At 72.5% G+C, this 51968-nt stretch carries 53 protein-coding genes and 2 pseudogenes; 35 read left to right on the forward strand and 20 right to left on the reverse strand.

The annotated features are described in order from the left end of the window. The 10 genes from DN069_RS23700 to DN069_RS23745 form a co-directional block, all read left to right on the forward strand. Nucleotides 1-431: ROK family protein (locus tag DN069_RS23700; protein ID WP_133260029.1), on the forward strand; the 431-nt coding region annotated here is incomplete at its 5' end. Further along, the gene (locus DN069_RS23705; RefSeq protein ID WP_207892242.1) at nucleotides 428-1474 is read left to right on the forward strand and encodes an SIS domain-containing protein; all 1047 of its coding nucleotides are present in this window, start codon (nucleotides 428-430) and stop codon (nucleotides 1472-1474) included. The genes DN069_RS23700 and DN069_RS23705, both read left to right, overlap by 4 nt. Before the next feature lie 115 nt (nucleotides 1475-1589). After that, the gene (locus DN069_RS23710; protein ID WP_111504038.1) at nucleotides 1590-2036 is read left to right on the forward strand and encodes a hypothetical protein; all 447 of its coding nucleotides are present in this window, start codon (nucleotides 1590-1592) and stop codon (nucleotides 2034-2036) included. Nucleotides 2037-2068: 32 nt separating this feature from the next. Next, entirely contained in the window at nucleotides 2069-2386 is a 318-nt protein-coding gene (locus tag DN069_RS23715; protein WP_111504040.1) for a hypothetical protein, read from the forward strand. Next, a complete protein-coding gene (locus DN069_RS23720) occupies nucleotides 2383-3201 on the forward strand; it encodes a hypothetical protein (RefSeq protein WP_111504042.1) in 819 nt (272 codons plus the stop codon). Before DN069_RS23715 ends, DN069_RS23720 begins: the two co-directional genes overlap by 4 nt. Nucleotides 3202-3243: 42 nt before the next feature. Next, nucleotides 3244-3699, forward strand: a complete 456-nt coding sequence (locus DN069_RS23725; RefSeq protein WP_165845614.1) for a luciferase domain-containing protein — start codon at nucleotides 3244-3246, stop codon at nucleotides 3697-3699. Between the two features lie 82 nt (nucleotides 3700-3781). After that, nucleotides 3782-4399 (forward strand): hypothetical protein, encoded by a 618-nt coding sequence (locus tag DN069_RS23730; RefSeq protein WP_111504044.1) that lies wholly within the window; start codon nucleotides 3782-3784, stop codon nucleotides 4397-4399. 137 nt (nucleotides 4400-4536) lie between these two features. Continuing rightward, complete coding sequence (locus DN069_RS23735) at nucleotides 4537-5442, forward strand: alkaline phosphatase family protein (protein WP_111504046.1); 906 nt, start codon at nucleotides 4537-4539, stop codon at nucleotides 5440-5442. Between the two features lie 4 nt (nucleotides 5443-5446). After that, entirely contained in the window at nucleotides 5447-6637 is a 1191-nt protein-coding gene (locus tag DN069_RS23740; protein ID WP_111504048.1) for an EfeM/EfeO family lipoprotein, read from the forward strand. After that, a complete protein-coding gene (locus DN069_RS23745) occupies nucleotides 6634-7911 on the forward strand; it encodes a Dyp-type peroxidase (protein ID WP_243639652.1) in 1278 nt (425 codons plus the stop codon). The genes DN069_RS23740 and DN069_RS23745 overlap by 4 nt, the downstream gene beginning before the upstream one ends. Before the next feature lie 57 nt (nucleotides 7912-7968). On the opposite strand, the gene DN069_RS23750 is transcribed toward DN069_RS23745, so the two are convergent. From DN069_RS23750 to DN069_RS23770, 5 genes are all read right to left on the reverse strand, one after another. Further along, the gene (locus DN069_RS23750) at nucleotides 7969-8172 is read right to left on the reverse strand and encodes a cold-shock protein (protein ID WP_042378964.1); all 204 of its coding nucleotides are present in this window, start codon (nucleotides 8170-8172) and stop codon (nucleotides 7969-7971) included. A gap of 939 nt (nucleotides 8173-9111) precedes the next feature. Continuing rightward, complete coding sequence (locus DN069_RS23755) at nucleotides 9112-9660, reverse strand: DinB family protein (RefSeq protein ID WP_111504050.1); 549 nt, start codon at nucleotides 9658-9660, stop codon at nucleotides 9112-9114. 12 nt (nucleotides 9661-9672) lie between these two features. Then, a complete protein-coding gene (locus DN069_RS23760) occupies nucleotides 9673-10005 on the reverse strand; it encodes an antibiotic biosynthesis monooxygenase family protein (protein WP_111504052.1) in 333 nt (110 codons plus the stop codon). Between the two features lie 185 nt (nucleotides 10006-10190). Continuing rightward, nucleotides 10191-10862 (reverse strand): thiaminase II/PqqC family protein, encoded by a 672-nt coding sequence (locus tag DN069_RS23765; RefSeq protein ID WP_207892243.1) that lies wholly within the window; start codon nucleotides 10860-10862, stop codon nucleotides 10191-10193. A 107-nt stretch (nucleotides 10863-10969) separates the two neighbouring features. Next, on the reverse strand, nucleotides 10970-11383 hold the full coding sequence (locus tag DN069_RS23770; protein WP_165845613.1) for a methyltransferase domain-containing protein: 414 nt from the start codon (nucleotides 11381-11383) through the stop codon (nucleotides 10970-10972). Between DN069_RS23770 and DN069_RS23775 the strand changes: the two are divergent. The 7 genes and pseudogenes from DN069_RS23775 to DN069_RS23805 form a co-directional block, all read left to right on the forward strand. Further along, nucleotides 11375-11581, forward strand: a pseudogene (locus DN069_RS23775) (undecaprenyl diphosphate synthase family protein); the annotation flags it as partial. The gene DN069_RS23770 and the pseudogene DN069_RS23775 overlap by 9 nt on opposite strands. Nucleotides 11582-11642: 61 nt before the next feature. Beyond that, nucleotides 11643-12200, forward strand: a complete 558-nt coding sequence (locus tag DN069_RS23780; protein WP_165845615.1) for an NUDIX domain-containing protein — start codon at nucleotides 11643-11645, stop codon at nucleotides 12198-12200. Nucleotides 12201-12308: 108 nt separating this feature from the next. Beyond that, nucleotides 12309-13307, forward strand: a complete 999-nt coding sequence (locus DN069_RS23785) for an ABC transporter permease (protein ID WP_111504121.1) — start codon at nucleotides 12309-12311, stop codon at nucleotides 13305-13307. Nucleotides 13308-13337: 30 nt separating this feature from the next. Next, a complete protein-coding gene (locus DN069_RS23790; protein WP_207892244.1) occupies nucleotides 13338-15113 on the forward strand; it encodes an ABC transporter substrate-binding protein in 1776 nt (591 codons plus the stop codon). An 18-nt stretch (nucleotides 15114-15131) separates the two neighbouring features. Further along, a complete protein-coding gene (locus DN069_RS23795; RefSeq protein WP_111504058.1) occupies nucleotides 15132-16142 on the forward strand; it encodes an ABC transporter permease in 1011 nt (336 codons plus the stop codon). Beyond that, a complete protein-coding gene (locus DN069_RS23800) occupies nucleotides 16139-17239 on the forward strand; it encodes an ABC transporter ATP-binding protein (RefSeq protein ID WP_111504060.1) in 1101 nt (366 codons plus the stop codon). Before DN069_RS23795 ends, DN069_RS23800 begins: the two co-directional genes overlap by 4 nt. A 32-nt stretch (nucleotides 17240-17271) precedes the next feature. Next, nucleotides 17272-18291: an ABC transporter ATP-binding protein gene (locus DN069_RS23805; RefSeq protein WP_111504062.1), complete on the forward strand. Its 1020-nt coding sequence runs from the start codon at nucleotides 17272-17274 to the stop codon at nucleotides 18289-18291. A gap of 60 nt (nucleotides 18292-18351) precedes the next feature. On the opposite strand, the gene DN069_RS23810 is transcribed toward DN069_RS23805, so the two are convergent. Next, a complete protein-coding gene (locus DN069_RS23810; RefSeq protein WP_111504064.1) occupies nucleotides 18352-20019 on the reverse strand; it encodes an MFS transporter in 1668 nt (555 codons plus the stop codon). A 193-nt stretch (nucleotides 20020-20212) separates the two neighbouring features. Between DN069_RS23810 and DN069_RS23815 the strand changes: the two genes are divergently transcribed. Further along, nucleotides 20213-20611, forward strand: coding sequence for a nuclear transport factor 2 family protein (locus DN069_RS23815; protein WP_111504066.1), 399 nt, complete (start codon nucleotides 20213-20215; stop codon nucleotides 20609-20611). A 3-nt stretch (nucleotides 20612-20614) separates the two neighbouring features. Here DN069_RS23815 and DN069_RS23820 read toward each other — a convergent pair whose 3' ends face one another. Continuing rightward, the gene (locus DN069_RS23820; protein WP_165845616.1) at nucleotides 20615-21163 is read right to left on the reverse strand and encodes a PadR family transcriptional regulator; all 549 of its coding nucleotides are present in this window, start codon (nucleotides 21161-21163) and stop codon (nucleotides 20615-20617) included. A 65-nt stretch (nucleotides 21164-21228) separates the two neighbouring features. On the opposite strand from DN069_RS23820, the gene DN069_RS23825 reads away from it, so the two are divergent. Beyond that, a complete protein-coding gene (locus DN069_RS23825; protein WP_243639653.1) occupies nucleotides 21229-21852 on the forward strand; it encodes a C39 family peptidase in 624 nt (207 codons plus the stop codon). Nucleotides 21853-21894: 42 nt separating this feature from the next. Here the strand turns inward: DN069_RS23825 and DN069_RS23830 are convergent. Together DN069_RS23830 and DN069_RS23835 are read right to left on the reverse strand one after the other, a co-directional pair. Then, nucleotides 21895-22238: pseudogene (locus DN069_RS23830) on the reverse strand (PTS fructose transporter subunit IIB); the annotation flags it as partial. Between the two features lie 218 nt (nucleotides 22239-22456). Continuing rightward, a complete protein-coding gene (locus DN069_RS23835) occupies nucleotides 22457-23050 on the reverse strand; it encodes a CGNR zinc finger domain-containing protein (RefSeq protein ID WP_111504068.1) in 594 nt (197 codons plus the stop codon). A 91-nt stretch (nucleotides 23051-23141) separates the two neighbouring features. On the opposite strand from DN069_RS23835, the gene DN069_RS23840 reads away from it, so the two are divergent. Then, a complete protein-coding gene (locus DN069_RS23840; RefSeq protein ID WP_111504070.1) occupies nucleotides 23142-23918 on the forward strand; it encodes an MBL fold metallo-hydrolase in 777 nt (258 codons plus the stop codon). 208 nt (nucleotides 23919-24126) lie between these two features. Here DN069_RS23840 and DN069_RS23845 read toward each other — a convergent pair whose 3' ends face one another. Continuing rightward, complete coding sequence (locus DN069_RS23845) at nucleotides 24127-25191, reverse strand: LacI family DNA-binding transcriptional regulator (protein ID WP_111504072.1); 1065 nt, start codon at nucleotides 25189-25191, stop codon at nucleotides 24127-24129. A 65-nt stretch (nucleotides 25192-25256) separates the two neighbouring features. On the opposite strand from DN069_RS23845, the gene DN069_RS23850 reads away from it, so the two are divergent. From DN069_RS23850 to DN069_RS23870, 5 genes are all read left to right on the forward strand, one after another. Continuing rightward, complete coding sequence (locus DN069_RS23850; RefSeq protein ID WP_111504074.1) at nucleotides 25257-26408, forward strand: Gfo/Idh/MocA family protein; 1152 nt, start codon at nucleotides 25257-25259, stop codon at nucleotides 26406-26408. Between the two features lie 18 nt (nucleotides 26409-26426). Beyond that, entirely contained in the window at nucleotides 26427-27587 is a 1161-nt protein-coding gene (locus DN069_RS23855; RefSeq protein ID WP_111504129.1) for a dihydrodipicolinate synthase family protein, read from the forward strand. Then, nucleotides 27584-28402 (forward strand): sugar phosphate isomerase/epimerase family protein, encoded by an 819-nt coding sequence (locus DN069_RS23860; RefSeq protein ID WP_111504076.1) that lies wholly within the window; start codon nucleotides 27584-27586, stop codon nucleotides 28400-28402. Before DN069_RS23855 ends, DN069_RS23860 begins: the two co-directional genes overlap by 4 nt. A gap of 2 nt (nucleotides 28403-28404) precedes the next feature. Continuing rightward, nucleotides 28405-30177 (forward strand): glycoside hydrolase family 35 protein, encoded by a 1773-nt coding sequence (locus tag DN069_RS23865; RefSeq protein ID WP_111504078.1) that lies wholly within the window; start codon nucleotides 28405-28407, stop codon nucleotides 30175-30177. A 128-nt stretch (nucleotides 30178-30305) separates the two neighbouring features. After that, on the forward strand, nucleotides 30306-31373 hold the full coding sequence (locus DN069_RS23870) for a LacI family DNA-binding transcriptional regulator (protein ID WP_111504080.1): 1068 nt from the start codon (nucleotides 30306-30308) through the stop codon (nucleotides 31371-31373). A gap of 125 nt (nucleotides 31374-31498) precedes the next feature. Here the strand turns inward: DN069_RS23870 and DN069_RS23875 are convergent, their stop codons facing one another. Together DN069_RS23875 and DN069_RS23880 are read right to left on the reverse strand one after the other, a co-directional pair. Further along, a complete protein-coding gene (locus tag DN069_RS23875) occupies nucleotides 31499-32275 on the reverse strand; it encodes a sugar phosphate isomerase/epimerase family protein (RefSeq protein ID WP_111504082.1) in 777 nt (258 codons plus the stop codon). After that, nucleotides 32272-32511: a hypothetical protein gene (locus DN069_RS23880; RefSeq protein ID WP_111504084.1), complete on the reverse strand. Its 240-nt coding sequence runs from the start codon at nucleotides 32509-32511 to the stop codon at nucleotides 32272-32274. Before DN069_RS23880 ends, DN069_RS23875 begins: the two co-directional genes overlap by 4 nt. Before the next feature lie 242 nt (nucleotides 32512-32753). Between DN069_RS23880 and DN069_RS23885 the strand changes: the two genes are divergently transcribed. Continuing rightward, a complete protein-coding gene (locus tag DN069_RS23885; protein ID WP_111504086.1) occupies nucleotides 32754-33227 on the forward strand; it encodes a hypothetical protein in 474 nt (157 codons plus the stop codon). 38 nt (nucleotides 33228-33265) lie between these two features. On the opposite strand, the gene DN069_RS23890 is transcribed toward DN069_RS23885, so the two are convergent. From DN069_RS23890 to DN069_RS23905, 4 genes are read right to left on the reverse strand one after another with little or no spacing between them, the layout of a single operon-like run. After that, nucleotides 33266-33676, reverse strand: coding sequence for a hypothetical protein (locus tag DN069_RS23890; RefSeq protein WP_243639655.1), 411 nt, complete (start codon nucleotides 33674-33676; stop codon nucleotides 33266-33268). Then, nucleotides 33673-33936, reverse strand: a complete 264-nt coding sequence (locus DN069_RS23895; protein ID WP_111504090.1) for a nucleotidyltransferase domain-containing protein — start codon at nucleotides 33934-33936, stop codon at nucleotides 33673-33675. Before DN069_RS23895 ends, DN069_RS23890 begins: the two co-directional genes overlap by 4 nt. Nucleotides 33937-33940: 4 nt before the next feature. Then, nucleotides 33941-34465, reverse strand: a complete 525-nt coding sequence (locus tag DN069_RS23900) for a GNAT family N-acetyltransferase (RefSeq protein ID WP_111504092.1) — start codon at nucleotides 34463-34465, stop codon at nucleotides 33941-33943. Nucleotides 34466-34482: 17 nt separating this feature from the next. Continuing rightward, a complete protein-coding gene (locus DN069_RS23905; protein ID WP_111504094.1) occupies nucleotides 34483-36306 on the reverse strand; it encodes a carbohydrate-binding module family 20 domain-containing protein in 1824 nt (607 codons plus the stop codon). 281 nt (nucleotides 36307-36587) lie between these two features. On the opposite strand from DN069_RS23905, the gene DN069_RS23910 reads away from it, so the two are divergent. The 4 genes from DN069_RS23910 (at nucleotide 36588) to DN069_RS42910 (ending at nucleotide 39995) form a co-directional block, all read left to right on the forward strand. Further along, entirely contained in the window at nucleotides 36588-37874 is a 1287-nt protein-coding gene (locus DN069_RS23910; protein WP_111504131.1) for a YhgE/Pip domain-containing protein, read from the forward strand. A 205-nt stretch (nucleotides 37875-38079) separates the two neighbouring features. Next, complete coding sequence (locus DN069_RS23915; protein WP_111504096.1) at nucleotides 38080-38730, forward strand: DsbA family oxidoreductase; 651 nt, start codon at nucleotides 38080-38082, stop codon at nucleotides 38728-38730. A gap of 104 nt (nucleotides 38731-38834) precedes the next feature. After that, entirely contained in the window at nucleotides 38835-39629 is a 795-nt protein-coding gene (locus DN069_RS23920; protein ID WP_111504098.1) for a ferritin-like domain-containing protein, read from the forward strand. Nucleotides 39630-39806: 177 nt separating this feature from the next. Continuing rightward, the gene (locus DN069_RS42910; protein WP_165845617.1) at nucleotides 39807-39995 is read left to right on the forward strand and encodes a hypothetical protein; all 189 of its coding nucleotides are present in this window, start codon (nucleotides 39807-39809) and stop codon (nucleotides 39993-39995) included. Between the two features lie 91 nt (nucleotides 39996-40086). Here the strand turns inward: DN069_RS42910 and DN069_RS23930 are convergent, their stop codons facing one another. After that, complete coding sequence (locus DN069_RS23930) at nucleotides 40087-41307, reverse strand: LLM class flavin-dependent oxidoreductase (RefSeq protein WP_111504100.1); 1221 nt, start codon at nucleotides 41305-41307, stop codon at nucleotides 40087-40089. A gap of 210 nt (nucleotides 41308-41517) precedes the next feature. On the opposite strand from DN069_RS23930, the gene DN069_RS23935 reads away from it, so the two are divergent. After that, complete coding sequence (locus DN069_RS23935; RefSeq protein ID WP_111504102.1) at nucleotides 41518-41937, forward strand: YciI family protein; 420 nt, start codon at nucleotides 41518-41520, stop codon at nucleotides 41935-41937. Further along, the gene (locus DN069_RS23940) at nucleotides 41937-43274 is read left to right on the forward strand and encodes an RNA polymerase sigma factor (protein ID WP_111504104.1); all 1338 of its coding nucleotides are present in this window, start codon (nucleotides 41937-41939) and stop codon (nucleotides 43272-43274) included. The genes DN069_RS23935 and DN069_RS23940 overlap by 1 nt, the downstream gene beginning before the upstream one ends. 201 nt (nucleotides 43275-43475) lie before the next feature. Here the strand turns inward: DN069_RS23940 and DN069_RS23945 are convergent, their stop codons facing one another. Next, the gene (locus DN069_RS23945) at nucleotides 43476-44867 is read right to left on the reverse strand and encodes an MFS transporter (protein ID WP_111504106.1); all 1392 of its coding nucleotides are present in this window, start codon (nucleotides 44865-44867) and stop codon (nucleotides 43476-43478) included. A 239-nt stretch (nucleotides 44868-45106) separates the two neighbouring features. Then, on the reverse strand, nucleotides 45107-46462 hold the full coding sequence (locus DN069_RS23950; protein ID WP_111504109.1) for an MFS transporter: 1356 nt from the start codon (nucleotides 46460-46462) through the stop codon (nucleotides 45107-45109). Nucleotides 46463-46570: 108 nt separating this feature from the next. On the opposite strand from DN069_RS23950, the gene DN069_RS23955 reads away from it, so the two are divergent. Both DN069_RS23955 and DN069_RS23960 read left to right on the forward strand, forming a co-directional pair. After that, on the forward strand, nucleotides 46571-47476 hold the full coding sequence (locus DN069_RS23955; protein ID WP_111504111.1) for a LysR family transcriptional regulator: 906 nt from the start codon (nucleotides 46571-46573) through the stop codon (nucleotides 47474-47476). After that, entirely contained in the window at nucleotides 47473-48207 is a 735-nt protein-coding gene (locus DN069_RS23960) for a GNAT family N-acetyltransferase (protein ID WP_111504113.1), read from the forward strand. The genes DN069_RS23955 and DN069_RS23960 overlap by 4 nt, the downstream gene beginning before the upstream one ends. A 44-nt stretch (nucleotides 48208-48251) precedes the next feature. Here DN069_RS23960 and hrpB read toward each other — a convergent pair whose 3' ends face one another. Next, nucleotides 48252-50843, reverse strand: a complete 2592-nt coding sequence (gene hrpB, locus DN069_RS23965; RefSeq protein WP_111504133.1) for an ATP-dependent helicase HrpB — start codon at nucleotides 50841-50843, stop codon at nucleotides 48252-48254. Between the two features lie 212 nt (nucleotides 50844-51055). Here hrpB and DN069_RS23970 point away from each other — a divergent pair. Continuing rightward, nucleotides 51056-51968: 3D domain-containing protein (locus DN069_RS23970; protein WP_207892246.1), on the forward strand; the 913-nt coding region annotated here is incomplete at its 3' end.

The raw sequence follows: 51968 nt of genomic DNA on the forward strand, positions 1-51968 counted from the left end.
ACGCCGACGGCGGGGAGGCGGTGGAGGAGATCGTCGGCGGCAAAGGCCTCGGCGAGCGGACGGCCGAGCTGCTGGGCCGGGAGCTCAGCGCGGACGAGCTGTTCCGCAGCGCCGACCCCGCCGCGCGTGACCTCGCCGAGCACACGCTCACCGTGCTCGCGATGACGCTCGCCAACCTCTCCGCGTTCGCCGACCCGGCCCGGATCGTGCTGGGCGGCGGCATGATGGCCGCCGCGGACGTGATCCTGCCGACCCTGGAGCGCCTGCTCGCGGGCGCCACGCCCTTCCCGCCCGAGCTGCGATCCGCCCGCTTCCGGCGCGACGCCTCACTGCACGGCGCGGTCACCCTCGCCCTCGACAGCCTCCACCCGCGCGGCGACCGCGACAGCTGCCGCCCGCGCCCCACCGCACCGCTGGGAGCCTTGCGATGACGCCCACCCAACTCTCCGAGCCGGGCGCCCGGATGAAGGCCGAGATGCGCCAGCAGCCGGAGGTGCTGGCCGCCCTGGCCGACCGCTGGCCCACACTGACCGCGCAGGTCGCCGCGTTGCTGGACAGCGCTCCCCCGCTCGGCGTCGCCTTTCTGGCCCGCGGCTCCTCCGACCACGCGGCCCTGCTGGGCCGCTACGCCGTCGAGGTGCAGACGGGTCTGCCGACCTGCCTGGTCGCACCGAGCGTGGCCACCGCCTACGGCAGGCCGCCGGAGGGCTTCCGGGGCTGGCTGCTGGTCGCCCTCTCGCAGTCCGGCCGCACCCCGGAGATCGTCGACCTCGCGCACCGCTACGCCGACGCGGGCGCGCGGGTGATCGGGGTGACCAACGACGGCGGCTCCGCGCTGGCGAGCGCGGCGCACCTGTCCATCGCCCTGGAGGCGGGCCCGGAGACGGCTGTCCCCGCGACGAAGACCGTCACCGGTCAGCTGCTTGCCGTGCTCGCGGTCGCCGCCGGGCTGGCCCCGGGCGGCCTCACCCAGGCCCAGGCGGCCGCGCTGCCCGAGGCGGTGGCACGGGTGCTGGCCGACGGCGAGAGCGCGGACCGGGCGGCGAGGCGGCTGGCCGACCACGACCGCCTCGCGGTCGTCGGCCGCGGCGCCTGCTACCCGGCGGCGCTGGAGAGCGCGCTGAAGCTGCAGGAGACCACCGGGCTGATGGCGCACGGCTTCTCCACCGCGGACTTCCGGCACGGCCCGATCGCCGTCTGCGGCCCGGACGCCCCCGCCCTGCTGCTCGCCGGCTCCGGCCCGGCCGACGCCGACACGCTCGACGTCCGCGCCGCGCTCGCCGCCCGCCGCGCACCCGTCCTGCTGGCCGGAACCGCCCCGGACGCCGACCTGCCGTGGCCGGCTCTGGGCCACCTCGGCGAGTGCCTCCCGGCCACCGTCCGCGGCCAGCAGTTGGCCTTGGCCACCGCCCGCCACCTGGGCATCGACCCTGACCAGCCGGCCGGGCTCAACAAAGTGACCCTGACGAACTGAGCCACCTTTGCCCGGAGTCCCCGGCGATCCGGAGCCGTCACATCCATGACGCACCGTCATATCGTTGCGGACACATGTGCCATGGATGTGCGGCCGGACGGGGATCGTGAGCCGCATGAGAGTCTCCGCGCGCACCGTCCGGAACGTCCTCGTGATCGCCGTGCTGTGCGCGGTGGTCGGCCTGACGGCCTACGCCTGCGCGGTGCGCGAGCTCGGCAGGGACTGGACCGAGGATCCGCGCGGACCGGTCTTCGTCTCCGCGGACGGCCGCACCCTGCTCTTCGCGCACGGCCCCGCCGAGTTGGGCGACGGCGGGGACTCGTGCTTCTCCACGATCAGCTTCCAGTTGTCCGTCCAGCAGACCGCCACCACCATCGCAGTGCAGTTCCACGTCCACCAGGCCGCCGATGCTCCCCGGGCCGTCGGCTCCTGCGCCCAGCCGATCGGGTTCCCGAGAACGCTCGACCGGCCGCTGGGCTCTCGCAAGGTGACAGACGGACATGGACACCTGCTCGCCGAGCTCGACGGCCAGAGGTGCCGCAACTGCACGATCCGTGGCTGACGGAGGAGCGTGGTCCCACACCCTGCGTCCTCATGCCGCCGTCGTCGCCGCCCGTTCCCTGCGCCGGCACCCTCACCCTGCTGCACCAGTACACCGGTCTCAGCCGGCAGTGGTCCTTCTACCAGAGCCCGGCCTCGGGCCCCGGCGCGGCGCCCACTCCGGCCGACACCCCGACCTCAGCCGCGCACCTCACGGTGAACGGGTCCTCGGCCGTCTGCGAGGAGACCGGGGCAGGCCGCGCGAGCCTGCGGTGGCAGCAGCACGGGTACGAGCTGACGTTGGCCGTCTGGCCGGACGGGCCCTCCGCGGCCTGCGACCTCCTGGCCCGAGAGGCGGGATCCGTCCGATGAGCCGCCGTCTCGTCGCTGGTGCGCTGCTCGCCCTGACCCTCAGCGCTGTCGGCGGCCTCCTGGCCGCCCGCGCCGCTTCGGCCGACGGGACGGTCGCCACGCCCGTCGGCCCGGTGCTGGTCTCCGCGGACGGCCGCCGGGTCAGCATCACCGAGACCGGCCAGTGCCTGGGCTCCGGCGTGCTGCGCGCCCGCGAGGACGACTCGGTGGTGGCCCTGGACTTCCGTATGGTCCCGCACAGCGGACGCTGCGTCGGCGGTCCGCAGCTGCTGGTCTGGTCGGTGGGACTCGCCGCCCCGCTCGCCGCCCGCAGGCTCGTCGACGCGGACGGCGGCGCGCCGGTGACCGTCTTCCGCGGCGCGGACCTGCTGCGGCCGTCCGCGCTCCCGCCCGGCTACCGCCTCGCCTACGACGCGCCAGGCTATGCGCCGGGTGACGAGGCGAGCGGCGCCGTGGGTGGCGCGTCCACGCAGTGGGATCCGGCGGTGTCCACGCTCTTCGTCCACGACGGGCCGGGCGGACCCGGCTCGCTGTGGCTCGTGGAGGAGTACGGGCGGCACTGGCCCGACGGCTGGCCCGCGGATCCGCCGCTGGTCACCGCCCAAGGCCGGCTCGCCCGCGTCGGCCCGAACGGCCTCGCCTGGCAGGAGCGGACCGGGGACGGCACTCCGCTCAGCCTCGCACTGCTGTCGGACGCGGGCCTGCCCACAACATCCCTGCTCAGGGTGGCCGACAGCCTCGCGCCCGTCCCGTGCCGGACACCGGCGGGAAACCGTCCGCTCACAAGGCCTCCATGCGCGCGCCTTGTGCAGTAGGCTCAAACCAATACTGCTCACAGCGGGCGCAAGGATGTTCATATGTCGGCTGCGGAACGCGCCAGGGAACAACTCGTCGGCTGGGCCGATCTGACGATCGGTCAATCCTCTTGTGGGGCTGGCTCTTCGCTGTCGTCGAACGGTCATGAGATCGTCCACTTCCACCCCGGGGCACAGACCGACGTCCAGCTCACGGCCCCCGCGATCGCCCGCCTCGACGAGCGTCTGCGCGAGTCCACGGCGGTCCGGCTCCACCCCGACTCGGGCTGGGTGACGGTGCTGGTCGAGTGCGACACCGACATCGACCTGCTGCTGACGCTGGTCAGCGTCGCGCTCCAGGCCCACGGCGCGCAGCGACCGGCGCCGGTCGCGACGCCCTGCAACGTCGCCCGGACGACGATCCTGCGCCCCGAGGCCCCCCAGCAGGCGACCGAACCCCGCCGCTCACTCCGGGGCCTCCGCCGCCGCGGCCTCGCCCGCCCCCACCACGCGGCGTAGCACCGGCGCGATACTCGCTGGCGCTGCGGTCCGGCCTCGCCTAGGGTCACGACACTCCGACGACCCTGAGAGGTGAGGCCGTTTGTCCACCTACGGCACCATGCTGATCCCCCTTCCGCTCCACCGGGCGGTCCCCGCCCTGCGCGAGATCTGCGCGGCGGGCTACGCGCTCCCGGCCGGGCCGGGGTTCTGTCTGCTCCATCCGGACCGCTTCGTCGCCGACAACGGCGTCCTCTCCCTTGCCGGTCCGCTGAGCGCACGCCTCGACGTGCCGGTACTGGCGGCGTTCCAGTACGACGGCGACCGGCTGGAGTTGGAGGTCTGGCGAGCCGGCGCCCGGTCCCACCGCTACGACTCCTGGCCCGGACGCGACGACGATGACGCCCCGGACGCGCCCGTCGGCGCCGACCCCTCGGCTTTCCTGGACTTCACCGCCGGGCCGGTCGACCACCACCGCCTCGCCTCCGCCCTCGCGGACACCCCCGTCGAAGAGATCGACAAGGACGTGGACGGCGAACCCGGCTACGTCTGGGCCCAGGCACTGCACTGGGACGTCCTGCAGGCGCTCGGCCACCCCGAGGAGTTCATCCGCCGCGCCCAGTGGGACCACTGCCACATGCACGGCGCCCCGCGCGCTCTCTCCGAGGCCCTGAACGGCAGCGGCCTTGTCACCCTGGGGGCCGCCGAGCCCCCGTTCTGACAGCGGGGCGGCGGTAGCAGGCAACAGTTCACCTGCCTGACGCGCACGCGTCAGGCAGGTGGCATCTGGTGTGACGAGCATGCCGGGTGACAGGTCATCAGCCCACGCACGATCACCTCGACACCCGGAGTGAACCCATGCGTCCGAAGTCCCGCCTCGCCCTCGCCGCCGCTGTCACCGCGGCGACGGCCGGAGTCGCCGCGCTCGCGCTCGCGCCGGAGGCCGGCGCGCAGGTCTCCGCACCCAAGGCCGGCACCGTGCACGCCCAGTCCGCGACCGCGACCCTGCCGAGCTACTCGCACATCGTGGTCGTCATGGAGGAGAACCACTCCTACTCGGAGATCATCGGCAGCAGCTCCGCCCCCTACATCAACTCCCTCGCCGCCGGCGGCGCGTCCATGACGCAGTCGTTCGCGGTCACGCACCCGAGCGAGCCCAACTACATGGCGCTCTTCGCGGGCAGCACCTTCAAGCTCACCTCCGACAAGTGCCCGGTCAGCGAGGGCACCACGGCCAACCTCGGCTCGGAGCTGCTCGCCGCGGGCGACACGTTCACGGGCTACTCCGAGGGCCTGCCCAGCGTCGGCTCGACGGTCTGCACCTCCGGCGCGTACGCGCGCAAGCACGCCCCGTGGGTCAACTTCAGCAACGTGCCCGGCTCCGACTCGGTGCCGTTCAGCTCCTTCCCGTCCAGCTCGAACTACGCGAGCCTGCCGAAGCTGTCGTTCGTCATCCCGAACCTCAACGACGACATGCACGACGGCACCGTCGCCCAGGGCGACACCTGGCTGAAGAACAACCTGTCCGCCTACGCGACCTGGGCCAAGGCCAACAACAGCCTGCTGGTGGTCACCTGGGACGAGGACGACTCCACCGAGAGCAACCAGATCGCCACCGTCTTCTCCGGCGCGAACGTCGTCACCGGCCAGTACAGCGAGAAGATCAACCACTACAACGTGCTGTCCACGCTGGAGCAGCTCAACGGTCTGGCCAAGACCGGCAACGCCGCCACCGCCGCGCCGATCACCGACATCTGGGGCTGAGTCCTTGTCCGCTCGCCCCCGGTTCCGCCGTCCGCTGCTCGCCGGGGCGCTCGCCCTGGCGGTGGCGGGCGGCGCCCTCGGCTTCGCGTTCGCGTCGGGCGGCTCCCCGGCCGCGGCCGGAGCCGCGCTCGCCGTATCGGTCGACAAGCACGCCTGCGGCGCGCCGCCGGCCCGGCTGCCCGCCGGGCCGGTCGCCTTCGAGGTGACCGACGCCGCACCGACCTTCGTGACGGTCTATCTGACCGACCCCACCGGCGCCCGCGCCTACGCGGAGATCCGCTGGCTGGGCCCGCGGCACTCGCTGCCGCTGACCGGCTCGCTGGCCGCCGGCCGATACGCCCTGCGCTGCGTCTTCTCCGACGGGCCCGTCGTCGTCTCGCCCGGCCTCGTCGTCACCGGGACCGCGCCCGACACCGAGCCCGGCTACCGGCCCATGACGAGCACGGACCTGGAGCAGCCCGTACTCGCCTACCGGGCCTGGGTCCAGGCCGCGCTGCCGGGGCTGCAGAGCGCGGTGCGGACCCTCGACGGCGACGTCGCCCGCGGCGACCTGAGCGCCGCGCGGAACGACTGGCTGCCCGCGCACCTCGCCTACGAGCGGCTCGGCGCGGCGTACAACTCCTTCGGCGACTTCGACGACGCGATCGACGGCCGCCCCGACGGTCTGCAGGGAGGCGTCGACGATCCCGGCTGGACCGGCTTCCTCGCCGTCGAACACGGCCTGTGGCACGGCGCTCCCGCCGCACGGCTGCGCTCGCTGACGCAGAAGCTCGTCGCCGACGTGACCGGGCTGATCGCCGACTTCCCGAGCGAGGACACCGACTCCGAGGACCTGCCGCTGCGCGCGCACGAGATCCTGGAGAACGGGCTGCAGTTCCAGCTGACCGGCCAGGAGGACCAGGGCTCGGGCACCACGCTCGCCACGCTGGACGCCAACGTCCAGGGCACCCAGGAGGTGCTCTCGCTGCTGGCGCCGCTGCTGCGGGAGCGCGACCCCGGGCTGGTGGCCGGCGTGGACGCGGGCCTCACCGCGCTGCGCGGCCAACTTGCCGCGACGCACCCCGCCGCCGGCCCCTGGCCGGCCGCCGCCTCGCTCGACCGGGCCACGCGCGAGCGCCTCGACGGCACGCTCGGCGGGCTGCTGGAACAGCTGGCCCGGATCCCGAACCTGCTCGCCGCGAGGAACGCCGCATGACCATGAGCGATCGTCAGCCCGTGCTCGGCCGCCGGGGCTTCCTGCAGGGCGCGACGGCAGGCGTGGTCGGCGCGGCGGCCCTGGGTGCCACCGCCGCGGATGCCGCCCGGGCAGACGCGCCCGACGCCCCACCCGCCTCCGGCTCGGGCCGGGTGATCCCGTTCGAGGGTCCGCACCAGGCCGGCATCCTGACCCCGCCGCAGGCGGCCGCGAGCTTCGTCTCCTTCGACGTCGTCGCCCCCGACCGCGCCGCCTTGCGGGAGCTGTTCGCCGTGCTGACCGACCGGGTCCGCCGGCTCACCGCCGGCGGCGCCGTCCCGGCCACCGATCTGGCCTCCGCGCCCACCGACAGCGGCACGCTCGGCCCGGTCCTGCCGGCCGACGGGCTCACCGTCACCGTCGGCGTCGGCGCGTCGCTCTTCGACGACCAGCGCTTCGGCCTCGGCGCGCGCCGCCCGGCCCGGCTGACCGCCATGCCGGTCTTCCCCGACGACGACATGGCCCACTCGGCGGAGCTGCACGGCGATATCTCGCTCCAGCTGTGCGCGGACTCGCGCGACACCGTCACCCACGCGCTGCGCGACATCACCAGGCACACCCGGGGCGCGATCCAGGCTCGCTGGAAGATCGACGGCACCCACGCGGCGCCGCGCCCGAGCGGCGCCCCGCGCAACCACCTCGGCTTCAAGGACGGCATCGCCAACCCCGACACCACCGACCCGGCCGTCACAGACGCGCTGGTGTGGACCCACGCGGGCCACGGCGGCTCCGGCGCCGAGCCGGCCTGGACGGAGGGCGGCTCCTACCAGGTGATCCGCATCATCCGGATGCTGGTGGAGTTCTGGGACCGGGTCTCGCTCGACGAACAGGAACGCATGATCGGCCGCCGCCGCGACTCCGGCGCGCCCCTGGACCGCTCCGCCGAGACGGACACCCCCGCGTACGCGGCGGACCCGCAGGGCCTGTATGTCCCGATGAACGCCCACATCCGACTGGCCAACCCCCGCACCGGCGCGACCGCCGCCCAGCAGATCCTGCGCCGCGGCTACAACTACGAGCGCGGGCTGGACACCGACGGCAACCTCGACCTCGGCCTGATCTTCTGCTGCTACCAGCAGGACGTCTCCCGCCAGTTCGCCACCGTCCAGTCCCGCCTCGCGGGCGAGCCCCTCGTCGACTACATCTCCCCCACGGGCGGCGGCTACTTCTTCGCCCTCCCGGGCGTCACCGGCCCCCACGACACCCTGGCCTCCGGCCTGCTGGCGGACTTCTGAACACAGCGAAGGCCCCGGCGCCCGTGGCGGGCGGCCGGGGCCTTGCGTGTGCTGTGGTCAGCCGCGGACGATGTTCGCGGCCTGGGGGCCCTTGGGGCCCTGCTCGACGTCGAAGGAGACGGTCTCACCCTCGACGAGCTCGCGGTAGCCGTTGCCGGTGATCGCGGAGTAGTGCGCGAAGACGTCCGGGCCGCCGCCGGCCTGCTCGATGAAGCCGAAGCCCTTCTCCGAGTTGAACCACTTCACAGTGCCCTGAGCCATGACGTTCTCCCGTTCGGGACGAGGGCCGGCACCATCTGCCGACCCGTGGATGGGTCGCGTCCTCGAACAGCAGCAACAGGTGAAGCGGTACGGCGGACAGCGAAGTACAGCGATCACGCTACAGGTCGACTGCGGTCCGTGACCGACTACCCCTCGAATCCGTCCTGCTCCGCCCATTCCCGCGGTGCCGGGCCGGCTCGCCGCCCCGCCGCCCTCAGTAGTAGGCCAACGGCTCCCGGGCCCGGGCCTCGCACGTGGGACAGAGGCTGTCGTTTTTCCGGAGCGTCGGAGGCCATGCCGCAACGGCAGAGGGGACCGCCCGCAGCCCACTGGTGGTCTTCTCGCAGAGCGTCCACTGAGGACCGTCGGCCGCGTGGAGGACTCGCCAACGAACAGGGCCGCCCGCGGCTGGGACCAGACCCTGTTCAATCCACGTGAGGATCTGCATGGATCAACACTGCGTGGGGTGACGCCAGAACGCATCCTGAGCCGGGAGGCCGATCCGGTGCGCGACACGAATGGCCGCCGTCACGTGGTCGGAACCAGGAGCGTTTCCTGCGTGACCGGGGGTGAGGTAGCGGCACAGGGGGGCGGCAGCGGCTGTCCGCTGCCAGGGGGATCCTGGCGATCAGTCCACCGCGGGCGCGTCCGATTGCGTGGTCGGTGGATTCGCTGCCCTGGAGGCATGCCCCGACGATTCAGCGGTCGACGGCCGGCGACGTGCTCCGGGAAGGTAGTCCCGGCAGCGCAGGCGCCTGGACGAGTCGATCGCGGGGCTCGAGCACTCACGTCGCCTGGTCGACGCGCTCCTCGCAGAAGCAGGGCGATGACGCGGAGCGCCCGGCCTGTGGCCGGGAGGCTCCCCCGCGTGCGCCCGAGGCGCCCGAGCGCTGGGACCTGAACCGCAGGCGGGGGAAGCCACGGGACGGGCCGAAGGCCCTAGCTGCCGCCGAGGCCGTGGGCGTGGAGGTCGCGGAGAAGGGCGATTTCCGCGCCGTGGTGGGCGGTCTCGTCGATGGCGTGGGTGGCGAGAGCCAGGAACGAGTCGGCGTCGTAGGGGGCGGCCGGCGGGCCCATCGGGGCGAGGAGGCGGGTGTCGCCGAGGGCGGCCACGCGGGCGCGGAAAGCGGCGATGTCCTCGGCCAGGGCGGCGACGCCGGCCTTCGCCGTGGCGGGCCACAGCTGGCGGGCGGCGGGCGGAATCGGCGGCTCGCCGAAGAGGCGGGCGTAGCCGCGCAGGCAGTCGGAGCCGATGTGCCAGGCGCGCCAGGCGATCGTGGCGAACGGCGCCTGCCCGGACGTCCCGTGCGGGCGCTCGTCGGCGTGGGCCGCACCGTCCGGGCCGACCCGGACGGTGAGGCAGTCCGCGACAGGCTCCCAGAGGTACTCGGCGTCGGACATGCCCTCCAGCCGGGCGAGCAGCCGGTCCCGCACCTCGTCGAACGTCATCAGGACATCGCTGGTGACGGGATTCTGTCGCGCGCTCATATCGTGTGTCCCTCAGTCGCGTCGGAAGGAGTAGCCGCGCTCCACCCGGGCCACCTCGACGGTGTAGGCGTCGTACCACCGCTCCCGGCCCAGGCGCTGGGCCTCCAGGTGCTCGGGGTGGGCCTTCCAGGCCGCGACCGACTCGGCGTCGCTGTAGTACAGCACGACCAGGTCCTCGCCCTTGTCGTTGGTCATCGACTCGCGGCCGAGGTAACCCGGCTGGGCGCGGCCGAGTTCGCCCATGCGGCGGTCCATCTCTGCGTAGCCGTCGGTGTCGTCGCTGAGGCGGGTGGTGATGATGACGGCGTAGTACGGCGGTTCGGGACGGACGAAAGTGTCGGCCATGGCAGGCGCAGCTCCGATCGGTCAGGCACGAGACGCGCTCATGCTACTGACGCGATCACCCCACCGCGCCCTGTTTTCGGGAGAGTTCGGGCAGCACCGGCGCCGTCCAGGCTGCGTGGCGGACTGGTCGCGGCGGCGCTGCGCGAGGCCGACCGCAACTGAGCACCAGCGGGCCGAGCCAGAGCTCACTCCACCAGGTCGGCCAGGGTGTTCCAGAACATCAGCTCGTAGCCCTGCAGCATCCGCCCGTACTCGAGGACGTCCATCGCGCCCGCCGCGCCGCCACCGGCGTGCGCCTGCCACTGCTCCACGACCGCCACCGCGCGGGCGTCGGCGTCCGGATCGGGGGTGGCGAAGAAGTCGAAGAAGGCACAGGCTTCGGCAGCGAATCCGTAGTGGTCGCGCAGGGCCTGCGCGGTGGCGCCGCAGTAGGCGCCCCAGGCGGCGAAGTTGGCGGTGAGGGCGAGCACGACGCCGACCGGGTCGCCGTTGAGGGCGAGCCAGGCGAGGTACGCGGGGTAGGCCTGGCAGCCGGGGAGCGGCGGGCGGGCGCGCAGCGCCGCGTCGCTCAGCCCGCAGGCGGCGGCGAAGGGGGTGAGCAGGCCGAGCGCCTCGCTCTCCCCCGCGGCCAGCTCGGCGAAGTACCCGCCGCCGGGCGCGTCCGCGCAGCGGGTGGCGAGGGCGAGGAAGCTGCGGCGGTCGCTCGTGATGATGCGCCGCTGCTGCGCGGCGAGTTCGCCGAGGACGCGCAGCGGCGCACTGCCGTCGGCGATCCGTCCGATCAGCCGGTTGTCGTGGGCACCCGGCGTCAGTTCCTCCCGCACCCGTGCCAGCAGTCCCGCCGCGTCCTGCGTCATGGTGATGACGACCCCTTCGCCTCGGTGATGCACCCGTTCAGCCCTCGTGGTCTACGTATCACACCGGAGCGCGCCCACCGCTGAGGCTGGCCGGACGGCGGCGCGGCTCAGCCTCGCGTGGCGGCGACGACGTACACCGTGACGGAGGCCAGGAACGGCCCCTCGGCCAGGCCGTCCAGCCACGCCTGAGCGGCTGCGGCAGTCAAGTAGCCTGCCTCCACCGCGCGTTCGGCGTTGCGCTGGAAGCCGAGGATCCGGTCGGCCTCGGCCGCGTCGCGCAGCACGGCCGTGACGGGCACGACGGCCCGCACCGTGAGCCCCGCCTCACCGGCGCGCCGGGCGAGCCGACGGCCGATCACGCCGTTGCGGATGATCCGCTCCACGACGTGCCGGGTGTAGGCGCGCGAGCTCTCCGCCGCCGGGTCGACGCGATGCGGGAGCTGCTGCACGAACAGGACGCCGCGGGCCGCTCCCTGGCCGAGGTCGCCGACGCGCTCACCCCGTAGGCGCTGTCCCGCCACCTCTACACCGCCGACCAACCCGACCCGGACCTGGTCATCCGCACCAACGGCGAGCAGCGGCTGTCCAACTTCCTGCTCTGGCAGAGCGCGTACTCGGAGCTCTACTTCTGCGACGCCTACTGGCCGGCCTTCCGTCAGGTCGACTTCCTGCGGGCGGTCCGCAGTTTCGCCGCCCGCGAGCGCCGCTACGGCGGATAGGTTCCAGGGGCAGCCGGGTTTCCGAGCCAGGCGATCACCGAACCACGCAAGGAGCCTGACGGTGTCACAGCCCGGATCGTCACACCCCGGATCCGCCGAGGTCCCCGCCTACCTGACCCGCGTCGCCCGCGCCTTCCCCGCGGTGTCCGCGCTCGTGACCGACCCGGAGGGCCGGGTCCTGCTGGTGCACAGCTACAACCGGGAGCCCTGGGGCTGTCCGGGCGGGGTGATCGACCCGGACGAGACGCCGGAGCGGGCCGCGGAGCGCGAGCTCGCGGAGGAGACGGGGGTGCGGCTGACGGCAGGGCGGCTGCTCCAGGTCGCCTGGGCCACGGGCGACGGCAGCGACCTGCCGAACATGCCGGGCGTCCAGTTCTACTTCGACCTCGGCACCGTCCCGCTGCCGCACCCGGCGCTGCGCCTGCAGCCGGAGGAGATCCGCGACGCGGCCTGGGTCGCCCCGGACGAGCTGCGCGGCTACATGGGTGACCTCCGCGTCTCCCGCATCCTGGGCGCCCTGGCCGCCCGGGCCGGCGCCGAGGTCCGCGTGCTGTCGGCCACCCGGGCCGAGCTGCAGGCCGACCAGGACGCCTACACGGCGGAGGTCCGTGCCCGCTAGCCGCTCCGGCTGATATGCCTCCGGTACATACCATATGCATATGCCATAAATCGCCCTATAATCGCCTCGGACCGCCGAGTATGTCCCCGTCGGCCCGGGGTGCAGCAGATGACCTCCCCGCTCGACGTGACCGGCTCCGCCGCCGAGGCGCAGCCGGAATCCGTGCTGGCCGGCGTGGGCGAGAAGACGATCGAGGGCCGCTCACTCGGGCAGATCGCCTGGATGCGGTTCAAGCGCGACCGGGTCGCGATGGCGGGCGGCGTGGTGGTCGTCGGCCTGGTCCTGCTGGCGGTGCTGGCCAAACCGGTGGAGGCGGTCTTCGGGCTCGACCCGAACGCCTTCCACCAGGAGTTGATCGACCCGGTGCTGCTCAAGCCCAAGGGCTCGTTCGGCGGGGTCAGCTGGGCGCACCCGCTCGGGGTCGAGCCGCAGTACGGGCGTGACCTGCTGGCCCGGATCATCGAGGGGTCGTGGGTCTCGCTCGCCGTCGCCTTCGGAGCGACCCTGCTGGCCGTCACCATCGGCACCGTGCTCGGCGTCATGGCCGGGTACTACGGCGGCTGGGTGGACACCGTGATCAGCAGGCTGATGGACATCTTCCTGGCCTTCCCGCTGCTGCTGTTCGCCATCGCGCTCTCCGCCTCACTCCAGGGCGGCGCCTTCGGACTGCACGGGCTGACGCTCCACATCAGTGTGCTGATCTTCGTCATCGGGTTCTTCGCCTGGCCCTACATGGGCCGCATCATCCGCGGTCAGACGCTCTCGCTGCGCGAGCGCGAGTTCGTCGACGCCGCCCGGTCGATGGGCGCGCGGGGGCCGTACGTCCTGTTCAAGGAGCTGCTGCCGAACCTCGTCGCGCCGATCATCGTCTACTCGACGCTGCTGATCCCCACCAACATCCTCTTCGAGGCGGGGCTCAGCTTCCTCGGCGTCGGCATCCAGCCGCCGCAGGCCTCCTGGGGCGGCATGCTCAACCAGTCGATCAGTCTCTACCAGGCCGACCCGTGGTTCATGGTCGTCCCGGGCCTGGCCATCTTCATCACCGTCCTTGCCTTCAACCTCCTCGGCGACGGTCTGCGCGACGCGCTGGACCCGAGGAGCAACTGAGAGGGAGAGGGAGAAGAAGGAGTCATCACCATGAGGACCATCCGAAGCTCCAGGACAGCCGTCCTGGCGGCGGCAGCAGCCGCGGTCGTGCTCGCCGTGACCTCCTGCAGCTCCAGCGGCAAGGGCGGGACGGCCGGCACTTCGTCGGCGGCGTACAACGCGGGCATCGCCGGCGTGGTCAACCCCTCGACGCACACCGGCGGAACCGTCGCCTACCAGTTGTCCAGCACCCCCGACTCGATGGACCCCGGCAACACCTACTACGCGTTCATGTGGGACTTCTCCCGCCTGTACGCGCGGGCGCTGACCACCTTCAGCACCGCCCCCGGCACGGCCGGGCTCAAGCTGGTGCCGGACCTGGCCACCGGCCTCGGCACGTCGAGCGACGGCGGCAGGACCTGGACGTACCACATCCGTCCGGGCCTGAAGTTCTCCGACGGCACGCCGATCACCACCGCCGACATCAAGTACGCGATCGAGCGCAGCAACTACGCGCCGGACGTGCTGTCCAACGGGCCGACCTACTTCCACCAGTACCTGGTCGACAACTCCACGCCGTACCAGGGCCCGTACAAGGACAAGACCGGCGGGCTGAACTCGATCCAGACCCCTGACGCGACCACCATCGTGTTCCACCTCAAGCAGCCGTTCGCGGACTTCGACTACCTGGTCAGCAACCCGCAGACGGCTCCCGTTCCGGCCGCCAAGGACACCGGCGCCTCGTACGTGAACAACATCGTCTCGTCGGGCTCCTACATGTTCAGCAGCTACACCGACGGCAAGGGCGCCTCGCTGGTGAAGAACCCCAACTGGAGCGCCGCCAGCGACCCGCTGCGCAAGCAGTACCCCGACAAGATCACGATCGACTTCAACGTCGCGCAGACCACCGTCGACCAGAACCTGATCGCGGGCAACACCACGCTCGACATGGCCGGCGCCGGCATCGCCGCCTCCACCCAGGCCACGGCGCTGTCCAACGCGAGCCAGAAGGGCCACATCGACGACGCCCAGTCCGGCGCGCTCGCCTACGTGGCGATGTCGACGAACGTCGCGCCGTTGAACAACCTCCACTGCCGCATGGCGGTCGAGTACGCGATCGACAAGACCTCGGTGCAGACCGCGACCGGCGGCGACGTCCACGGCGACATCGCCTCCACCGTGCTGCCGCCGACGGTGAGCGGCTACACGCCGTACAACCTCTACGCGACGCCGGGCGACGCGGGCGCCGACAGCCCGCAGGGCCTCGCGGCGGCCAAGCAGCAGCTGTCCATGTGCGGGATGCCGAACGGCTTCACCACCAACCTGTCGGCCCGTGCCGACCGGCCGAACGAGATCGCCATGGCGCAGGCCGTCCAGGCCTCGCTGAAGAAGGTCGGCATCAACGTCTCCATCCAGCAGTACCCGTCGGGCAAGTACTTCACCGACAACGCCGGCGCCCCCGCCTTCGTCCACGCGCACGACCTGGGCCTGATGATGATGGCCTGGGCCGCCGACTGGCCGACCGGCTACGGCTTCCTGGAGCAGATCCTGGACGGCGCCACCATCAAGGCCTCCGGCAACTCCAACCTCTCGGAGCTGAACGACCCGAACATCAACTCGATGCTCTCCTCCGCCATCCAGAACACCAACGACGCGGCCCGGACCGCGGCCTGGGGCAGCATCGACAAGGCCGCCATGCAGCAGGCGGCGATCGTGCCGCTGCTGTACCGCAAGGACCTGCTGTACCGGCCGGCCGCCGCCACCAACGTGTACGTCACCGAGGCCTACGGCATGTACGACTACCTCAACGTCGGCTCCACCAAGTAGCTCTGACGGGGCTGTGCGGTGACCGCGTACATCGTCCGACGCGTGATCGCGGCGATCATCCTGCTGATCGTCGTGACCATGATCACCTTTGCCATCTTCTTCCTGGTGCCCCGACTGGCCGGCGAGACCAGCACGCAGCTCGCCGCCCAGTACGTGGGCCGTGACCCCAGCCCGGACGCGCTCGCCGCCGTGCAGAAGAACCTCGGCTTCGACCAGCCGCTCTACCAACAGTGGTGGGAGTTCGCGCACGGCATCGTGGCCGGACGCACCTTCCGCTACGGTCCGGACGCCTCGGTCTGCCATGTGCCGTGCTTCGGCTACTCGTTCAAGAGCCACCTCCCGGTCTGGCCGGAGATCACCTCCCGGCTGCCGGTGACCATCTCGCTGGCGGCGGGCGCGGCGGTGATCTGGGTGATCACCGGCGTGGCCATCGGCGTGCTGTCGGCGCTCAAGCGCGGCTCGGTCTTCGACCGGTTCTCCATGGGCCTGGCGCTGGCCGGGGTCTCGCTGCCGATCTTCTTCACCGCGCTGCTGTCGCTGGCGCTGTTCAGCTACAAGTGGCCGGTCTTCCCCAACCTGCAGTACGTGCCGATCACGCAGAACCCGGTGCTGTGGGCGAAGAACCTGGTGCTGCCGTGGATCACCCTGGCCTTCCTCTACTCGGCGCTGTACGCGCGGCTGACCCGCGCCGGGATGCTGGAGACGATGAGTGAGGACTACATCCGCACCGCCCGCGCCAAGGGCCTGCCGGAGCGTCAGGTGGTGATCCGTCACGGGCTGCGGTCGGCGCTCACCCCGATCATCACCATCTTCGGCCTGGACCTCGGCCTGCTGCTCGGCGGCGCGGTGCTCACCGAGACCGCCTTCTCGCTGCCCGGGGTCGGCCAGTACGCAGTGGAGGCGATCACCGACAACGACCTGCCGAAGATCATGGCGGTGACGACGCTGGCCGCGTTCTTCATCGTCGTCGCCAACCTCGTCGTGGACGTCCTCTACGTCGCGGTCGACCCGAGGGTCAGGTACCGATGAAGCATCTCCCCTTGGGCCCGAACCACCTGCACGGGCGTTCCGGAACAACGGTGACCGCCGAGGGACCGCCCGACTCCGCGTTCCTCAGCGTGCGGGACCTGCGGATCCACTTCGCCACCGACGACGGGCTGGTGCGCGCGGTGGACGGGCTGAGCTTCCGGCTGGACCGGGGGCGCACGCTCGGGATCGTGGGCGAGTCCGGCTCCGGCAAGTCGGTCACCTCGCTCGGCATCATGGGCCTGCACCGCTCCGCGCGGGCGCGGGTGTCGGGCGAGGTGTGGCTGGACGGCGAGGAGTTGGTCGCCGCCGACCCGGAGCGGGTGCGGCAGCTGCGCGGCCGCAAGATGGCGATGATCTTCCAGGACCCGCTCACCGCCATGCACCCGTTCTACTCCGTCGGGCAGCAGATCATGGAGGCCTACCGGGTCCACCACCCCGACGCGCACCGCAAGGAGGCACGGGCGCGCGCGGTCGAGATGCTCACCCGCGTCGGCATCCCGCAGCCGGACCGGCGCGTGGACGACTACCCGCACCAGTTCTCCGGCGGCATGCGCCAGCGCGCGATGATCGCCATGGCACTGGTCAACGACCCGGACCTGCTGATCGCGGACGAGCCGACGACCGCCCTGGACGTCACCGTGCAGGCGCAGATCCTCGACCTGATCCGGGACCTGCAGCGCGAGACCGGCTCGGCGGTCGTCATCATCACCCACGACCTGGGCGTGGTCGCCGAGATCGCCGACGACATCCTGGTGATGTACGCGGGCCGCTGCATGGAGAACGGCCCGGCCGAGGACGTCTTCACCCACCCGCAGCACCCCTATACCTGGGGCCTGCTCGCCTCGATGCCGCGCATCAACCGCGAGCGCAAGGAGCGGCTGCTGCCCATCGAGGGCAATCCGCCGAGCCTGATCCGGGTCCCGCCCGGCTGCCCGTTCCACCCGCGCTGCCGTTACGCCCAGCTGACCGACGGGCGCTCGGAGACCGAGGTCCCCTCGCTCGTCCCGACCGACTCCCCCGGTCACTCCGTCGCCTGCCACCTCACCCCCGAGGAGCGGCGGCGCATCTTCACCGAGGAGATCGCACCCGGGCTCTGATCCCACGTCAGGATCCCACAGGAGGTGACCCGATGGCGACCACCGACGGCGAGGCGCTGCTTCAGGTCGACGCCCTGGTCAAGCACTTCCCGATCCGCAAGGGCCTGCTGCAACGCCAGGTCGGCGCGGTGCGCGCGGTCGACGGCGTGGACTTCTCCGTCCGCGCGGGCGAGACGCTGGGCGTGGTCGGCGAGTCCGGCTGCGGCAAGACCACGACGGGCCGGCTGCTGGTCCGGTTGCTGGAGCCGACCGACGGCCGGATCCGCTTCGAGGGCCGCGACATCACCCATCTGGGCACCGGCGCGATGCGTCCGCTGCGGCGCGACATCCAGATGATCTTCCAGGACCCGTACTCCTCGCTGAACCCCCGGCACACCGTCGGCACGATCGTCGGCGCGCCGCTGAAACTGCAGGGGGTCAAGACCGATCAGGGCGTCAAGAAGTCCGTCCAGGAGCTGCTGGAGCTGTGCGGGCTCAGCCCGGAGCACTACAACCGCTACCCGCACGAGTTCTCCGGCGGCCAGCGCCAGCGGATCGGCATCGCCCGCGCGCTCGCACTTCGGCCCAAGCTGATCGTCGCCGACGAACCGGTCTCGGCGCTGGACGTGTCGATCCAGGCCCAGGTGGTCAACCTGCTCGACGACCTCCAGGACGAACTGGGGCTGACCTACGTGATCATCGCCCACGACCTCTCCGTGGTCCGGCACGTCTCCGACCGCGTGGCGGTGATGTACCTCGGCAAGATCGTGGAGCTCGGCGACCGCGACTCCCTCTACCGGGCACCGCTGCACCCCTACACCGTGGCGCTGATGTCCGCCGTCCCCGTGCCCGACCCCACGCGCAAGGAGCAGCGCGAACGCATCCTGCTCACCGGCGACGTCCCCTCCCCGGTCAAGCCGCCGCCCGCCTGCCGGTTCCACACCCGCTGCTGGAAGGCGCAGGACATCTGCCGCGAGGTGGAGCCGCCGATCCGCGAGCTGCGCACCGGCCACGCGGTCGCCTGCCACTTCCCGGAGAACTTCGACGCGGCCGAACCCCCGGCCGCCGCGTGAGCGTCCCGCCCGCCGAGGTTCGGCGGGCGGGACGGCGGGCGGGGACGACGTGTGGTGCGGCTACTCGCTCAGCGCGGCCAACTCCCGTTCCACGGCCGCCTGGTGCGTCTCGGCGTCCTCACGGGCACGGCGCGGGCTCCAGCGGCCGGTCATGGCGAAGACGAAGGGGATGAAGAGCGCCTGGCCGGCGAAGCAGATCCACCACCAGGTCTGCCACTGCCCCGGCCCGTCCTTGGCGGCCTGCTGCACCTGGGTGCCGTAGGTCTGCAGGACCGTCAGCTGCGGCTGAGCCTTCGCCACCGCCTGCAGACCGGCCGGACCGACCTCCTGGGAGGCCTCGGCCAGCAGCGTGGGCGGGATGGCGTTCGGCGGGTACTTGGCGAGCTCGGCGAAGAGCTTCGGGTGGGCCTGGACGATGGCGAGCGCCGGACCCGCCTCGGCCTGGGCGGTCGCCACCTGGGTGCCGTGCTCCACCAGCGGCGTCACCGCGGTGACCACGACCGGCACGAAGGCCGCGGAGACCGCGACCACGATCCGGATGATCCAGCCCCACACCGCCAGGCCCGTCGCCGTCGCGGCGGGGTTGCGCTTCTCCACCGTCTCGGTGAAGCTCGCCATCCACGGCGCGTAGGCGACGCCGCTGAGCACGCCGACGGCGGCGCACAGCGCGGCGAAGGTGTAGTAGCCGGTGGTGGGTTGGGTCGCGCGGGTGGCGAAGACGGCGGTCGCGGCCATGGTGCCGAGCGCGCCCACGATCATGAACGGCTTGCGCACCCGCAGCCGGTCCGAGAGAAGCCCGACGACGACCAGGGCGACGGCGTTCGGCGCCCAGTACCAGTTGGCCAGCGCGTTGGCGCGTTGCTCGGTGTAGCCGAAGGTGGTCGCGAAGTAGACGACGAAGTTGCCGACCGCGGCGAAGTAGAAGAGCAGGAAAACGCTGATCGCGAAGGCCGAGCCGACCACGTCCAGCCGCATCATCTGCCGCCAGTGGCCCTTCAGTTGGCTCTCCGGGTCGATGCCCGCCGCGCGCGCCTCGACCAGTGCGCGGTCGCGCAGGCTCACCATGATCTGGTCCCGCAGCCGCGGCGACAGCTCGCGCAGCCCGAACAGCGCCAGGACGAAGACGAGCAGGCCCGCGTAGCCGGCGTAGCGCAGTTCGTCCTGCCAGCTCGCGGAGTTGAGCGTGGCGCTGGTGACGCTGGTGACCACGAGGCTGCCGATGACCGGGCCCATGGTCCAGTACCCCATGGCCGTCGCCCGGCCCAACTGCGGGGAGAAGTCCCGGATCAGCGCGGGCGTGGCCACCAGCACGATGCCCTCGACGAAGCTGACGGCGGCGAAGAGGATCAGGTACGCGGTCTGGTTCGGCGCCGCCGGCAGCCCTGCGACCAGCAGCAGCGCGGCCACCAGCAGCCCGTAGACCACCAGGTTGGCCCGCCCCCACCGGTCCGCCAGCCCGGCCACCAGCGAGGCGAAGGCGCCCACGGCGTTGCCGATGACGCTGATCCAGACGAAGTCGCGGAAGGTCATCCGGTAGTGCTGGATGATCGAGGTCGCCACCGCGTACTGCACGTAGAGCTCGTAGTAGAGCACCACGGTGGTGACGACCACGATGCCCAGATAGAGATAACGGCGCGCCGTGTCGGGGTAGTGCGGGAGTTCTCTTCGCCAGAGCCTGGCGAGGGGATTCGGTGCGGTCTCGGGCTGCGCGGACACGGACACGCTCATGCAGGGCCCTCCTCGATTCTGAATTTCGAGTCGCCATGAATGGAAATAGGACACACCTACCGGTCGGTATGGAGGAATGTAGGAGTCCACCCCCGACCGGTCAATGCCTCGTGCAGATTCCACCCTCGACAGGCCGCAGCCCAGCTGGCTAGGCTCAGTGGAACTATTCAATTTGTTGACCAGGGAGCCGACCATGCACCCCTTCCGCGCTGCCGTCGAGGCACGGGACACCGCCGCCCTGGAGGCCCTGCTGGCCGAGGACGTGGTCTTCACCAGCCCCGTCGCGTTCAAGCCCTACCCGGGCAAGGCCATCACGGCCGCGATCCTGCGCGGCGTCATGCGGGTCTTCGAGGACTTCCGCTACGTCCGCGAGATCGGCGCGCCGGACGCACGGGACCACGCGTTCGTCTTCAAGGCCACCGTGGACGGACGCGAGGTGCACGGCTGCGACTTCCTGCACTTCGACGAGGACGGCCTGATCGACGAGTTCACCGTGATGGTCCGACCGCTGTCGGGCGCACAGGCGCTGGCGGCGGCGATGGGCGCGCAGTTCCCGCAGATCGAGGCCGAGGCGCTGAAGGCGCTGGGCTGACCGTCAGCGCCGGGCGAGGACGGCCAGGGTCTGCTCGCACCAGCGCAGGTTCTCGCGCTCGAAGGAGAGGCCGCGCATCAGGGTGAGATAGGGGCCGACCCGCTCGGCGGCGGCGAGGTACTCCTCCTCGAAGCGCCCGTCCAGCAGGCGAGCTCGCAACCGCTCGTAGCGGGCGACCTTGGCCTGCGCCACCGCCCGGCGCTCCTCCAGCGCGGCGCACACCGCGGCGGCGTCGCCGGCGTCCACCGCCTGCACCTGGACCAGCAGTTCGTCGCGGATCGCGCCGGGCCGCGGCAACCGCGCGGTGAAGGCGCGCAGCTCGGCCCGGCCGGTCTCGGTCAGCGAGAAGAGGCGCTTGTTGGGGCGCCGCTCCTGCTCGACGACGCGGGCCCGGACCAGGCCGTCGGCCTCCATCCGGTCGAGCTCGCGGTAGAGCTGCTGCGGGGTGGCCGCCCAGAAGTTCGCGACCGAGGCGTCGAAGCCCTTGGCGAGGTCGTACCCGGACGCCTCGCCCTCGAGCAGGGTCGCCATGATCGCGTTGCGCAGTGCCATGCCGGGAGGATAGTCAACTTCGCGACCATCCGCGTCCCGCGGCGGCCGTACGGCAGACTCGACCCGTGACGATCACTCCCGCGCGCACCGTGCCCTACGTCTCCCAGTTCGGCTCCCCCGGCCTCGTCCCGCAGCTGATCGCGCGCACGCTCGCCCCCGAGGACGATCCGGCCTGGGCGGAGTCCGGGGCGGCCTCGCCCGAGGAGTACGCCTGGTGGTGCCGGCGCGTGTGCGGCATGGCCTGCCTGCGGATGGCGCTGGTCCACTGGCGCGGCGAGGCGCCCGGAACGGTCGCGCTCGCCCACGAGTGCGTCGCGGCCGGGGCGTACGTGGTCGACGGGGAACAGGTCCAGGGCCTCATCTACGCGCCCTTCGCCGCCTACGTGCGCGAGCGCTGGGGCCTGGCGGCCACCGTCGAGAGGGCACTGGAGCCGGCGCGGGTGCGCGAGCACCTCGACGCCGGACGGCTGCCGATGCTGTCGGTGCACCCGTCCGTCCGCACCCTCGACCCGGCACCGGCCGCGCGGGGTGGGCATCTGGTGCTGGCCGTCGACCACGACGACGAGGCCCTGTACGTCAACAATCCCTCCGGCTTCCCCGGCACCCAGCACTACGCCCGGGTGCCGTGGCCGGACCTGTACCGCTTCTTCGCCCGCCGTGGCGTGGTGCTGGACGACCCCTCGGTCTGAGGGGTCGTCCGGCTCGCCGGTGAGAGTCCGTCAGCCGACGGACAGCAGCCCACCGACGACCACGAACGGGATCATGTACGAGACGCCGTTCATCAGCGCCTTGTAGACCACGCTGCGCTCCCGCCACCCGCCTGCGGCACCGCCGTACGTGCCAGCTCGAAGAGCTCCACCGGGCGCCGGATCGCGTCACCGACGCCGACCGAGACGATCGGCTTTCCGGCGAACCGGCTGCGGTCGACCTCCTTGTCGGCCGCGATGATCACCGCGTCCGCGGCGGCGATGTCGGCGTCGGTCAGCACGTTCTCCGCGCCGATCGATCCCTGGGTCTCCACCTTGACGGTGTGGCCCTGCGCCTCGGCTTCCTGCTGGAGCTTCTCCGCGGCCATGTAGGTATGCGCGATACCCGCAGGGCACGCGGTGACGGCCACCAGCCGCAGTGGGCCGGCCTCTCTGGTCGGTGACACGGCACTCTCCTCGCACGAAGCCCGTGGGCACTTATGGGACTTTCACAGTCCCTCGGCGAGGGGGTGTGCCAGCAGAGTCCGCCGCCCTGACCCGCTCGGGCCGAACGTCCCGGCGGCGGCGCCGAAAGGCGGTCGGGCGGTCAGGCCTGCTGCGTGCGGCGGGCGTAGGCGCGGGCCGCACGGGCGCGGTCGCCGCAGCGGGTGGAGCACCACTGGCGGCGGCCGTGGCGCAGCAGGAAGCGCGTGCAGGGCGGGGAGCCGCAGGCGGTGAGCCGCTCGGCATCCGGGCCGGTCAGGAGCTCGGCGGCGTTGTCGGCGAGGGCCGCGAGGGCGTGCTCCAGGATCTGCGTGGTCGGATGGGGGGCGGCCCGGTACGGCCCGGAGCTCCGGTCCCAGTGCAGCAGCGCGACGGCGGGGGTGCGCAGCAGCGCGTCGTTAATGGCCGCCAGAGCCGTGGGCAGGGCCGGCACGTCGTCCACGCGGGCGGCGAGCAGCGTCCTGATCTGCTCGCGCAGCGACCGCAGTTGGGCGGCGCACAGCTCCCTGATGCCGGCGTCGGCGGGTGCGAGCCCGTGCGCGGTGAGCCACTCGTTCGCGCTCTCGGGCGTGCCGAGGAGGTCGATGACGTGGCCGCCGGGCAGGTCGACGGCGCTGTTGGCGAAGTCGAGCGCCGGGTAGGCGTCGGCGCCCGGCGCGGGCTCGGGCGCGGCGTCCGCAGTGACGATCTCCAGCATGCTTCTCATGGTACCGCTTGCGCCATCCGTGAGAACCTGCCTACGATCCATCTCACGGATACATCGCAACCATCCATGAGAGTGGTGTCCCATGGCTTCTTCCCACAACGCCGACCAGCAGCTCCCCGTGCGCGTCCTCGGCGGCCCGACGGCGGCCTTCGAGTACGGCGGCCTGCGCTTCCTGACCGACCCGACCTTCGACGGGCCCGGCGACTACCAGAACCCCGGCCGGCCGCTGCTGACCAAGACCGCGCCCGCCGCGGCCCAACCGGCCGAGCTCGGGCGGATCGACGTGGTCCTGCTCTCCCACGACGAGCACGCCGACAACCTCGATCGCAGCGGCCGCGACCTGCTTGCCGACGTCGCGCTGACCCTCACCACCACCGGCGGCGCCCGGCGTCTCGGCGGGACGGCGAAGGGCCTGGGCGACTGGGAGCAGGTCACCGTCGACCGCCCCGACGGCGGCACCGTCACCGTGACCGGCGTGCCGGCGATCCACGGCCCCGGCAAGCGTGAGGAGGTCGAGCCGTTCACCGGGCAGGTCACTGGCTTCGTGCTGACCGGCGAGGGGCTGCCGACCGTCTACGTCAGCGGCGACAACGCCTCGCTGGAGGCGGTCGGCGAGATCGCCGCCCGGTTCGCACCGGTGGACACGGCGGTGCTGTTCGCGGGCGCGCCGCGGATCCCGGTCCTCTTCGACGGCGCTCCGCTGGTGCTCGACAGCGCGCAGGCGGCGGAGGCCGCACGACTTCTCGACGCGCGCCGGGTCGTCACCGTCCACCACGACAGCTGGGCGCACTTCACCGAGGGCCGGGACGAGATCGTGGCCGCGTTCGACGCCGCCGGGCTGGCGGACCGTCTGGTCTGACCTCCGCTCAGGCGGCCGGCCCAGGCGGGCGAACGGTTCGCCGGAGCAGGAGCCGCGGCCGCACCTCCGTCCTCGCGGCGGAGCGGGGGCGTCGCCGTCACCTCCCCCCGTGTCGGCCAGGAGTTCCCGCGGGTCACCACTGGCGGCATCCACGGGCCCCCGCAGCATCACCCTCGGGCGCGCGGCGGGGCCGCGGGGGCGGAAAGCGTTATCCGGCAGCGGGTGCCGTGCTGCCGCGCAGCACCAGTTCGGCCGGGAGGTCGACGCGGCGGGGCTCGTCGCCGGAAGGGTCGAGGAGGAGGCGGACCGCCTCCTCGCCCGCCGCTTCCAGCGGGAGGCGGACGGTGGTGAGCGCCGGGCGGAGATCCGCCGCGAAGGGGACGTCGTCGAAGCCGACGACGGAGACGCGGTCCGGGACCGCGAGGCCGAGGTCGTCGCGGAGACCCGCCAGGGCGCCCGCGGCCATCACGTCGTTGAGGACCAGCACCGCCGTCAGGTCCGGTCGGGCGCGCAGCAGGCGGACCGCCGCGGCGCGGCCGCCCTCGCGGGTGAAGTCGCCGGTCTCCACCGCGTCGGGCGCGGCCGGCGCGCCGAGGCCGCGCAGCGCGCGGCGCGCGCCGTCGAGGCGGTGGCGCACGGTCAGCAGCTCGGACGGTCCGGCGACCACCCCGATGCGCCGGTGCCCGAGCTCCCACAGGCCGCGTACGGCCTGCCCACCGCCGCTGCGGTTGGCCATCGCGACCGTGTCCAGGTCGGGGCCGCGGTCGCCGATGCAGACGACGCGGCCGCCGTCCGCCTCGAAGCCCGCGATCTCCTCGGCCAATCGCTCCGTCGCCTCCGTGTCGGTGGTGCCGCTGCCCGCGAGGATCACCGCGCGGGCGCGCTGCGCGCGCAGGCTGCGCAGGTACTCCAGCTCCAGGCCGGGCTCGCGGAAGGTCGCCGCGATCATCACCATCAGCCGCTGCTCCCGCGCGGCCCGCATCGCACCCGCGGCGATCGCGCCGAAGTACGGGTCGGCGACGTCGTGGACGATCAGGCCGACGACGTTGCTGGTGGCGCGGGCCAGCGCCTGCGCGGGCGCGTTGGATACGTAGCGCAGCTCCTCGGCCGCTGCCTCGACCCGGCGGCGCAGCTCCTCCCCGACCGTGCGCGCGCCGCTGCCGTGCAGCACCCGCGAGGCCGTGGCCAGCGAGACGCCCGCCTGCCGGGCCACCTGCTGGAGGGTCACCCCGGCGGTGTGCGCGGGCCGGGTCCTTGACCGTGGATTCGCCATGCCCGTACGGTACCGGGAAACGCCTGGAAAGCGCTTTCCATCGCCTCCCGTGAAGGACTCCCCGCATGAACCGCAGGTCCATCGGCATCGTCATGAACGGTGTCACCGGCCGCATGGGCTACCGCCAGCACCTGGTCCGCTCGATCCTCGCGCTGCGCGAGCAGGGCGGCCTCCCGTTGCCGGACGGCACCGTCGTCTGGCCCGAGCCCGTGCTGGTCGGCCGCAACGAGGACAAGCTGCGCGCCATCGCCGAGCGCCACGGCCTCACCGCCTGGACGACCGACCTGGACGCCGCGCTCGCCGACCCGGCCAACGAGATCTACTTCGACGCCCAGCTCACCCAGGTCCGTGGCAAGGCGCTGCGCGCCGCCATCGCGGCCGGCAAGCACGTCTACAGCGAGAAGCCGATCGCCGAGTCCGTGCCCGAGTCCCTGGAGCTGGCGCGGCTCGCCCGCGAGGCCGGGGTCAAGAACGGCGTGGTGCAGGACAAGCTCTTCCTGCCGGGTCTGCTCAAGCTGAAGCGCCTGATCGACGGCGGCTTCTTCGGCCGGATCCTCTCCGTGCGCGGCGAGTTCGGCTACTGGGTCTTCGAGGGCGACTGGCAGTCCGCGCAGCGCCCCTCATGGAACTACCGCGCCCAGGACGGCGGCGGCATCGTGCTGGACATGTTCCCGCACTGGCACTACGTGCTGGAGCGGCTCTTCGCGCCGGTCCGCTCCGTCTACGCGCAGGCCGTCACGCACATCCCGGAGCGCTGGGACGAGCAGGGCCGCGCCTACCCCGCCACCGCGGACGACGCCGCCTACGGCGTCTTCGAGCTGGACGGCGGCGTGATCGCGCAGATCAACTCCTCCTGGGCGGTCCGCGTCGACCGCGACGAGCTGGTCGAGTTCCAGGTGGACGGCACCGAGGGCAGCGCCGTCGCCGGGCTGCGCAACTGCCGTGTCCAGCACCGGGCCGGGACCCCCAAGCCCGTGTGGAACCCGGACCTGCCCGCGACGGAGCCGTTCCGAGCGCAGTGGCAGCAGGTGCCGGACAACGGCGCGTTCGACAACGGCTTCAAGGTGCAGTGGGAGCAGTTCCTCGCCCACGTCGTCGCCGACGAGCCGTTCCCGTACGACCTGCTCTCCGGCGCGCGCGGCGTGCAACTGGCCGAACTGGCGCTGCAGTCCGCCGCCGAGGGCCGCCGCGTCTCCGTGCCCGAGCTGACCCTGTAGGAGCCCGCCGTGTCCTCGATCCTCCTGCCCCTGCCCGACGGCGCGGCCGCCTACCGGCTGCCGGACGCCGCCTCCCTCCCCGCCCTGCCTGACACGGCCTCACCCGCGCGCTCCCGCACGGTCTTCGCGGCGGCCCACGTCGTCGCCGACCCGACCCGCCCGAACGGGCCCGGTCTGCCCGCCGCCGTCGACTGGGACGCCACGCTGGCGTTCCGTCACCACCTGTGGTCCCTCGGTCTCGGCGTCGCCGACGCGATGGACACCGCCCAGCGCGGCATGGGTCTGGACTGGCCCGCCACCCGTGAGCTGATCGCCCGCAGCGGCGGTGCGGCCCACGCCGTCGGGGGGCGGCTGGCCTGCGGCGCGGGTACCGACCAGCTCGACCCGGGCGCGACGCACACCCTCAAGGCCATCCTCGCCGCCTACGAGGAGCAGTTGGAGGTCGTGGAGAACGCCGGGGCGCAGGTGATCCTGATGGCGAGCCGGGCGCTGGCCGCGACCGCCTCCGGCCCGGAGGACTACGCCGAGGTCTACGGGCGCCTGCTGGCGCAGGCCGCGCAGCCCGTCATCCTGCACTGGCTCGGCGACATGTTCGACCCGGCGCTGGCCGGCTACTGGGGTGCGGACGACCTCGACGCCGCCGCGGACGCCGTGCTGGCGATCATCCGCGACCACGCGGACAAGGTCGACGGCATCAAGGTCTCGCTGCTGGACGCGGGCCGCGAGATCGCCCTGCGCCGCGCGCTGCCGGACGGCGTCCGCCTCTACACCGGGGACGACTTCCACTACCCCGAGTTGATCCTCGGCGACGAGCGCGGCTTCAGCCACGCCCTGCTCGGGGTGTTCGACCCGCTCGCCCGCCACGCGGCGGCGGCGCTGGCCGCGCTGGACCGGGGCGACGCGGACGGCTACCGCGCCGTCCTGGAGCCGACTCTGCCGCTGGCCCGGCACCTCTTCTCGGCGCCGACGCGGCACTACAAGACGGGTGTGGTGCTGCTCGCCCATCTGGCCGGGAACCAGGACCACTTCACCATGGTCGGTGGAGCCCAGGACCACCGCGAACTGCCACACCTGGGCCGCCTCTTCGTGCTCGCCGCGGAGGCCGGCGCGCTGCCGGACCTGGACCTGGCCACCGCCCGGATGCGCGCGGTCCTCGCGGAGCGGGGGTTCCGTCAGTGAGCGACCTCAAGGGGCTCTCCCTCAACACCGCGACCACCAAGCGGTGGACGCTCGCCGAGACCGTCGCGGGCTGCGTGGACGCCGGCATCGGCGGCATCGGTCTCTGGCGCGACCGCGTCGCCGAGGCCGGGCTCGCCAACGCGGCACGGTTGGTCCGCGAGGCCGGACTGACCGTCACCAGCCTGTGCCGGGGCGGGTTCTTCGCCGAGCCGGGCGCCGCCGAGGACAACCGTCGCGCCGTCGACGAGGCCGCGGCGCTCGGCACGGACACCCTGGTGCTGGTCTGCGGCGGGCTCCCGGCGGGCAGTCGTGACCTTCCGGCCGCGCGCCGGACCGTCGCGGACGGCATCGCCGCGCTCGCCCCGTACGCGGAGGCGCACGGCGTCCGGCTCGCCATCGAGCCGCTGCACCCGATGTTCTGCGCCGACCGCGCCGTCGTCTCCACGCTCGGCCAGGCGCTGGACCTCGCCGAGGCCGCCGGGCACGGCACGGGCGTCTGCGTCGACACCTACCACGTGTGGTGGGACCCGGAGTTGGAGCGCCAGATCGCCCGCGCCGGGGCGGCGGGGATGCTCCACGCCTTCCAGGTCTGCGACTGGCTGCTGCCGCTGCCCGCCGACGCGCTGCTCGGGCGCGGACACATCGGCGACGGGCACATCGACATCCCGCGCCTCGCCCGCCTGGTGGCCGAGGCGGGTCATCGGGGCTGGACCGAGGTGGAGATCTTCAACCAGCGGATCTGGGACGCCCCGGGCGAGGAGACGGTCCGCACCGTCGTCGAACGTCACCGCACCCACCTGGCCGGGATCGGATAACCATGTTCCTCACCACCACCGACGACGGCTTCCTGCGCGACGGGCGTCCGCACCGGATCGTCTCCGCCGCCGTCCACTACTTCCGCATCCTCCCGGAGCTCTGGCGCGACCGGCTGGAACGGTTGCGCGCGATGGGCGTCAACACGGTGGAGACGTACGTCGCGTGGAACGTCCACGAGCGTGAGCGCGGCCGACACGACTTCTCCGGACGGCAGGACATCGCCGGTTTCGTACGGCTGGCGGGCGAGTTGGGGCTCGACGTGATCGTGCGACCGGGCCCGTACATCTGCGCCGAGTGGGAGGCGGGCGGCCTGCCCGCCTGGCTGCTCGCCGACCCGGCCGTGCGGCTGCGCCGCTCCGACGCGGCCTACCTGACCGCCGCCGACGCCTGGTTCGACGCGCTGCTGCCGCAGCTGACGCCGCTTCAGGCCGAGGCAGGCGGCCCGATCGTGGCGATGGCGGTGGAGAACGAGTACGGCAGCTACGGCAACGACACCGCGTACCTGGAGCACCTGCGCGCCGGGATGCTCCGGCGCGGCGTCACCTGCCTGCTCTGCACGGCCGACGGTGCCGAGGACTGGTTCCAACTCGGCGGCCGGGTACCGGGCGTGCTGACCACCGGCACCTTCGGCTCGCGTCCGGAGGAGGCGCTGGCCTGCCTGCGCCGGCACCAGCCGACCGGTCCGCTGGTCTGCATGGAGTACTGGCACGCCTGGTTCGACAGCTGGGGTGAGCCGCACCGGGTACGGGACGCGGCGGAGGCCGCACAGGTGCTGGACACGCTGCTGGCCGCCGGAGCCTCGGTGAACCTCTACATGGGCCACGGCGGCACCAACTTCGGCTGGTGGAACGGCGCCAACTGCTACGACGGCCGCTACCTGCCGATCACGACGAGCTACGACTACGACGCACCGGTCGGCGAGGCGGGCGAGCTGAGCGAGAAGTTCCACGCCTTCCGCGAGGTGATCGAGCGTCACACCGGGCCTGTCCCGTATCCGCTGCCGCCCGAGCCCGCCCGACTCGCGCCGCGCCGGATCGAGGAGCTGACGGGCCGCGTCGCGCTCTTCGACTGCCTCGACCTGCTCGGCACGGGCACGGAGCGGCTCGAACCCGAGCCGATGGAGGCGCTGGGCCAGTCCACCGGGCTGATCCTCTACCGCACGCGCCTGCGCGGCCCGTTGGCCAAGGCGGAGCTGCGGGTCGACGGGCTGGCCGACCGTGCCCAGGTCTTCCTCGACGGCCGGGAGCTCGGCACGCTGCACCGCAACGAGCCGCTCGGCGCGGTCACGCTGGCCGTGCCGGCGGCCGGGGCGCGGCTGGACCTGCTGGTGGAGAACCAGGGCCGGGTCAACTACGGCCCGCAGCTGGCCGATCGCAAGGGCATCACCGGCGGGGTGCGGCTGGAGCGGCAGTACCAGTTCGGCTGGGAGATCCGGCCGCTGCCGTTGGATCCGCTGCCCGAGCTGCCGTTCGGGGAGGGTTGCGGGGCCGGACCGTCCTTCCACCGCTTCGAGCTCGATCTGGGCGGGGAACCGCCCGCCGACGGCTTCCTGGCGCTGCCGGGCTGGACCAAGGGCATGGTCTGGCTCAACGGCTTCGCGCTCGGCCGCTACTGGGAGGCGGGCCCGCAGGTCACCCTCTACGCCCCCGCGCCGCTGTGGCGGGCCGGACGCAACGAGATCACCGTCCTGGAGCTGCACAGCCCCGGCCGCCGGCTGGAGCTGCGCGAGGCGGCCGATCTCGGCCCGACCGATCCGGCACCGGAGGGCTTCTGAGCCCGTCCCGAGCGGGTCCGTCGAGGCCCTCGATCGGATGCCGATCGAATGATACACATTGATCCGAGCAGTGGACGGGCCTCCAGCAGCCTCTCAGCCGCGCCCCGGCCCTGCCTCTGGAGGCAACCATGACCCTGACGGCCGACCAGCGCCGCGCCCGCATCCTGGAGGTCGTGCGGGCCCAGGGCACCGTGCGGGTCGTGGACCTCGCCGCCGAGATCGGCCTGGCCCCCGTCACCGTCCGCCGTGACGTCGCCGCGCTGGCGGAGGAGGGCGCGCTGCGGCGCTCGCACGGCGCCGTCTCGCTGCCCGACACCGCGCCGGCCGTCGGCCCCGACGGGCGCAGCATCGTCGTCGGGATGCTCGTCCCCGCGGTGGGCCTGTACTTCGACGAGGTGATCGCGGGCGCGCGAGCCGCGGCGGACGAGGTGGGCGCGCGACTGGTCCTCGGTGTCTCCGGCTACCGGCCCGACAACGACCGCGCCCAGGTCGAGCAGCTGATCCGCTCCGGCGCGGACGGCCTGCTGCTCACCCCCACCTGGACGCCGGAGACCGGCGCGGCGGACCCGGGCGGCACGGACTGGATCAGCGAGCTCCCGCTGCCGACCGTCCTGGTGGAACGCCGGGCGCCGATCTCCAGCCCGCTCTCCCGCCTCGACGCCGTCGGCTCCGACCACCGCCAGGGCGTCCTGACCACGCTCCGGCATCTCGCTGCGCTCGGCCACGAGTCCGTCCTGCTGGCCGCCCGCGCGGACAGCTGGACCGCGCACGAGGTCCGCGCCGCGTACGCGGAGGCCGCACCGCTGTTGGGGTTCACCCCACACCCCGTACTCGGCCTCGACCCGGTCACCCGCGACCTCGACGCCGTCGCGACCCGCCTCACCGAGGCCGTCGCCACGGGCGTCCACGCGGTGCTGGTCCACAACGACCAGGACGCCCTCCAGTTGGCCCCGCTGCTGCGCTCACGCGGCCTGCGCATCCCCGAGGACCTGGCAGTGATCTCCTACGACGACGTGGTCGCCGCCCTCGCCGACCCCCCGCTCACGGCTGTCGCCCCACCGAAGCAGGCCGTCGGCCGCGCGGCGATGGAGCTGTTGTTGCGCCGGAGCGCGCCGCCCGGCAAGTCCCTTCCGGTGCACCACATCGAGCTCCTCCCGGACCTCATGATCCGTACCTCCTGCGGAGGGCAGCGCTAGGCACCCGGGAGGTTGCAGCACGCCAGGGGTGCGGGGCTGTGCCGATATGCGGCTCCGCCGGGTAGGCGCGAGAACGGCTCCAGGGGGCACCCCCGGCACAGCCCGCGCCCCTGGGCGGAGTGCAGCTACCTCAGCGGCCGCAGGTACTCAGAGCCCGGCCCCAACAGCCCCGGCAGGGGGGCCGCCTGGGGGTACCACGGGGCTTCGTACTCCCACGACACCCAGGCGTCCGTGTCCAACTCCCCCACGCAGTCGGCGATCGGGAGGACGCCCGTCCCGAGGGGCAACGGGGTGAGGTCGTGGTGGGAGGCGACGTCCTTGACCTGGGTGTAAGCGAGGCGGGAGCCGAGCGCCGTGCGGGTCTGGTGGGGGGTCTCGCCGGCAAGGCACGTGTGGAGGAGGTCCCAGATAGCGCCGACCGCGGGGTGGTCGACGAGGGCGAGCAGGCGTGCCACCTCCGCGCCGCCGCGGTGGGAGTCGTGGGTCTCCACGACGAGGCGCACGCCGACGCGCTCCGCGGTCTCGGCGGCAGCCGTGAGGCGGCGCGCGGCGCGGGCGTCGACCTCGGGGGCCGGGGTGTCGCCGCCGCGTGGGAAGACGCGCAGGTGAGCGGCGCCGAGGTCCGCGGCCAGTTGGAGTTCCTCGCGCAGGCGGCCCACCACCGCCGCGTCGTCACCGGGCTCGGCCACGCCGACGTAGCCCGCGAGACAGAGCGGGACGATCCCGGCGTGCTCCAGGTCCCGGGCGAACGAGCGGCGTTGGTCCGGGTCCAGGGTGGGGTGGATCGACTCGCCGGGGGCGCAGCGCAGTTCCAGACCCTCCCAGCCGTGCCGGTCGGCGAGGCGCAACGCCTCGGAGAGCGGGTAGCCGGGCAGGCCCAGGGTGGAGAAGGCGAGTCTCACCGGCGCCCCTCCCCCTCGGTGACGCAGCCGTCGGCCCGCAGCACGGCCCGCTGTGACGTACCGTCGGGCCAGCGCACCAGCACCACGAAGTCGGCCCCGGACCGCGACGTCTCGTGGCACAGCGCAGCGAGCAGCAAGCCGTCGGCGACCGCCTCCCAGTGCGCGCGGGTCCAGCCGGTGTGCGGGCTGAGCGTCCGGTCCTCGTCGGGCAGGGGGAACGGTGGTGTCGCGGGCATGGCGGGCGGCTCCTCGCAGGCGGGCGGCCCAGCGAATCTATGGACGCGAACGATCAGGTGTCAATGGCCCGATCACTTCAGAACATTTGATCCCACACTCTTGACTTCGATCCGAGGCGCTCTGAGGATGACCAGATCCCGCTCTGCCTCCTGGTCGAGCCCGAGGAGACCGCCGCGGCCTGATAATGCACCGAGGTCCCATCGCGAGGGGCCGCCAATCGAGTTGATCACTGGGGGCAGTCATGCTCGCGACCATCATCGCGGTTCTCGGAACCCTGTCGGGGTCGATCGTGACCGGTGTGTTCCAGCACATGGCCTCCGGCCGCGCCGAGCGGGTGGCGGCGGCAGCGCAGTTACGTCGCGACCGGCTGGAGGCGATCGCTCAACTCGCGGCTGTGGGAGCCGATTACCGCCGCATCATGCGCAGGCGTGGGCAAGCTCGCCTCAGCCAGGCCAGTCGTGCCCGGCAGGAGGACTTGCGGCAGGAGTCCCATGTCATCCGCTCCGCCCTCACCCAACCCATGACCGTGCTGCAGGCTCTCATCCCCGACTCCCAGGTCCACGCCGCCGCGAAAGCGATGGTGCAGGCGGCCTACGACATCCGGGACACCAGCGACTTCGACGCTCTCAACACGGCGCAGGAGGCGGCACGGGCCGCCCACAACGACTTCGTGGACGCGGCCACCCGGTACGTCGCAGAGCGAGCCGAGCCGTGAGATCCTGCGCCGTCTCGCCGAGCATGCGAGACGAGCCACTAGTCGGTGGACACGACGACCCCGGCCCGGCTCAGGTGCCTGGCCAACTCGCCCACGAGGTGCTTGGGGTGGCGGCGCCACCACCACAGCTCCGGGGACGGGATGCGGTGGTACCAGCCGAGAGCGAGGCCGTCGTCCTCGAGGGTGGCGGCTCGGAAGCGGGTGTCGAGGGCTTTGACGGTCTCGGTCCAGCGCAGGACGGTGACGTCGTCGAGCAGCAGCCAGGCCTCGTGCAGCCAGTTCCGGCAGGAGAGGTCGTTGGTGTACTCGTTGACGTCGTCCTCGTATCCGAGTTCCACCTGCGCGACGAGCCAGGCCCAGTTGTCCACCATCTGCCCGACCGTGAACGCCTCCCGCCACCCCCGCCGGTGCAGCAATTCCCCCACCTCGGCCTCGTTCCGCACCCTCACGGCTCTGCTCCCCGGTGAGTCGCCGGGATCTCGGATCCGTACTGCTCGGCGAGTGCGCGTACGTCCCACAAGTCCTTCTCGGCGGGCGGGTAGGCGGTCTTGAACCGGAACATCCACTCCGGCGCGACGCACCGCACCGTCCGTTCCACGAGGACGCCCGTGCCGGTGAGCGCGTCGACGCACCAGCCGCCGTCCACCCAGACCACCACGCCCGCCTCCGCGAGACCGGCGTAGACGCCCAGAACCTCCGCCACCTCCATCGCGCTAGCTCAGCTCCTCCGCCAGCAGGTCCATGAGCAGGCAGTCGTGCCAGGTCCCGTCAGCGCCGCGTTCGTAGCGGCGGAGGATGCCGACGCGGCGGAAGCCGACCTTCTCGTAGCAGCGGATGGCGGCGGCGTTGTCGGCGGCCGGGTCGATGGTGAGGCGGTGGTGGCCGAGGTCGGTGACGAGGTGGCGGGCGAGGGTGCGGACCGCGTCGGTGCCGAGGCCGTGGCCGTGGGCGGAGGGGTCGAGGTAGACGTCGATGCCGGCGTGCCGGTAGTCGGGTTCCTCCTCGGCGTGCCACTGGATCGCACCCACCACGCGGCCTTCGTGCTCGATGACGAGGGTGGGGGTCGACTCGTCGGCCAGATCCGCCGTGATCTCGGCGGCGAGGTCCGCGAGGGCCTCGCCGCCGCGCCACCAGAGGCGGACCTCCGGGGTCGCCCGGATCGCCGTGAGCGCGGGAACGTCCGCCACCCCGGCGGGACGCAGGGTGACGGACGTTCCGTGCAGGGTGGGTCGCTCCATACCCCGCAGGCTAGCTGCTACCAGGTGTCGTTGAGCGAACCGTTGCCGGATCCGCCGGTGGTGACGGAGTGGTTGTTGCCCGGCTCCCAGGTGATCGAGCCGTCCGAGTTCTTGATGATGTACTTGTACTCGACATAGGTGTTCGCCGGGAGAGTGACCGTGCCGCTCCAGACCGGGTAGCCGGAGGAGGAGAGCGGGATGGCCTGGGCGGTGTTCCAGCTGCCCAGCGCCGGGATCGAGCCGACCAGGTAGACGTTCTGGCCCCAGCTCGTGGTCTCGCTGACGCCGAAGCTCTCCCCGACCGTTCCCGAGGCCGCCGAGGGCAGGTAGAGCGCCACGGCGTCCATCGCCGGGACGGTGACGGTCGCGGTCCCGTTCGTGGCCACCGAGACGGTCGAGCCCGTGCACGCGCCCGTCGACGGGGTCAGGTTGCCGTGGATCACGTCGCAGTAGTTACCGGCCGGCAGGCCCGTCTCGACCGTCACGGTCTTGGCACTGCTCTCGTTGTTGATCCCGATCCAGCCCCGGTTGCCGCGGCTGAACGAGATGAAGTTGGTGCCGTCGTCGTACCAGTTGGCGACCGACTGCCCGGCGACGGCGTTGTGCCAGCCGACCATGTTGCCCACGCCCTGGTTACGGTCGGTGCAGAACCAGCCGTTGGAGCAGTCGGTGTTGCTGACGAACCCGTTGGCGTCGGCCGGCGGCGAGTCGTCGCTGTTGGTCCAGTCGAAGCTGGCGTAGACCTGCGGCACGTCGTAACCCCAGGCCAGCTCGAAGAGGTTGGCCAGGATGTAGTTCGCGCCGGACTTGTAGTTGAGCGTGCTGCCGTTGCGCTCGGTGTCGTGGTTGGTGACCATGGACGTCGACGCGGACGGCGGCTCCAGGCCCCAGCTCTGGCCGAAGGTCTTGAGGTTGGCGATGTTCCCGGTGAACTGCGTCTTCAGGTCCTGCGCGTAGGTGAACTCGATGACGCTGCCGTTGGACTCGAAGGCGGCCGGCTGCAGCGCGCTGTTGGTGCTGCCCGGGATCACCTCCTGGTAGACGTAGGGGCGTGAGCCGGTCCAGGTGGTGTTGTTGACCTGGGAGAGGATCGCGGCCATGTCGCTCGCGTTGATGTGCTTGGCCGCGTCCATCCGGAAGCCGTCCACGCCGTCGGCGACGAGGCTGTTGAGGTAGCCCGCCTCCGTCTGCCGGACGTGGGAGGTCTCGGTGTAGAGGTCCTCCAGGCTGGACAGGTCGCACTCCTGCACCTGCGCCTGGTTGTTCCAGTCCGTGATCGACAGGTCGGAGTTGGGACAGTTCGCGGGCGAGGTGTGGAAGTCCGCGCTGGTGTAGCCGGGCTGGGAGTAGGTCTCCGTCGAGGAGTTGAAGCTGTCGCCGCCGTAGGAGTCGGTGCTGGTGTTGTTGTTGCCCGCCATGTGGTTGAGCACGGCGTCGGCATAGACCTTGACGCCCGCGTTGTGACAGGTCGTCACCATGGCGGCGAACTGTGCGGCGTTGCCCATGCGGCTGTTGAGGTCGTAGCCGATCGGCTGGTAGACCTCCCACCACGGGTGGGAGCCGGAGAGCCGGATGGAGTCCTCGGGCGGGGCGACCTCGACCGCGCCGTAACCCTTGGGGCCGAGCACGTTGGTGCACTCGCTGCCGACGGAGGACCAGTTCCACTCGAAGAGGTTGGCGATGACGTCGCCGCCGTCGGGTCCGGCGGCGGCCCGCGCCGGCGCGGCCTGCAGCGTCAGCGGCAGCACCGCGCCGGCGAGCAGCGCGCCGACGCCGACCCAGCGGGCCTGCCGCCTCGACGGACGTCTCGATGTGATGCGCTGCGTGGGGATGCGCTTCATGGGGAGCTCTCCTTGCGCACGGCCCGTGGGGGAGCCAGGGGGTGGGGGTTGCGACGGCCGGCCACGACCTGTCCCCAGCTGTGACCGCCCGTCGCGTACGAGACCATCTCGCGGCGTTGATGACGGCGTCAATAAGCGCGTGGAAATTCTTACTGCAATTTTCGGCAACATATTTCGACGATGAGTCCATCTGGGTCCGCCCTGGTCCATCCGCGTCCATCCGGGTGCTCCCGGCGGTGCGGTACCGCCGCAAGCTGCGGCGCGCGGAGATCATGGGCGCCATGGCCACCGCTAGCTCCCCCAGGCCGCCCGCGCGCGGTGCCCGTGCGACCACGCTGGTACGGCGCGCCAAGCTGTGGCTGATCCCGACGATCCTGTGCGCGCTGGTCGCGCTCGTCCTCTCGCTGCTCTACATGGGCGGCATCATCAACCCCAACGGCAACCTGCACCGACTGCCGATCGGCCTGGTCAACGAGGACCAGGGAGCGCCCCCGCCCGGGCAACCGCAGAACCTGGGCACGCAGATCACCGCAGCCATCCCGGCGCAGACCCCGGGCACGACCGTCCAGTGGCGCCCGCTGACCGCCGCGCAGGCACAGGACCAGCTCGCCACCGGCAAGATCTACGGCGCGCTGGTCGTGCCCAAGGACTTCACCGCCTCCATCGAGGCGCTCGCCTCGTCGCGGGCGACCACCCGCCCGACCCTGACGGTCCTGACCAACCCCGGGATGGGCAGCCTCGGCTCGTCGCTGGCCTCACAGATCTCCCAGGGCGCCGCCCATCAGGCCTCGCTCACCATCGGCAAGGGCCTCGCCCAGGCGGCGGCCGGTCAGGGCGCGAACGCGACCACGCAGACCCTGCTGAGCGACCCCGTCACGGTGACCACCCAGCAGGGCCACCCCATCGGCGCGCACAGCGGCCTGGGGCTCAGCGCCTTCTACTACACCCTGCTGCTGGTCCTCACCGGCTTCATCGGCGCCAACATCATCCACAACGGCGTCGACACCGCGCTCGGCTACGCCGACTCCGAGCTCGGCCCCTGGCACACCCGCCGCCCGACCGTCCCTATCAACCGGACCCAGACGCTGCTGCTGAAGATGACGATGACCTCGTTCATCGTCATCCTCACCACGACACTGGTCATGGTCGCCACCATCGCCATCCTCGGCATGGACGCCTCGCACCTGCCCCTGCTCTGGATCTTCTCCTACTGCGCGAGCCTGGCGGTGGGCCTGGGCGTCCAGGCGATCAACGCGGCCTTCGGCGGCTTCGGACAACTGGTCGCGATGTTCGTCTTCATCGCCCTCGCCCTGCCCTCCTCCGGCGCCACCGTCCCCCTGCAGGCCCTCCCGGGCTTCTACCGCTTCCTCTCCGTCTTCGAACCGATGCGCCAGCTCAGCGACGGCGTCCGCGCCATCCTCTACTTCGACGCCCGCGCCGACGCCGGCCTCACCCGCGCCTGGATCATGATCGCCATCGCCTGGGCCGCCGCCCTCCTCTTCGGCTTCGGCATGACCTTCTACTACGACCGCAAGGGCCTCCACCGCCTCACGCCCCAGCCGGAGTGATGGCAACGCCGAGCTGGTGCGGAGGTCAGGCTCACAACGGGTCGTCGACCTGCTTGTGGCCTCCTCGTTTCGGCGGCGAGGTGGACGCTACGACGCCCACCAGTTCGGTGATCCTTGGGACGCGCAATAAGTTCACTTCAAGAACTGTTGAGTACTTCATGTAATCTGGGGAGTGAGCACAGCACGAAGAAGAAGGAGCAAGACCGTGCGCGTCGAGATCTGGGGCGACATCAACTGCCCGTGGTGCTACATCGGCAAGGCCCGCTTCGAGAAGGCGCTGGCCGGGTTCCCGCACCGCGACGAGGTCGAGGTGGTCCACCGCTCCTTCGAGCTCGACCCCGAGGCCTCGACCGAGCCGCGCCCCGTCCTGCCCGCCATCGCGGCCAAGTACGGCATCACCGTCGACCAGGCCCGCCAGGCCGAGGAGCGGATCGCCTCCCACGCCCACGGCGAGGGCCTGCCCTACCGCGGCGCGGAGCGGGACGTGGCGAACAGCTTCGACATGCACCGGCTGCTGCACCTCGCGGAGGAGCAGGGCCGCCAGACGGAGCTGCTCGACCTCCTCTACCGGGAGAACTTCGACGGCGAGACGTCTCCCTTCGCCCCCGGCCGCCTGCTCGCCCTCGCGGTCGAGGCGGGCCTCGACGAGCAGCGCGCCGCCGCGGTCCTGGCCGACCCCACCGCCTACGCCGAGGCCGTCCGCGAGGACGAGGCCACGGCCGCCGAGCTGGGCGCGACCGGCGTCCCCTTCTACGTCTTCGACCGCCGCCTCGGCGTCTCCGGCGCCCAGCCCCCGGCCGCCTTCGCCTCCGCCCTGGAGCAGGCCTGGAACAGCCGGGCCACGGCCCAGGGGTAGACCGACAAGCAGCACTTCACCCGGGCGGCCCCGCCTCGGTTGTGGCAGGCCACGGCCTGACCAAGGCTGGGACGAAGGCGTGGGCGTCCGGATGAGGTGAGGATGTGCTGACGGCGAAGAGCGTGTTCCGGGAGATCCTGGACGACGACGAGGCGTTCCGGCTCTTCTGCTCGATCGCGGCGAGTGGCGAGGCGCAGGGGGGTTGGGAGAACGGCCGCATCGCGGCACTGCTTCCCGACAGCCTGGACTACCTGGCCCCGCGCGTGGCTCGGCACGGGGCCGACGAGGACAAGCACGGGCGGATCTTCAGCGCGCTGCTGCACAAGCGCGGTCTCACCCCCGTCCCGGTGCCGCCGGAGGCCGATTACACGATGATCCTGGAGCGCCAGGGCATCGGCCTGTCCCACCGCAAGCTGACCGCCGACGCTCCGCTCGACGAGCACGACGTGGTCGCCTACCTCGCGCACAGCCGGGTGACCGAGCAGCGCGCGTCGGAGCAGATGCGGCTGCTGGTCCGCTACTTCGGTGACGACCAGGGCATCGGCAAGGCGGTCAAGATGATCTGCCGTGACGAGGACAACCACCTCGCCTACTGCCACGAGGAACTGCTGCGCCTCGCCGCAGCGGGCCACGGCCGCGAGATCAAGGACCTGCTCGACGCGAGCGCGGCGGCGGAGATCCGCGTCTACCGTGATGTCAGCCTCGCGGTGATGGGGCGGATGGCGGAGATCCTGCGCTGGCCGAAGGCCAAGACGGCGGCGATCACCGCCGGCATCCACGGGATGTACGCGTGGGAGCGCGCCGGCGGCTGGTTCCGGATGGTCAGCCTGCGCATGCCGGAGCGCCGCGGCGCGCTCGACGGTCCGGCCCCCGCCCCGGCCGCTCCTGAGTTCGCCTGAGCGAAGCCGCCAGCGGGGCCGACAGCCGGCCGGGAGTGAAGCCCACGGCGGGGCACAGAAGCGGACAGAAGGGGGGGGAGGCACGGGGGGAAGCTAGAGCACCTGCGCGATTCGCCAGGTTTCGCCGCCCCCGCGCTACTCCCCCACACCCCTGGACACCACACCAGGCTTGGGCCCATGAAAGCGAACGAAATCCCGAACCACCAGCCGGTCCGACTACCCACCGCGTTCATGAAGTGGTGGCTGTCCGAGCCGGCGTCGGAGCCCCGTCAGGCCCAGTCCTTGTCCAAGTCCGGCCCCGCACGCCGCTGTGTGAACGAGAACCAGTTGCCGGAGTCGTCGCGGAAAATCGCCTCGGTCCCGTAGGGACGCGCGAGGTTCGTTGCGGCGTCCGCGGGCGGGGTGGGGCGGCTCACCCCTCGATCCTGCCACGCGGCACGCCACGACGTCCGTCCCGTCAGTCCGGCACCGGCAGGATCGCGCTCAGCGGCAGCACGGTGTGCTTGAGGTCCGGGTCGACCGGGCTGTTGTACGGCGGGTACTTGGGGGCGCCCGCGTTGCGGCGGTAGACGGCGGTGGAGATCTCCGGGCTGCGGTCGAACTCGGGGATGACCCGGTCGCCGAAGAGCTCCAGCATCTCCAGGTGCTCCTCGAAGTTCATGCCGCCCGCCAGCCCGAAGACCAACTGGTCGCAGCCGACCCGCTGGTAGGCCTCGACCTGCTCGCAGACCTCGTCCGGGGTGCCGCAGAGCAGGTAGCCGCCCGCGATCAGCTCGTCGAGCAGTTCCTCGCCGCCGAACGCGCCGAGGTTGATCGGCGGCTCCGGCCAGGTGATGCCGTCGGCCGACTTCGGCATGGTGTCGTGGTAGAGGTTGACCAGCGTCACGATGTAGGCGTTGCCCGCCGAGAGCGCGATCTCCCGGGCCCGCTTGCGGTCGTTGAGGCAGACCACGGCGTTGGTCATCATCACGTTGTTGTTCTGGTAGTCGCCGAGGATCTCGACGGGGTTCTCGGCCGCCTCCTTGTAGGCCTCGATCCGGCCCTTCAGGTTGTAGATCGGCTCGAAGTTGAAGGCGATCGCACCGATGCCGAGCGAGCCCGCCTTGGCGAAGGAGGGCGGGTTGCCGCAGGCCATCCAGATCGGCGGGTGGGAGTGGCCGTAGGGCTTGGGCAGGATGTTGTGCGGGGTCGGCACGGTGAAGTGCTGCCCCTCGAAGGAGTAGTCGTACTGCTCCCACATCCGCACGATCTCGCGGGAGACCTCGTCCCACTCGGCCTTGGTGGAGTTGGTGTCCATGATGTTGAAGGACTTCAGCTCGTGCGAGCCCGCGCCGCGGCCGGTGCCCCACTCGAAGCGGCCCTCGGTGATGTGGTCCAGCATGGCCGCGCGCTCGGCGAAGCGGACCGGGTGCTCCTTGCGCGGAGAGAGCGAGTTGATGCCGGTGCCGAGATGGATCCGCTCGGTGCGGGCCGCGACGTAGCCCATCACGACCTCGGGCGCGGACATGTGACTGTACTCGGTGAGCGAGTGATGCTCCCCGAACCAGACGTACTTCCAGTTGTGCCGGTCCGCCTTGATGGCGATCTCCATCTCGCGGCGGAGCGCGAGATGCTCCGAGGCCCGGTCGTGCGCGGCCGGGCCGGGGATGAACCCGTTGACGAAGATGCCGAATTCCACGGAGGGTCCTCCTGGCTGTGACGGAGTGTGCTGCGCCGCAAGAACATCTGACTATCCATCAGATTTGACGACAAGGCAACGGCCGGGCGCTCCCCCGCACCCCTGCGACCCCCAGAAAAATCTTCGTCGCCCGTGTCGATCCGCTGCGCCGCCGTTCGACCTGCGGTAGAGAAGGTCGAAAGGCGACCTTCAGCACAGCAGGAGACCGAGATGGCGAAGTACATGCTGATCATGCGGAACACCGACGAGTCCCTCGCGACGATGATGTCGACTCCGTTCGACCAGATGCTGGAGACCGTGGGCCGCTTCAACGAGGAGCTGATCAAGGCCGGCGTGCTGGTCGCCGCCGAGGGGCTGGACGACCCGGGGCAGGGCGTCGTCGTCGACTACAGCGGGGAGAAGCCGGTCGTCACCGACGGCCCCTACGGGGAGACGAAGGAGCTCTTCGGCGGCTTCTACCTGATCGACGTCGCGTCGAAGGAGGAGGCCGTGGAGTGGGCCAAGCGGATGCCCGCGATCCCCGGCTCGAAGGCCGAGATCCGCCGCGTCCCGGGCATCGAGGAGTTCCCGCAGGACAACGAGTGGATCGTCAAGGAGCGCGCCTGGCGTGAGCGGACGGGCCAGCTCTGATGCCGCAGTCCGCCGACGGTCGCTCGCCCGCCACTGCCGATCCCAGCGGCGCCGAGGCGGCGCGGCGGGCCGTCGAGGCCGTCTGGCGGATCGACTCCGCCCGGATCGTGGGCGCGCTGGCCCGCTACACCGGGGACTTCGAGCTCGCCGAGGACGTCGCCCAGGAGGCGCTCGCGGAGGCGCTGGTGGGCTGGGCGCGCGACGGGGAGCCGGCGAACCCGGTCGGCTGGCTGCTGGCGACCGGGCGACGTCGGGCGATCGACGCCTTCCGGCGCCGCTCGGCCCGCGACGAGCGCTACGCGCTGCTGGGGCGCCGGCTCGCCGAGGGCGGAGCGAGCTCCGGCGCGGTCGAACCGCCCGAGCGGGCGGACGAACCGCCGTGGGACCCGGACCGCGTCGAGGACGACGTCCTCGCGCTGATCTTCATCGCCTGCCACCCGGTGCTCGCCCCGGAGGCGCGGGTCGCCCTGACGCTGCGTGCGGTGGGCGGGCTCTCGAGCGAGGAGATCGCGCGGGCGTTCCTGGTGCCCGTGCCGACGGTCCAGGCCCGGATCACCCGGGCCAAGAAGACGATCGCCGCGGCGGGGGTGCCGTTCGAGCTGCCACCGGCCGAGGAGCGCCGGGAGCGGCTCGGCGGCGTGCTGAGCGTGCTGTACGTGATCTTCACGGAGGGGTCCACGGCGACGTCCGGCGACGTGCTGCTGCGGACCGACCTGGCGTACGAGGCGATCCGGCTGGCCCGCATGCTGGCCGCGCTGCTGCCGGACGAGCCGGAGGTGCACGGGCTGCTCGCGCTGTGCGAGCTCACCGCCGCGCGCTTTCCGGCGCGGACCGGGCCGGACGGCGAGCCGGTGCTGCTGGAGGACCAGGACCGGCGGCGCTGGGACCACTCGGCGATCCGGCGCGGCCTGGCCGCGCTCGGCCGGGGCTCCGCGGCGGGCCGCGGCCTCGGCCCGTATGGACTGCAGGCGGCGATCGCGGCCTGCCACGCGGTCGCTCCCTCGGTGACCGAGACCGACTGGGACCGGATCGTGCTGCTGTACGAGGCGCTGGGCCGGGTCGCGCCCTCGCCCGTGGTGGAGCTGAACCGCGCCGTCGCGGTCGCCATGGCGCAGGGGCCGCAGGCGGGGCTCGACCTGGTCGACGACCTGGCGGTCACCGGCCGCCTGTCGGGCTCGCACCTGCTGCCGACCGTCCGCGGGGAACTGCTGACCCGCCTCGGCCGCACCACCGAGGCCCGCACCGAACTCGAACTCGCCGCCCGCCTCTGCGGCAACGCGCGCGAACGCGCGGTGCTGCTCCGCAAGGCCGCCGCGCTGTCGGCCGACCGGCGCTGACCCGAGCCTCCACCGCGCTGCCGCGGGACGGACGCGAAGCGCGCGCCCCCGCCGGTCCGCGTGGCCGGTGGCCGCGCTGCCGCAGGACGGGGCGGAGAACCCGCGCGGCCTCGGTCGTCCGAGGCCGGGGCTGGAGACGTACGGGCTGTGGCCTGCACGCCCCGGCCCCGGACGAGGCCCCTGTGGTGTCCGACGGTGCCGTCAGACGCGGACGGGCTTCCGCTCCGCCGTGCGCTCGCGCGCACGCTCGGCGGGGGCGTCCGCGGCGGCCTGTTGGAGGCCGACGCCGCGGGTCTCCTCCGCCCAGAGGGCGCTGACGAGGAGGCCGACGGCGGTCAGGCCGGCGGCCATCAGCATGGTCGGGCCGATGCCGAGGCCGGTCAGGGACATGGGCAGCAGGTAGGTGCCGACGGCCGCGCCGACGCGGCTGACCGAGGTGGCGAAGCCCACGGCCGTGGCGCGGACCGAGGTGGGGAACAGCTCGTTGGGGTAGGTCCAGTCGAGCACGTTCGGACCGCCGCACAGGAAGGCGTAGGCGCAGAGCGCGGCCAGGGCCAGCAGCGAGGGAGCGGTCGGCCAGACGCCGAGGAACATCAGCGGGACGATCATCAGCGCGAAGGACCAGATGATCACCGGGCGACGGCCGCGGGTGTCGATGGCGCGCAGCGCCGGGTAGCAGCCGATCAGGAAGACCAGGCTGATCAGGCCGGTGCCGAGGGTGTCCATCACGGTCCCGCCCGGCAGGCCGAAGGCGCCGAGGATGGCCGGGCCGAAGGTCAGCATCGCGAACAGCGGCGCGACCTGGCACAGGAAGAACAGGCCGCAGAAGAGCGTGCGGCGGCGGTAGCGCGCACTGAACAGCACCCGCAGCGAGCCCGCGTCCATGCGCTCGCTCTCGGCCGGCTCGCCGGCCAGCAGCTCGTCGACGGTGACGTCCGCGTCGAGGTGACGGCGCACCAGTTCGACGGCCTCGTCGCCGCGGCCGTTGCGGGCCAGCCACAGCGGGGACTCCGGCGAACCGCGGCGGATCACCATGAAGAACGCGCACAGCACGGCGGGGCTGGCCAGCAGCCAGCGCCAACTGCCCTCGCCGCCCAGCTGGATGGAGACGTAGCCGACCACGTAGGCCAGCACCGAGCCCGCGTACCAGGCGATGATCTGCTGCCCGAGCAGGCGGCCGCGCTGCTTGACCGGCAGCCACTCCGCCAGCAGCGAGGTGGCGATCGGGTAGTCGGCGGCGACGGCCATGCCGAGGACCAGGCGCAGGGCGACGATCGCCCACACGTCGGTGACCCAGAAGGAGGCGATCGAGCAGGCGGTCATGACCAGCAGGTCGGCGGTGTACATCACCTCCCGGCCGATCTTGTCCGTCAGGACGCCGAAGACCGCTCCGCCGAGGAACATCCCCAGCAGCGCGGCGGCGCCGATCAGGCTCACCGCGCCGGTGCTGAGCTTCAGCTGCGGCTGCATGCCGATCAGGGCGACGCCGACGACGCTGAGGATGTATCCGTCCAGCAGCGGTCCGCCGGAGCAGGCGAAGGCGAGGCGGCGGTGGAACGCCGTATAGGGGGCGTTGTCGATGACCGTGGACATGGGCGCCTCCTCAGTCGACCACCTCGTCAGGGAAGACGACGGGGACGGCGCCGACGGCGGTCGTCAGGGTCTCGGCAGGGGTGTTCATGGTGCAGACAGGGCTTTCTTCCGGGGAGGCACAGCAGCACTCGATTGACATGTGCAACCGCTTAACTGTTCTTCATCCTGCGCACATATCGGGACATCATGTCAAGGCAGCCCGACATGGACACCCGCCAAGATGTCCCGGCACGGCCGCCTCATGCACCGTTCGTTCGTCCACGTCTGGCCAGCCCGAGAACGGCGAGGGCCAGAGCCGTCACGACCACCAGGACCAGGCCACCGGCGGCGAGTGAGGCCAGGGTGCCGAAGACCGCCACCCCGAGGGCCGTACCGGACATGCGCGCCGCGTTCAGGGCTCCCTGTCCGGTGGCGGAGTACTCCAGCGGCGTCGCCGCGGACATGTCAGCGATGCAGGCGGGGATGGCGAGCGGGGAGCCCGCGCCGATCAGCAGCTCGACGGCGAAGACCGTCCACAGCGAGGTGGGGCCGACGAGCAGCACGGCGCCGCCGAGCAGGTCGAGCACGAAGCCCGCGAACATCACCGGGCGGGCGCCGAACCGGACCACCAGACGGCCGGTGAGCATCGGGACGAACGCGACCGGGACCGTCATCGGCAGGAAGAGCAGCCCGGCCTCGAACGCGGACAGGGCGCGGGTGCCGACCATCCACTGCGTCAGCGTGTAGAGGATGCCGTAGTAGACCAGCTGCGACACCACCGCGACGACGAGGTCCACCCGCACCCGGCCCAGCCGCAGCAGCGCGGCGGGCAGCATCGGGGCCTCGGCCCGGCGCTCCACGAGGAACAGCGCCACGACGGCGGTCAGCGCGACGGCGAGGGCGACGACCGGTGTCGGGTGGCCCCAGCCGTCGTCGCCGCCGTTGATCAGGCCGTAGGTGAGGGCGACCAGGCCGACGACGGAGAGCAGCAGACCGGGCAGGTCCAGGGGCTTGGCGGCGCCGGCCCGGTGCGCGCTGAGCCCGCCGGAGACGAGCAGCGCCAGGACCGCGATGACCGGGTTCACGAGGAAGACCCAGCGCCAGCCACCGGCCGCCACGAGCGCGCCGCCGAGGACCGGCCCGGCGGCGATGCCGAGGCCGGTGACGGCCACCAGCGTGCCGATCTTCTGCTGCCGGACCCGGGTCTCCGGGTGGAGCGCGGCGAGCAACGCCATCGAGGCGGGCACCAGCCCGGCCGCCGGCACGCCGAGCAGGGCGCGCCCGGCGATCAGCACGCCCGCGTTCGGGGCCGCGGCGCACAGGACCGAGAAGACCGCGAACAGCGCGAGCGCCGCCTGGTAGACCCGGCGCGGCCCCCAGCGGTCGGCGACCGAGCCGACGGCGAGCACGAGACCGGCGAGTGTGACCGTGTAGGCGTCGACGGTCCACGGCAGCGAGGCGGCGGAGGCGTGGAGGTCGTGGCGCATGTCGGGCAGCGCCACGTTGAGGATGGTGGCGTCCATGGCGATCATGAAGTTTCCTGCGGCCACGCCGGCGAACTTCGTGCCCGTACGCTGCCGGGCCGAAGCCTCGGAAAGGGAGAGTGCGGTAGTCATGGCCGCATCCTGATCCGGGCGCCGAGCGGGTCGCCAGGCCGGAATTCCGATGGCGCCATCGGAGAATCCGATACCCCCGTCGTCCGAGGCCGTGACAGACTCCGGGGCATGGATCTGCGCTATCTCACGGCGTTCACCGCGGTCGCCGAGACCGGCGGAATCAGCGCCGCCGCCGACCGCTTGGGCTACGCCCAGTCCACCCTGAGCATGCAGGTGCGGCGCCTGGAGGACGAGTTGGGCGCGCAACTGCTGCGCCGCACCAGCACCGGCGCGCAACTGACGGACGCGGGCAAGCGCCTGCTGCCCTACGCGCTGCAGGCCACCGAGCTCGCCGAGCGGATGCGCCACGCCGTCCGCAAGGCCACCCCGCGGCTGCGGGTCGGCGCCCTGGAGTCGCTCGCGGACGAGTGGCTGGCGCAGGTGCTGACGGCCTACCAGAACTCAGGCTGCCGTCGGGAGTTGCTCCTCACCGTCGCCCCGCGCGAGCAGCTGCTCGGCGACCTCGCGGCGGACCGGCTCGACCTGGTCTTCGTCTACGACAACGGCACGATCCCGGACACGCCGTACACGGCGGTGGACGAGGAACAGTTCGTCCTCGTCGCAGCGCCGGAACACCCCCTCGCGAAAATCGACAGCCCGAGCGCGGCGGACCTCTTCGCCGCGGAGTTCCTGGTGGTCGAGCGCGGCTGCACCTCGGAACTCCTCTACCGCCGCTACGGGCGCGCGCTGACCTGCGACACCCGGGTCGGCATGACCACCGGCTCCCTCGCCGCGCTGCGCCGCATGGTCACCCTCGGCCGCGGCATCGCCCTGCTGCCGCGCACCGCCGTCCGCGCCGAACTCGCCGCCGGCGACCTGGTCCGCATCGACCCCGGTCTGGATCCCTCCGGGCGGATCCCCGTCCTTGCCCGCTGGCAGGCCGGGCGCGAGGAGCTCGTCGCGCCCCTGGTCGACGTGGCGCGTGGCCGGGTCGGCGGGGCGGTCGGCGCGTCGGCGGGCGGGGCCGCGGCATGAACCGCGACGACACCGTGCCCGACACCGCCGATCCCGACGAGGCTGTTCCCGACGACGCCGTGCTCGACGATCCGGTGGGCGCGTCGCTGCGCGGTCGCCACGCCCACCTCGCCCGTCGGCTGGGCCGGGTCGCCACCTACCAGCCCGAGGTGGCCACCTTCTCCGCGCTGCCCGCCGACGCGGACGAACAGGACTGGCACGACCTCGCGAAGCTGCTCGGGCCGGGTGCGTTCGCCGACCTGTTCAGCAGCCCGGCGACGCCCCCCAAGGACTGGGAGCCGGTGTTCACCCTGGAGGGCCGTCAGCTCGTCTGGTCGCGTCCCGCGCCGTCGCCCCTCCCCGCCCAGGCGGTCGAGCTGGGCGCGTCGAACGTTCCCGAGATGCTCGACCTGGTCGCCAAAGCCCGGCCCGGCCCGTTCTGGCCGCGCACCCACGAGCTCGGCACCTACCTCGGCATCCGCGACGCCGACGGCGCGCTCGTGGCCATGGCCGGCCAGCGACTGCGCCCGCCGGGCTGGACGGAGATCAGCGCCGTCTGCACCGCGCCCGAGGCACGCGGCCGGGGCCACGCCGCCCTCCTGGTCACCGCGCTCGTCGCCCGCGCCGTGGCCCGGGGCGAGCGCCCGTTCCTGCACGTGGCCGAGACGAACACCGGCGCGATCGCCCTGTACGAGCGGCTCGGCTTCGAGACCCGCAAGCCGGTGACCTTCCGGGGCTTCCGCACCCCGTAGCGGCTCGGCAGGTCAGCGGCTCTGTACGCAACCGGCTCGGCAGGTCAACGGCGCGGGTTCGCGCGGCGGGTGGGTTCGGCGACGGTGGGGTCCTCCGGCCAGGGGTGGCGGGGGTAGCGGCCGCGGAGGTCCGCGCGGACGGCGCGGTAGCCCTCGCGCCAGAAGGAGGCCAGATCGGCCGTGACCGCGGCCGGGCGTCCCGCCGGGGAGAGCAGATGGATCGTCAGCGGGACGCGCCCGTCGGCGAGTCGGGGCGCGGCCTGCCAGCCGAACAGCTCCTGGAGCTTGACGGCCAGCACGGGCTGGTCGGCGGAGTAGTCGACGCGGATCCGCGAGCCGGTGGGGACGGTGATCCGCTCGGGGGCCAGCTCGTCGAGGCGTCCGGCCGCGCCGGAGGCCCAGGGCAGCAGCCGGGTCAGGGCGGTCGTGGTGGGGATGCGCTCCAGGTCGGCCCGCCGTGCGGCACGGGACAGTTCGGGCTCCAGCCAGTCCTCGGCCCGCTCCAGCAGCGAGCGGTCGTCGACCGCCGGCCATGGATCGCCGAGCACGCGGTGCAGGAAGGCTAGCCGCTGCCGCAGCCCGGTGGCCTCGGCCGACCAGGTCAGCAGCTCGCCGACGCCCTCGGCGGCCAGCCCCTCCCACAGGGCCGCCCGCAGCAGCGCCCGGTCCGGCGCGCCCAGCGGCCTGGCCGCCAACTCGACGGCGCCGAGCGACTCGACGCGGCGTGCCGCCACGTCGCCGCGGCGCGAACCCGGGGGCACGGCCCAGCGCACTTCCTCACGGTCCGTCAGCAGCGGTGCCGCACAGCGCCGGGCGGTGGCCTCGTCGGTCACGGCGCCCAACTGGACGCGGGCCGAAGGGGATCCGGCGGGGCGGTCGGCGACGGCCACGGCGATCCACTCCGCGCCGGAGAGCGCGGAACCGGCCCCCGTCTCCGCGGCGGTCCCGGAGGCCATCAGATAGACGGCCGCGGCGCCGGGCTCCGGCTTCGGGCCGCGCGCCCTGGCGATCCGCTCGGGGAAGGCCAGCCCCACGACCAGTCCGGCGGCTTCGGCGTCGCCGACCCGCTGCGGCGGGTCCTCGGCGTCCGGGTGCCGACGCAACCGCCGGACCTCGTCCCGCCAACGCGCGGCGTACGCCGCGTACGGGTCGGCGCCCTGCCGCACCGCGCGCCGGACGGCGGCCAGGTCGTCGCCGAGCCCCCGCGGCGGCTCCTCGGAGAGCAGCGCCACCAGCTCCGCCGCCTGGCGCTCGCCGACGAGCGGCGCCCCGTCGAGCAGCGCGCGGCCGAGCCGCGGATGCAGGCCGGTGCGGGCGATGCGGGTGCCGCGGCCGGTGGCCCGGCCTTCGGCGTCGAGCGCGCCCAGGGCGGTCAGCGTCGTCGTCGCGGCGGCCAGCGCCCCGGCCGGCGGCGCGTCGGGCAGGACGAGGCCGTGTCCGCCCGGTGCGCCCCAACAGGCCACCTGCAGGGCGAAGGACGTGAGGTCGGCCTGCATGATCTCCGGCGCGGGCAGCGCGCGGGCCAGCGCGTCCTCGGCCTCGGCCCAGCAGCGGTAGACCGCGCCGGGCGCCTCCCGGCCCGCGCGTCCGGCGCGCTGCCGGCCGGTCGCCCGCGAGGACCGCACGGTGACCAGCCCGGCCAGTCCCCGGGCGTGGTCGGTGCGGGGCTCGCGCGACAGCCCGCAGTCCACGACGCTGCGCACCCCGGGCACGGTCAGCGAGGACTCGGCGACGGAGGTCGCGAGCACCACCCGGCGTCGCGGGCCCGCGGCGAGCGCCGCGTCCTGCACGGCCCGGTCGGCGCGCCCGTGCAGCTGCAGGACGTCGACGGAGTCCCGCAGGCCGCCGAGCAGTCCGGCCACCCGGCCGATCTCGCCCGCACCGGGGAGGAAGCACAGCACGTCGCCCTCGCGCTCGCGCAGGGCGCGCCGCAAGGTCGCTGCGACGTGCTCCAACAGGGCCGGGTCCGTCCGCAGACCCTGCGGCGGCCGGACGGGTCGGGGCGGCGGCGACCAGACCACCTCGACGGGGTGCTGGATGCCGTGCGCCTCGACGACGGGCGCGGGCCCGTCGCCGGGCTCCTCACTGCCCGCTTCGCCACCGAGCAGCCGGGACCAGGCGGCGGTGTCGGAGGTCGCGGAGGCGCAGACGAGCTGGAGCTCGGGGCGCAGCGCGGCCCGGGCGTCGAGCAGGAAGGCCAGCGCGGTGTCCGCGTCCAGGTGCCGCTCGTGGCACTCGTCCAGCAGGACGAGGTCGACCCCGGCGAGCTCCTGGTCCCGCTGCAGCCGCTGCAGCAGCACCCCGGTGGTGACCACCTCGACCACGGTGTCCGGACCGACCCGCCGCTCCCCGCGCACGGTGAACCCGACCCGCTCGCCGACGGGTTCGCCCAGCAGCCAGGCCATCCGCCGCGCGGCGGCCCGCACCGCGAGCCGCCGCGGCTCGGCGACCAGCACCCGCCGCACCGGCCCTCCGTCCACCAGCCCGGCCACCAGACCGGCGAGCGCGAGCGGCACCAGCGTCGTCTTGCCCGTCCCGGGCGGCGCCGCCAGCACGGCGGCCCCGCGCTGCTCCAGCGCGCGCTGCAGCGGACGGACGGCACTACGGACGGGCAGGTCGAGCCAGGCGGGGTTCACCACGGCAGTCTCCCTGATCAGCGCCCACGACGGCGAACACGGCCCGCCGTCGTCCGTGGCGCCGAGCCCCGGATTGGTCTAGACGATATTGGTCTAGACCCCTTGACGCCCACTCAAAAGGTCCGATTCACTGGCCCGCAGTGCCGGCGGGTGTACATGCCATGCCCGCCCGCCGCTCCTCCCCCGCACCTTGCCCGGAAGGGAGCACGACCATGACTCCGAACCGCGGACGCACGCGGTTGTCGTTCGCAGCGATGGCCATGGCTGCCGTCGCCGTCATCGCCCTGCTCCTCGGATCACGCGCCTCGGCCGACGCCGCGGCCGCCCGTCCGCAGGCCGGGGCGGCGAGCGCGCTGCCCGCCTGTCCCTTCTGGGCGGCCGGGATCACGCCGCCCGCGCGCAGTGTGACGCCGTGGGTGCCGCCGCTGCAGACCGCTCCGGCCGTCGACTTCTCCACCCGGCCGGCCGCGCCAACCATCTCCGGCACCCTGGCGAACGGACAGGTCACCATCACCGTCAACCCGGTGCCCAACGCCGTGGCCTACAAGGTGTGGCGCGACGGCGTGGACGTCGGCTACATCAGCTACTGGGGCCAGACCGGCCCGCTGACGGTCACCGACACCTCGCCGTGCCAGAACGCGTACTACGACGTCGTCGCGATGTACGACACCAGCAACTCCGACGCCTCGCTCGGTCACCTCTCCGTCCCCTACTGGCTCGGCGCGGACGGAACGCTGGCGCCCGGCGCGGGCGACGTGGCCGTCGGGACGCAGATCCCGGTGATGGTCACCTCCTACGACAACACCGGCCAGGACGCCTCCGGCTACAACGCCCAACTCGGCGTCTGCGCCACCGATCCGCGGGTGATCCCGTGGGGCACCTACTTCAACGTGCCGGGCTACGGCACCTGCTACGCCGCCGACCTCGGCACCTGGATCCAGAACGACACGGTCGACATCTGGCTCCCCGGCGACCAGGCGAACAACTGGGGCGTGCAGGACCGGACGGTCACCGTGATCGCCGATCCGTACGGCGGCGGATCCACGCCGACTCCGACGCCGACCCCCAGTGCCTCGGCCACGGGCTCACCGAGCCCGAGCCCCACCCCGACGCCCACGCCGACCC

This window comes from Streptacidiphilus pinicola, assembly GCF_003258295.1.
GTDB classification, from domain to species: Bacteria; Actinomycetota; Actinomycetes; order Streptomycetales; family Streptomycetaceae; genus Streptacidiphilus; species Streptacidiphilus pinicola.

Excerpts from the sequence above, each read along its gene's own strand:
- DN069_RS23705 (WP_207892242.1), top strand. The coding sequence starts at position 428 with ATGACGCCCACCCAACTCTCCGAGCCGGGCGCCCGGATGAAGGCCGAG.
- DN069_RS23710 (WP_111504038.1), top strand. The coding sequence starts at position 1,590 with ATGAGAGTCTCCGCGCGCACCGTCCGGAACGTCCTCGTGATCGCCGTG.
- DN069_RS23715 (WP_111504040.1), top strand. The coding sequence starts at position 2,069 with ATGCCGCCGTCGTCGCCGCCCGTTCCCTGCGCCGGCACCCTCACCCTG.
- DN069_RS23720 (WP_111504042.1), top strand. The coding sequence starts at position 2,383 with ATGAGCCGCCGTCTCGTCGCTGGTGCGCTGCTCGCCCTGACCCTCAGC.
- DN069_RS23725 (WP_165845614.1), top strand. The coding sequence starts at position 3,244 with ATGTCGGCTGCGGAACGCGCCAGGGAACAACTCGTCGGCTGGGCCGAT.
- DN069_RS23735 (WP_111504046.1), top strand. The coding sequence starts at position 4,537 with ATGCGTCCGAAGTCCCGCCTCGCCCTCGCCGCCGCTGTCACCGCGGCG.
- DN069_RS23745 (WP_243639652.1), top strand. The coding sequence starts at position 6,634 with ATGACCATGAGCGATCGTCAGCCCGTGCTCGGCCGCCGGGGCTTCCTG.
- DN069_RS23750 (WP_042378964.1), bottom strand. The coding sequence starts at position 8,172 with ATGGCTCAGGGCACTGTGAAGTGGTTCAACTCGGAGAAGGGCTTCGGC.
- DN069_RS23755 (WP_111504050.1), bottom strand. The coding sequence starts at position 9,660 with ATGAGCGCGCGACAGAATCCCGTCACCAGCGATGTCCTGATGACGTTC.
- DN069_RS23760 (WP_111504052.1), bottom strand. The coding sequence starts at position 10,005 with ATGGCCGACACTTTCGTCCGTCCCGAACCGCCGTACTACGCCGTCATC.
- DN069_RS23765 (WP_207892243.1), bottom strand. The coding sequence starts at position 10,862 with ATGACGCAGGACGCGGCGGGACTGCTGGCACGGGTGCGGGAGGAACTG.
- DN069_RS23785 (WP_111504121.1), top strand. The coding sequence starts at position 12,309 with ATGACCTCCCCGCTCGACGTGACCGGCTCCGCCGCCGAGGCGCAGCCG.
- DN069_RS23790 (WP_207892244.1), top strand. The coding sequence starts at position 13,338 with ATGAGGACCATCCGAAGCTCCAGGACAGCCGTCCTGGCGGCGGCAGCA.
- DN069_RS23800 (WP_111504060.1), top strand. The coding sequence starts at position 16,139 with ATGAAGCATCTCCCCTTGGGCCCGAACCACCTGCACGGGCGTTCCGGA.
- DN069_RS23805 (WP_111504062.1), top strand. The coding sequence starts at position 17,272 with ATGGCGACCACCGACGGCGAGGCGCTGCTTCAGGTCGACGCCCTGGTC.
- DN069_RS23810 (WP_111504064.1), bottom strand. The coding sequence starts at position 20,019 with ATGAGCGTGTCCGTGTCCGCGCAGCCCGAGACCGCACCGAATCCCCTC.
- DN069_RS23815 (WP_111504066.1), top strand. The coding sequence starts at position 20,213 with ATGCACCCCTTCCGCGCTGCCGTCGAGGCACGGGACACCGCCGCCCTG.
- DN069_RS23820 (WP_165845616.1), bottom strand. The coding sequence starts at position 21,163 with ATGGCACTGCGCAACGCGATCATGGCGACCCTGCTCGAGGGCGAGGCG.
- DN069_RS23835 (WP_111504068.1), bottom strand. The coding sequence starts at position 23,050 with ATGCTGGAGATCGTCACTGCGGACGCCGCGCCCGAGCCCGCGCCGGGC.
- DN069_RS23840 (WP_111504070.1), top strand. The coding sequence starts at position 23,142 with ATGGCTTCTTCCCACAACGCCGACCAGCAGCTCCCCGTGCGCGTCCTC.
- DN069_RS23845 (WP_111504072.1), bottom strand. The coding sequence starts at position 25,191 with ATGGCGAATCCACGGTCAAGGACCCGGCCCGCGCACACCGCCGGGGTG.
- DN069_RS23850 (WP_111504074.1), top strand. The coding sequence starts at position 25,257 with ATGAACCGCAGGTCCATCGGCATCGTCATGAACGGTGTCACCGGCCGC.
- DN069_RS23865 (WP_111504078.1), top strand. The coding sequence starts at position 28,405 with ATGTTCCTCACCACCACCGACGACGGCTTCCTGCGCGACGGGCGTCCG.
- DN069_RS23870 (WP_111504080.1), top strand. The coding sequence starts at position 30,306 with ATGACCCTGACGGCCGACCAGCGCCGCGCCCGCATCCTGGAGGTCGTG.
- DN069_RS23880 (WP_111504084.1), bottom strand. The coding sequence starts at position 32,511 with ATGCCCGCGACACCACCGTTCCCCCTGCCCGACGAGGACCGGACGCTC.
- DN069_RS23885 (WP_111504086.1), top strand. The coding sequence starts at position 32,754 with ATGCTCGCGACCATCATCGCGGTTCTCGGAACCCTGTCGGGGTCGATC.
- DN069_RS23895 (WP_111504090.1), bottom strand. The coding sequence starts at position 33,936 with ATGGAGGTGGCGGAGGTTCTGGGCGTCTACGCCGGTCTCGCGGAGGCG.
- DN069_RS23900 (WP_111504092.1), bottom strand. The coding sequence starts at position 34,465 with ATGGAGCGACCCACCCTGCACGGAACGTCCGTCACCCTGCGTCCCGCC.
- DN069_RS23905 (WP_111504094.1), bottom strand. The coding sequence starts at position 36,306 with ATGAAGCGCATCCCCACGCAGCGCATCACATCGAGACGTCCGTCGAGG.
- DN069_RS23910 (WP_111504131.1), top strand. The coding sequence starts at position 36,588 with ATGGCCACCGCTAGCTCCCCCAGGCCGCCCGCGCGCGGTGCCCGTGCG.
- DN069_RS42910 (WP_165845617.1), top strand. The coding sequence starts at position 39,807 with ATGAAAGCGAACGAAATCCCGAACCACCAGCCGGTCCGACTACCCACC.
- DN069_RS23935 (WP_111504102.1), top strand. The coding sequence starts at position 41,518 with ATGGCGAAGTACATGCTGATCATGCGGAACACCGACGAGTCCCTCGCG.
- DN069_RS23940 (WP_111504104.1), top strand. The coding sequence starts at position 41,937 with ATGCCGCAGTCCGCCGACGGTCGCTCGCCCGCCACTGCCGATCCCAGC.
- DN069_RS23945 (WP_111504106.1), bottom strand. The coding sequence starts at position 44,867 with ATGTCCACGGTCATCGACAACGCCCCCTATACGGCGTTCCACCGCCGC.
- DN069_RS23950 (WP_111504109.1), bottom strand. The coding sequence starts at position 46,462 with ATGACTACCGCACTCTCCCTTTCCGAGGCTTCGGCCCGGCAGCGTACG.
- DN069_RS23955 (WP_111504111.1), top strand. The coding sequence starts at position 46,571 with ATGGATCTGCGCTATCTCACGGCGTTCACCGCGGTCGCCGAGACCGGC.
- DN069_RS23960 (WP_111504113.1), top strand. The coding sequence starts at position 47,473 with ATGAACCGCGACGACACCGTGCCCGACACCGCCGATCCCGACGAGGCT.